Genomic DNA, 45,061 nt, shown 5'->3' with positions numbered 1-45,061 from the left:
CGGTGTACCTTAGGCTAAACCTTACCATTATGTCTAAAACGATCATTCAGGACGTATTATTCCGTAATACTACTCCTAAGGAGCTTTATGATATTTATATGGATGGCGAAAAACATTCAATAGCCACTGGGGCACCAGCTGAAATTACAGCTACTGAAGGCATTAATTATTCCGCTCATAGCGGTTATATTACTGGAAAAAACCTTCAGCTGATACCTAATCGACTAATTGTGCAAACATGGAGCGCTCAAAGTTGGTCCAGCAGTGAGGTCGATTCCTCATTTATTATTTACCTGGAGAAGCAGGGTACGGATGTGCTATTACACGCCGTGCATGCTAATGTACCTGACGATGCTTATGAAGGATTGGATGCCGGTTGGAACAAAATGTATTGGGAACCCTGGAAATTATATCTTGCCGGAACACCTATTGAGAAAGCATCTATGTAAGTATGCTGCGTGAGCTAATTTCTCCCTGCAAGTTCGATCAGAAAATAGATTTTTCTATGAGTGAAGTCAGATTAGTGAGATATTTGATAAACCATTGGGGTAATTGATGAATGCTTAAGCAGTATGTTATTTTATCGTTTTTAAGTTGTGCRAGTAATACATGATTACTTTCTGAGGTATCAATTATTTCAAGTGTATTCAATACTTTAAAGTGCTGATTTAATTTCTCAAGATTACCATAAAAATTATCTTCAATAATGTTCCGTGGCACATAATGTCCCCCTTCCTTAGTTCGGTCTATTACCCTCAATTCTGATAAATCAGGATCATCCAAACCGAGAAAAATCATATTGACTTGATATCCGGCCTCTCGAAAGCGTTTCGGAATATCCCAGGTAGCGTCATTCGTAAAATGTCCTTCGTAAACAAAGTTAGCATTGGCGGTTAGCGCCTTCTCTACAAGATTGTCAAATGTATCTTGAACGAAAGCCAATGCCAGTTTTTTGGCCTCCTTATGAGCACGAATTCCATCAGCCCACAGCTCTTTTTGTTTTTGCATGTATAGCTTATCTCCATCAAAAATAGAGCATTCCTGTTGTATTCCCAACGGCAGAAAGCTTGCTCCTACGGAAGATTTACCAGCACCATTAGAACCTGTGATAATGAAAAGTGAAGGCATACAATTATAGTAGATTGTATTGTTCTCTTATTCTTGTCGCTTCTGTATTCGAAAGATCTCGAATAAGCAAGAAATCCCTGTTATTGGGGGCTAAGGTCATAAGGGAAATTTTACCACCTGGATACTCAAGATAACACTGATGTGCTGGCAATTCTTTAGAATTGATCATAAAGGGCCGGCCACTTAAAAGTTTCGCCTGCCTGAGATTTCTCACTGCTGTGTTACCAAGTACTTCAATTGGGTTGCCCATATATAAGCATCTGATTATTAATTATTTACAACTATACTATCTACGGTCAAAGATACTAAATTCCAGTTACATTTCCTTGATGGTCTACGATATTACTGACGGCGCAAACACCCATCTAAAATTGAACTCAGGCTTAAATATATAGTATGCAAGTTGATCTCCCAAATGCGATAGTATGCGAAAGTTTAAGTAATAGCTTCCGTCGAAAACGAGTTTTTCGGGGAAAATCGAACCAACAATTTGCCGCTTCTTCACATCTCCATCTTTATAAAGCTGGTCAAGGGTTACAAGATAAAGCTGGTCAAGGGTTACAAGGAATTTTGCCACATCATCGAAGAGGGATTCTATATTATTTGTATTCTTTGCGGGATACATTAATTTGGCTGCCAGTATTTTCACCGCGTACACCTCACTGGTAAAAGCGTCATAAGATGTCATTATTGGAAAATTCTCCTACTATAAACTTACTTCTGCAGGCTGTAATTTCCTGATACCTCTTTTATCAGGTTGTAGCCATCTGCGAGTTGTAGTTCCCAGCCGTTGCCATTTACTTTCTTACCGGTAATTTTATCAGGGAGGCCAAGACTGATCTTATTCCAGGAGGCGCTAACCAATGAGCCCCTGGTTACGGTTAGGATGCCCCATTTATCAGACACTCTGATATTGGTATATACTGTGCCATATCCTTCCAGCGGAATAATATTCCTGGGGTCAAAGGAAATACTCATCTGCTCAAAACGTAGTTCCGTGTGAGGCTGTGTTACAAACTCCTGTTTATAGGCAGCTAACTGCTGCCTGATCCTTTGTTCCCTTTCTGTTTCGGCTGCTATAATTGCAACTCCGTTATATTGCGCCTCCCTGGTAGCAATAATTGTTTTGATATCTTCAGGCAAAGAGAGGTTGAAAGCGGTGATGAAATACGTAGCAAGGTTAGTGTTGTTCTTAATTTGACTGTTCCATCCTGGTTGTATCTGGTATAGAAGATAGCCATATATGGGGATAGTCTGATATGCAAAGGATCTCACAAAAGTGGGGTTTTGCAGGAACTCATTAACTGATTTATCAAAGTGTAGTATCATCTGTTCTTTATTTCGACCACTCATTACAGCACCGGTGTATTCTGCAAGACCTTCATTCAGCTCCAACGCATTTTCAAGGGTATCTGCACCAGGATAACATAAATAACGATATCTCCTGAAAGTAAATGCATCTGTTAAATAATTTTTCCTGCTGGAAATATCAGGAGCATGTAATGCTTTTAACATGGCTTCCAGCTCCAATCTAAGGTAAACCCTACCATCCTTTTTATCAAGATGATTATTTGCAGGATTGGCTGCCACAAAAGAAAGGCTTGCCTGGGTTTTGTGAAATAATTCGTGTGTTAATAGATTGAGCCTGTCTTCCTTGTTTTCAGGTAAAGGTAGGATAATCATCGCCCAGGTTTTTCCCTGCCAATTGACCGCAGTATTGGCTATGTTTATCTTTTCTGGTAAGATGCCGGTATAAATACTTCCGTTTTTTTGTAATGATCCGATGCTGTCAGGCTCATTGGCGTAGACCTGGCGGGTCTCCCGGTTAACCAGTAACATCGGACCATATAAGTTTCTATTCCATAGCGATGTATGGTTTGTAGTGGCGATCGCCGCTTCATTAAAATACATCTGTATATGCTTAGCTGACGTGTCCGGATGTTGGCAATTAGCAGCGATAACGGTACAATAAAAGCTCAAAAAAACTAGATAGAATACCCTCATGGATTAAGTTTAATCAGGTTTCTATAAAAATAGTGGAAGTTCGATACTTATCGGATGCTCTTAGCCAAGCATCCAATTATATTTCCCCTCTTTTTATCATGTGACATTTAAAAAGAAGCTTAACGGAGCTGGTTATTTATATGCTCCCATTTAGCTATATTTATACATATATCTAACCCCCCGTTGTATGAAAAAAATATTTGTTCTAATCCTATTGCTACCAACAACATTGTATGCCCAACAAGAAGCAGTAGACTTATCTATGATGCAAAAGATCCGTACGGAAGGACTCGAACATTCACATGTAGCAGACATTGCGTATCAGCTAACAGATGTAGCGGGTCCGAGGCTCACGAATTCTCCAGGTTACAGAAGGGCCGGTAAATGGGCCGTACAAACCCTGCAGCAATGGGGGTTAAAGAATGCCACACTGGAGCCATGGGGACAGTTTGGTAAAGGCTGGAGTACAGCACATGCTTATGTGGCTTTAAAAACACCTTACTATCAGCCATTGATCGCCTATCCCAAAGCCTGGAGCAGTAGTACCAAGGGACTGGTAACAGGTAATGTTATTTTACTGGACAGTCTTTCCATTGCTGCTATTGATCAACTGGGAGCGGCCCTGAAAGGAAAAATCGTTATAGAAAATACAAATGATACTTTGCTGCGGCCTGTTCGCGCACTTTACCGGTATCCGGATAGCCTGCTGAATAATTTACCGGATAAATATATGATAGAGAGCCGCGAAGAAATAGTACACTACCAGGAAATAATCAAGCAACAGGCAGCCGTAAAAAAATACCTCGCAACAAAAGGTGCATTGGCTTTGATATCGATGTCACCTAATGGAAGAGATGGTACGCTGGAAGTAAGTGGAAGAAGTGGCTATGTAAAAGGGTATGAGCTGCCTTTACCCGAAGTGGCAGTATCCAGAGAAGATTATCTCCGGTTCCGGCGTTTACTTCGTTCATCCGTACCTGTGAGGCTGGAAATGGATATCCGCAATCAATGGTATACCGATGATCTCAGGGGCTATAATGTGGTAGCAGATATCCCGGGAACAGACCCGGTATTAAAAAACGAAGTAGTCATTATCGGCGCACACCTGGATTCCTGGCATAGCAGCACAGGTGCTACAGATAATGGCGCGGGCTGCGCGGTAATGATGGAAGCCATCCGTATATTACAATCATTGGGTGTACAACCCAGACGTAGCATACGTATTGCACTATGGGGAGGAGAAGAAGAAGGGGTACTGGGTTCTTTTAATTATGTAAAAAACCATTATGGTAATCCCGCTGATATGAAGTTGTCACCGGAGCAGCAGCAGGTTTCTGCTTATTTTAATCTTGATAACGGCACAGGGAAAATCAGGGGAATCTATCTGCAGAATAATGATTCCGCTGGTCCTGTTTTTCGTAGCTGGCTACAGCCTTTTGCCGACCTCGGTGCCACCGGTATCACCAGAAGCAATACTGGGAGTACAGATCATTTATCCTTCGAGGCAGTAGGTATACCGGGTTTTCAGTTCATCCAGGACCCATTGGAATATGAAACCAGAACACATCATACCAATATGGATAGTTACGATCACCTGGCTATACAAGACCTTCAGCAGTCTGCCGTTATCGTAGCCGCTTTTATCTATAATGCTGCTATGCGTAATGATAAGCTGCCGCGCAAACCATTACCGCAGCCGGGCAGATTTTTATTTGACCTCGATTATCCGCTGTAAATGGCAACTATATTTTTCGAATAACAGTGTCTCCATATTCCGGTGAACCTCATGAAACTCAGCTAACCGTTTGCCGGAATAAGGCTAGTTACCGTATTTTCATTACGTTGATACCGTCTGTGTTATGCTTAGCCCCCGCTATGTACCCGTAGTAGCATTGCAGGAGAGGTGGACTTGATGCGGGGGGTGAGGTTCGGATGTATAACCCCGATGAAATTGCATCAGCAAATGTATGGAGGTCAGAACCGGCCATAGCAGTGCTGCTTCCCTACCAGGGGGAAGCTGTGGAAAGAAATATACTATTGAAAAAAAGCAGGTATAAAGGGGTTGTTTATCAAAATGTCTCCGGGGGTAAAAAGCTAGTGTAGTAGGGATTTGAGCATGACAAATGCGAGTGTATGGGTCTTTAGAGAATATTGAAAAAAGGATATTCCCCAGGGTTTTAACGGGATACTAAGTCGTGCGATAATAAAACATTCGCTGCGCCCTTTGATTCATATAGACTAATAAACTTTCGAGGGTAGTTTAACTAATGAAATTTCTTTCAAAGAATAACTATATTTGCCTCATGCGATCATGGATTACCAAAATATCGTTGGTGTTGGCAGTAATTGTAATTACTGCGCACAACCTTGTTTTCCATGACCATGACCATGATCATCACTTGTTTACAGCACAGCATTCACATGATGACCGGGACGATGATCACAAAAAGCATGGGCTGTTTGCGCTTAATTTGATTGATCACTGCTTTACTTCTCCGTCTAATAACAACCTACAACATACACTTCCATTATTAACTTTACTTTTTGTTCCGGAGCCGGTTTGTTTACCGGAAGTTATTTGTTATCCGGTTTCAAAAACAAGTTATCAGCTGAAGCATGAATTTCCGCCTCCGCTGAAAGCTCGTTCCAGCCTGTCTTTTAGAGGCCCCCCAACCTTATCAGCATAATTTTCACCGGATCATTTTTTGTCTGGCAGTCTTTGCTATGCAATAACTACAAGTTGCATTGGAGCGGCCACATGACATATACCCTTTTCTATACTCGATTTTGGAAGCTAATAGCGCCGGTGGCTATGTTTCCTGCAATTACTGCGATTCTATTTTTTAGTACCTGTATCGGCCAGGATAGGTGGAACAGGTATACCAATTATTCGATATGCTGAATAAGATCATTGAATTTTCAATCAGGAACAAATTGACTGTTGGCCTATTTATATTGGGCCTTATTGGTTATGGTATATATGAGGTCACAAGATTACCTATAGATGCGGTTCCTGATATTACAGATAACCAGGTGCAGGTGATTACGGTTACCCCTTCGTTGGGAGCACCTGATGTAGAGCGGCTGATATCCTTTCCTATTGAACAGGCAAACAGTAATATACCCGGCCTTAATAAGATCCGGAGCTTTTCCAGGTTTGGGTTGTCGGTAGTGACGCTTGTGTTTGATGATGATGTGGATGTATACTGGGCACGGCAACAGGTAACAGAACGCTTGCAGGAAGTACAAAGCCAGATTCCATCTGGTTTCGGTGTCCCGAAATTAGCGCCAGTGACAACGGGACTGGGAGAAATTTACCAATACACTGTTCGTCCTAAAAAGGGATATGAGGACAGATATTCCGCGATGGACCTCCGTACCATCCAGGACTGGATCGTGCGCCGACAGCTACTGGGTGTAAAGGGAGTTGCTGATGTAAGTAGCTTCGGTGGTTATCTTAAACAGTATGAAATCGCGGTTGAACCTACCAAATTGAAATCTTACGGTATTTCTATCAATGATGTATTTAAAGCTCTCGAAACCAACAACCAGAATACAGGGGGAGCATATATAGAAAAGGAACCCACCGTACTTTTTATCAGAAGCGAAGGACTGGTAGGCTCTGAAGAAGATATCAAAAAGATTGTTGTTAAAAATACCACCAACGGCACCCCGCTGCTCGTAAAGGATATTGGTGATGTTCGCCTGGGATATGCCACCCGATACGGCGCTATGACCTATAACGGCGAACGGGAAGTATCCGGTGCGGTGGTGATGATGCTGAAAGGAGCCAATAGTAATGAGGTTATTAAAAACATCAAAACACGTATAGATCAGATACAGAAGACGCTTCCGGAAGGTGTGATTGTAGACCCCTTTCTGGACAGGACGAAGATGGTGAATAACGCCATAGGCACGGTTGAAAAGAACCTCCTGGAAGGGGCGCTGATTGTGGTTTTTGTATTGGTGCTCTTCCTGGGTAATTTCAGGGCTGGCCTATTGGTGGCATCAGTGATACCACTGGCCATGCTGATAGCCGTTATTATGATGAATACCTTCGGCGTAAGTGGAAATCTCATGAGCCTTGGTGCGCTCGATTTCGGGCTGATTGTTGACGGTACGCTTATTATTGTCGAAGCGTGTATGTTCAGGCTTCATCATTACAATAAAACAACCATTACACAGCAGGAAATGGATCATCTTGTGCTGGAAACATCTGGTAGGATGCGTAATGCAGCGGTTTTCGGAGAATTGATTATCCTGATTGTTTACCTGCCCATCTTTGCATTAGCCGGTGTAGAAGGGAAGATGTTCAAGCCAATGGCACAAACAGTCGCCTTTGCGCTATTCGGAGCCTTCCTTCTTTCCTTAACTTATGTACCCATGATGAGTGCATTGGTTTTAAGTAAAAAGATTCCGACAAAACTCTCCTGGTCCGACAGGATGATGGAAAAGCTGGAAATACGGTACCAGCGTGTACTGAGCCGGGTTTTGAATTACCCTAAACTGATCATCGGTTCTGCTGTTGGTATGCTGGCTGTTGCCCTGTTTGTCCTGTCTTTATTAGGAGGAGAATTTATACCACGGCTGGAAGAAGGCGATTTTGCGGTAGAAACAAGAGTGCTTACCGGCAGTAGTTTGAAGACATCGACCACCGTTGTTTCTCAGGGAGCCAAGATACTATTGGCGAAGTTTCCGGAAGTAGAAGAAGTAGTAGGAAAAACAGGTAGTAGTGAAATCCCTACTGATCCTATGCCTATAGATGCCAGCGATATGATGGTGATCCTTAAAGATAAAAAAGAATGGACTTCGGCAAAAACGTTCGATGAGCTAACCGAAAAAATGTCAAAAGAACTGGAAGCTATTCCCGGTGTGACTTTCGGGTTTCAATATCCTGTACAGATGCGCTTCAACGAACTAATGACTGGTGCCCGCCAGGATGTGGTCTGTAAGATTTATGGGGAGGATCTTGACAGCCTTTCGGTATTGGCCAATCGGTTAGGTGCAGTGGCCGGAACAGTAAAAGGAGCCACAGACTTATATGTAGAGGCGGTAACTGGTATGCCGCAGATAGTGATACAGTATAATAGAGATGCAATAGCCCAATATGGTCTTAATATTAAAGATATAAACAGCATCGTAAACACCGCTTTTGCCGGTCAAAGCAGTGGCCTGGTATATGAAGGAGAAAAACGCTTTGATCTGGTGGTGCGTTTAAGCGGCCAGCAACGACAAAATCTTGCCGACGTTCAAAATCTGCTTATTCCAACTCAACAGGGAACCCAGATACCGTTATACCTGGTAGCCAATGTATCCATACAGGAAGGCCCCAATCAGATACAGCGGGAAGATGCACAACGCCGGATTATTGTTGGATTCAACGTGCGTGGCCGTGATGTACAAACTGTTGTAGCCGAATTGCAGCAGAAGATATCCGGCAAAATCAAATTGCCTCCCGGATACCATATAACTTATGGTGGGGCGTTTGAAAATCTGGAGGCGGCAAAGAAGCGTTTAAGCATCGCCGTACCTGTTTCCCTGTTACTCATTTTATTAATGCTATACTTTGCCTTCAACAGTATCAGACAGGGGCTTCTTATTTATTCAGCTATTCCGCTGTCGGCCATTGGAGGGATTTTGGCGTTGGCATTACGAGGTATGCCTTTTAGTATATCGGCTGGTATTGGCTTTATTGCCCTGTTTGGCGTTGCTGTTCTCAACGGGATTGTATTAATCGCTGAATTTAATCGCCTGCACAAAGAAGGAATGAATGATGTGAGAGAAATTGTACTGAAGGGCACAAGGGTGCGTCTTCGCCCGGTATTAATGACGGCATCAGTAGCTTCCCTGGGCTTTCTGCCAATGGCACTGAGCAATGGTGCGGGGGCGGAAGTACAACGGCCACTTGCTACGGTTGTTATTGGCGGCCTGGTAATAGCCACGTTTCTTACTTTGTTTGTGCTACCAATGCTTTATATCATCTTTGAAAAACGTCACTTAATGAAATCCGGTAAACATCTTCCGGGAGCAGCCCTCATATTACTGCCATTCTTACTGTTGGTAGCTCCGAATGCACAGGCCCAGCAGCCTATTTCATTAAATGCGGCGCTGGATACTGCAATGAAGAATAATCTTTCTATCCGTAACCAAAAACTGAATGCAGATTATCTGAATAAATTGAAAGGGTCCGGATGGGACGCAAATCAGACGTTAATAACGGGTGAATATGGTAAAATCAATAGCGCCTATAATGACAATAAATTTGCCATCTCTCAAACTATAAAATTTCCAACTATTTACAGCAGGCAGAAAATGCTGCTAAATGAAGAATGGAAGGAAGGTATGCTGCATGTTGCCGTAAAACAAACGGAACTCAGACGACAGGTTACATTTGTTTATTATCAGCTATTATTCCTGCGTAGCAAGAACGAATTACTACATCATACGGATAGCATTTATGCTGTCTTTTTAGAAAAAGCTGCATTGCGTTTCAAAACCGGGGAAAGTAATCTGTTGGAGAAAACCACGGCAGAAACGCAACGTGGTCAGATTGGATTACAGCTGGAACAATTGCAACAGGACTACGGCATCCTTCAGGCCAGGTTAAAAGTATTGCTAAACAGCACAACCGACCTGGAGCCGGATAATAGCCCCCTTAAAATGCCAGCACCTGCTACTGATGATACCACCGCACTTTTAAGGCACCCATACTTGCAGCTGCTGGAGCAACAGGAGCAAACAAGTATTTCAAAATACAAACTGGAAAAATCCAGATTATTGCCCGATTTGCTGTTAGGTTATAACAATATGACGATGAGGGGTATGGGAGCTGATAATAAGGAATATTCCGGCGGCACCCGTTTTCAGTCTGCACAGTTGGGGGTGGGTATCCCACTTTTCTTTGGTGCACAGAAAGCAAAAATTAATGCGCAGAAGATCAGCCAGGAACTAGCTGTCAATAACTACCAGGAAGGATTACAAGCGTTGCAGTTACAATACGATCAGGCAGCAAAACAATACAAAAAAGCGATGCAGGCGGTTACATATTATGAAGTATCCGGGTTAAAGAACGCTGATACCATTATTGCAACCGCTAACCTGCAGTATTTAAATGGTGACATCAGTTACCTGGAATGGGTGATGCTGAACAATCAGGCTTTTAGTATTCAGAATGAATACCTGGATGCCGTGAATAATCTGAACCAGTCAATCATTGAATCCAATTCTTYATTAAACAGGTAATACAAAATTCATGAAACAGTTTATCGTCATAATAGCTACATCCTGTTTATTAGCGGCATGTAACAGCAAACCTAAAGAAGAAGAAAAGGCGCCAGCAGCCGGTAAAGAAAACCTCATTGAAATGACAGATGCCCAGTTGAAAAATGCAGGTATCGTCGCAGCGCACCCGGAGAAACGTAGCATATCCGCCGTCATTAAAGTAAACGGGCAAATTGATGTGCCGCCACAGAATATGGTTAGCATTAGTTTTCCGTTGGGTGGGTTTCTTAAATCCACCAATCTCTTACCAGGTATGCACATCAGCAAAGGAGCTGTAATAGGAGTCATGGAAGATCAGCAGTTCATTCAGCTACAACAGGATTACCTTACTTCAAAGGCAAAATTGGCCTACCTCGAAAAAGAGTATAATCGTCAACGGGAGCTTAATCAAAGTAAAGCCACCAGTGATAAGCTATTTGAGCAAACCGAAGCAGAGTTTAAAAGTATGCGAATCCTGAACAAATCAGTAGCAGAAAAATTACAGTTAATAGGGATCAATGCTGCTAAACTTGATGAAAACAGTATTTCAAGAAGTGTAAATATATATTCTCCCATAAATGGCTTCGTATCTAAAGTGAATGTGAACGTAGGTAAGTTTGTGAATCCATCAGACGTGTTATTTGAAATCGTAAATCCTACAGATATTCACCTGGCGTTGACGGTATTTGAAAAAGATTTAAACAAACTGGCTATCGGTCAAACGGTAAAAGCCTATAATAATACCAATCCTGAGAAAAAATATAACTGCAAGATTATTCTTATCGGTCAAGACCTTTCTGCGGAAAGAAGTGTACAGGTACATTGTCATTTTGAGCAATATGATAAATCATTGATACCGGGTACGTATATGAATGGAGATATTGAAGCCGCGAATGACAGTACCTGGTCACTGCAGGAAGCTGCGGTGGTGCGTTTTGAAAATAAGGAATTTGTTTTTTGCAGGAAAGAGCATAACATTTTTGAAATGTTACCGGTTAAGACAGGCAGCCATGAGAATGGTTACATTGAAATTATAACAGCAAATGCCGATAATCTGGCGAGCCAACAAATCGTGGTTAAAGGTGCTTATTCCCTTCTGATGAAAATGAAAAATACCGCGGAAGAATAATGGCTGAGAGGCAGATATGTAAAATGAAAACAAAAAAATATCCGGGAATGCCAGAAGAAAAGGCGTTCCCGGATAGCTGATATTATTGTAACAGTTATATTGTTTGGTATTCCGGCTCTTTATAGGATGGCATACGATAAAAAGAATATCGCATCATTAAACTTAATGTTTCAATACCCAAAGGCCCGTGCTACCTGGTTTTCTTTCATCTGTAGCTTTTTTTAACAGGGTATCGCCAACGGATATGTTGCCAAATATCTCAATGCCTGCGTCAACAGTCATGCCTTGCCGGATGTCCACCCATTCTGCTTTGCCTTGATGAACGCGGATTACAAATTTCTTTTCCTGGGTGGTGGCAACGGCTGCAAAAGGGACTATGAATGATGAAGTACCGCGTTCCAGGGCAATCTTTACATAAGCGAAGGAGCCTGCTTTGAGTAAGTGATCACTGTTATCTACCTGATATTCCCATAACTCAGTGCGGGTGCCAGGATCAATCGTTTCCGATTTGCGGGCAAGCACTGCTTTGAAACGTTGTGTGGGATAAGCATCTACCCGGAAATCGATATTCTTTGAAGTGCTGGCAGCAGCCGTATAGATTTCAGGCACCGCTGCACGAAGGCGCAGGGTCCGGTTATTCTGCACAGTGAGTAACATGGCATTGGAACCTACCAGTGATCCGGGGTCGGCTTTACGGGCAGTGATTACACCGTCAAAAGGAGCCGTGATATACAGGTATCCGGACACTTCTTTGTATGCCTGCGATTGTTTACTGGCAGCTACATAGGTAGCACTATCTGCCAGCATTAAATTGCGACTACGCTCCAGGTCCACGGGTGCTACAATACCAGGTGTTTTGGCCTGGGATGCCCGAAGCAACCGGTCATAATTATCTCTGCTGGATGCCCACTTAGCCTTAGCAGACTGTAAAGCTGCTTCTGATTCTGCAAACCGGCTGTTAACTTCCGGTGCTTCTATAATGGCAAGTGTTTGTCCTTTTTTTACACGATCGCCCAGATCTACTTTCATGGCACGTACAAAGCCCTGTACTTTTGCAAACAACTCTGCATTTTCATATGGAATCAGTTCCGCTGGCAACTCGATCGTTTTTTTAACAGTATCCTGTTTTAAAACAAATACGGGCACAGTATCCTGCACGGCACTTGCGCTTTCTTTTTCCGGTTGTTTCTGTACGTTACCGCAAGCTGCTAATATTACAATGGCACTAATGAACGCGATGGATCGCATATAATTGAGTTTATTTTTATTACTGTTTATCATAGTGAGTACTGTTTGAATCATCCGGATCTAAAGAAACATATTTAAATGGCCTTCTGCCGATGATCAGTTGATATACATGAGGTAGAAAAAACAACACACCGATAGCGGAGAATAGTAGTCCACCGATTACCGCGATGCCCAATGGAGCTGTTTGATCGCCTCCTTCCGAAATGCCTGAAGCCATCGGGATCATTCCTGCTATCATTGCGGCACTCGTCATTAAAATAGGACGTAACCGCGCTTCGGCTGCCCGCATATGGCCGAAGGGAATGCCTTCTTTCCTGTTAAATTCAGCGTTTGTAATAAAAAGTACTGCATTTGCAATGGCTACGCCCACCGCCATGATGGTACCCATATATGACTGAATATTTAAGGAGTTGCCAGTAACTAAAAGGAACAACAACGAACCGGCAACTACCGCTGGTATAATGGATAAAGTAGCCAGTGCAACCCGGAAGGATTGAAAGTAAACAGCCATTACAAGGAAGATCACGATCACGGCTATCAATAATCCAAATTGCAGACTGGTAAGCGTTTGCTCCAGCAACTGCGGCTGACCGCGCAGCAGGATTTTGGCTCCGTTTGGCAATTTTCCCATGCCGGAAACCATCTTGTTTACTTTACTGAAAACGGTTCCTACATCCTGTTTGTGGACGTTCGCGGTAATCGTAATGTAACGTTGCTGATTAAGCCGGTCGTATTCTCCTGCAACAATAGTGCGCTTCCAGGTAGCTACTTCACTCAAATAATGTGTATTGCCAATGCCTCCGGATATTGGAATAGCTTCCAGTTGCGCTGTACTGTTCATGCGATACTCCGGATATTGCACCTGCACCTGGTAAGCAGTACCAGTTGTTTTGTCAAGCCAGTAATTAGGCGAGGTAAAGCGACTGGATGAAGTGGCTATAGCAATTGAGCGCGCTGCCTGATCTMCTGAAATACCCAGTTGTCCTGCTTTTACTCTATCTACATCTAACCGGATGGCCGGATAATCCAATGGAGTGGATATTTGAAGATCACGTAAAGAAGGAATGGCAGACAATTTATTTAATAATACCTGTGCTGTTTTTCTGCCTTCTGCCAGATTACGGTTCACCACAGCTATTTCTATCGGATTGGTACTACCAAGATTTAGCACCTGTTCCACGATGTCACCCGGTTCAAATGATATGCTTGCTTTAGGAATTTCTTTGGCAATAGCGGCTCGTAGTTTTTCCCTGAAAACGGCAATGGGAATAATATCTTTCGTTAGTTTTATTTTAGTAACCGATTCCTGTGGTCCACTTGTCCATAAGTGAATGTAGTTTACGGGGAAGCTGGAAGGCTGTGTTCCAATAAAGGCCGATGTAATCTCCGTATTTCCTTTGCCGGCAATGCTGTCGGACAAAGATAAAAGTCGCCGGGTGGCATCCTCTGTTCGCTCGAAGCGTGTACCAACAGGGAGGCGTAAGCGGACCTGCGTTTGTCCGCTATCAGTTTGTGGGAATAGTTCTGTTCCGGTAAATGAGAACAGGAGCAAAACCAGACCGACTGAAATAACCAGGAATAATGTTGTGACCCATCCGAAACCCGATTGGAACCGTTGCCCAGCGGCAGCATACCGTTGTTTTATTTTATAGTAAAATCCTTTATCCTGTTGTTCGTCTTTGTTATTCAGGTGATCTTTCAGCAACCAGTTGGCTACTACCGGTACAAAAGTCTGAGATAACAGGAATGATGCAATCATAGCGAATCCTACTGCCAACGACAGCGGCATGAACATCGCTTTGGGAACACCATTCATAAACATAGCCGGTACAAAAACGGCCAGAATACTCAGTAAGATCAGTAGTTTTGGTCCGGCTATTTCGCGACAGGCATCTGCGATGGCACGAGCTTTATTTTTACCCATTTCCTGATGCCGATGTATATTTTCAATCGTGACCGTGGCTTCATCTACCAGTATTCCTACAGAAAGGGCTAATCCTCCCAGCGTCATGATATTGATTGTTTGACCGGTGAGATATAATAACGTGGCGGAAGAGAGTAGGGCCAATGGGATAGTCATTATAACAATCAATGCACTACGGCGATCACCGAGAAACAGCAATACCATCAGTCCTGTAAGTATGGCTCCTAAGCCACCTTCAAACAACAGGCTTTTCAGCGAGTTAATAACGTATCCTGACTGGTCGAATTCATAAGTAACTTTAATATCTGCTGGTATGGCGTCCTGCATATCCGGCAACGATGCTTTCACTCTCTGTACAACATCCCAGGTGGAGGCATCTGCACGTTTGGTCACCGGAATATACACAGAGCGTTTACCGTTAATCAGCGCATAGCTGGTGGTAACGTCTGCGCCCAGCGTTACGTTGGCAATATCTTTTACGTATACTGCCGGACCTGCACCTAATTGCAGCGGCGTATTCTGCAAGTCCTGCAAGGTTTCAATGACACTATTTTGTGGAGTGATATAGGTGGTATCACCAATGCGAACATTACCGGCGGGGGAGATGGTATTAAATTTAGCGATGGTCTGCACCACCTGATCAGGTGAAAGATTATGTCCCCGCAACTTTTCAGGATCTACCGTAATCAGCACCGTTTTTTGGTTACCACCGAATGGAGGAGGAGCAGATACACCTGGCAATGTAGAAAACATGGGTCGTACTTTAAACAAAGCTAAATCCGATATCTCACCTAATGATCTGCTTTCTGAACTGAAAACCAATTGTCCTACGGGAACACTTCCTGCATCAAAACGGGTAACAAATGGTGGTACTGTACCTGGGGGCATAAAAGCTCTTGCACGGTTCACATACCCAACTACTTCAGCCATTGCCTGGCTCATATCTGTGCCTTCGTTAAATTCTATTTTAATAATAGCAGCACCCTGAACACTTTTAGATTCTACATATTTAACACCTGTGATGTATAGAAAGTGGTACTCGTAATAGGAAGTAACAAATCCTTCTACCTGTTCGGGAGACAGCCCGCCATAAGGCTGTGCAACATATACTACCGGCAAACCAAGGCGGGGGAATATATCGACCTTCGCATTGCGGATAGACAGGAAAGAAAAAAAGAGGATGGCAATAACTGCTACCAGTATGGTGACGGGATGCCTTAATGCCGAAATGATTAGTTTCATAAAGCGCGTATCGTTATTTCAGTTTATCTGTAAATACATTCAGGTTACCATTTGCCGCTGCCAGCTCCAACAGGGAATGCCATACCTGCAAAAAGGTATTGGCTTCACCTGCTTCGGCTTTTAGCAGATCATATTGCCCCTGAATCAGCCTTGTAAAATCTATCAGACCACTTTCATAACTAAGCTTCAACCCATCAAAGGCGAAACGTGCAGCATGGGCCTGTACCAGCGATTGTTGTGCAATAGATAAGTTCTGCTCATAATTAAATTGTGCAGTTTCTTTTTGCTTTTGCAGGTTTAGTTTGACCTGATCCAATTGTGCCTCGTCTGATTTAAGCAGCAGCTTGTACTGCTTTTTCTGGAGATTTACCTGTGAAAATTGCAGGATGGGAAAACTTATCTGTACGCCGGCGCCATAATTTCTACGGGATAAAGACCAGCCATCTGCTTTGTTGACAGATCCATCTGGCTGCACACCGGAACCACGCGCAAAGGCATTGGCCCAGAGATCAAGTTTAGGTCGCCATGCCCGTTGTACTTCTTTGAGGGCAGCTTCGCTGACTTCTTTTTTAGTCTGATAATACTGAAGGGAAGGGTGGGAAGCAAAGCCGGAAGAGGTGTCTGCATCAACAGGCAATTGATTAATCAGCAAAGTATCTGATAATACAATACCATCCGGTTTTTCAGGTAAATTAGTTATCCGTGTGAGTTCAGAAATTTCTGCATAGTACTGACGCTGTATTGTCATCAGATCTGTTTGCGCCTGGGCCAGCACTGACTGGAATTGGGTAGTGTCAATACCGGGTCGTAAGCCTTGCTGTGCATATACCAGGGACTGTTGTAGTCCAACTTTAGTGCGTTCGATATTGGCTTCATAACTCTGCAGGAGCTTATGGAGATACACTGCATTCAGGTAGGATGTTATAGCAAGGAACTGTTGCCGGAAAAGGGCATCATTGTAATAAGTGCCCGCCAGTTTATATTGTGCTGCTGCCTTTTCAACAGCCGCCTGTCGCTGCCCAAAGGTAAGCGGGTTCCATTTCAACAAGGCTGCTACAGCAGTACCAGGAACCGGATCATATACATTTCCGGTAGAAGGCGGGCCGGTCATAGGAGAGATTAACCCCGGATAGCTAACCCCGATAATATTATTGTAGGTGGCATATCCCGCCTGGTAACCAGCGGTTAGTTCCGGCATCAGTGAGTTTTTCGCAAGACTTACATTATACTGTGCCGCCTGGGATTGTTGCTCATATGCTTTCACCTGCGGTTGTGATTGCACCAGGGATAGTAATTCCTTAATATGGATGGTTCTTTGTTGCGCTATAGCCGGTAAAGACAGCATGATTAAGCAACCATACATAAATACCTGCTTATGGTAAACGTTCATTTATAAGTTATTTAGAGTAGTCTTATCCGATCTTTCTTTCAGCATTCAGGCGTTCTGTTTTGGGAAGTTTCTGCAATATAGCCCTTAAATTTATCCAACATTCCCAAGGCTCCGTTAGCATCAATTAATTTTTCAATATTTTTTTCCTGGTGGCTGTAAGCCAGTGCGCCGTTCGCATGTAAGATTCCTGTACCTCCAAAGAGCAGTCCGGACTTAAGAAATTGCATCCTGTGCATGTTATTGCATATGCTTTAGTAAAAGCCCGATACCTGCCGCCACTAATATGATTACCGGTTCAGGCAATTTTTTAAATCGTAATAGCACTATCACCGTGATGATAGCCAGGGCAATCGTGTAAACATCTACCAGTGATCTTTTACCTAATACAATCACGGCACCGGATATGGCGCCGATGGCAGCAGCAGTAACACCATCAACAAAAGCCTTTATGCCGGGATGTTTTCCATATTTTCTGAAATAAGGTGCAGGCACCACTGTAAAAACATAAGAGGGAAAGAAGGTGCCAAAAGCAGCCACGCAGGCACCGGCAAAGCCGGCCACCAGGAACCCGATAAATGCTACGGTTATTACAACCGGGCCGGGGGTAATCATAGCCACTGCTACTGCATCCATGAATTGTTGCTCATTCAACCAGGCGTGTTCTTTTACCACACCACCATAGAGAAATGGAACGATAGCTAAACCGCTGCCGAAAACCAATGCTCCTGCTTTAGTAAAGTATAAGAGGATCTGCCAAAGTGTATTACCAGATGCGCCGAATGAAAAATTGAACAATAGCGGGAATGAAAAAGATTTAATAAGTTCTCCGGCTTTTTTCTTTGGGAGGGCTTTTTTCTTCTTTGGAGATTTTACCCACCAGTAAATAATTCCGGCGCCAAGGAAAAGCAACACGTTTTCATTTTCTTTCCATACCGTATAGGCGGCTGTAATGAGATAAATGGCGCCCAGCCACTTATCTGTGCCAATTGACTTACGGGTTAGTTTATAGGCGCTCATAGCGATAATGCCAATGACAGCTGCACCAACCCCATAAAATACGGCCTGCATCCAGGGAATACCCTGCCACTGCGTATAGATAAATCCCAGGGTTACCACTATAATAAACGATGGCAGCACAAATGCTAACCCGGCGAGTGTTGCCCCCAGGATACGATAGTGTACATATCCAATGTATATGCCCAACTGTGCGGCCAGTGGGCCGGGGGCGAGCTGGGCTAATGCCAGCCCTTCTTTATAATCTTCTTCACTAATCCATTTTCTTTTTTCAACCAGGTCACGGTGCATGTAGCCTGCAAGAGCAACCGGGCCGCCGAAGCCCCAGCTGCCTAATCCAAGAAAATAAAGCACTAATTGGCGCAGGCTATAAGTCGCGGTGTTATTATTGTCCATTACTATTTACTAATGTTTTATGCCAGGTATGTTTTTCGTCCTGCCGATACTTTGTCCGGCTGTATAGGGCATCGTATAGCTTTTCCCCTACGGCTGGCACGGGCAATCCACTTCATGATAGCTCCATTTGGCTACAAAGTCGGATTATCCATTATCAATAAATAGAATGAAAACGAAGGTTTTGTATAGTTTTTACTTTTTCAGCAAACTTTTTTTGTAGGCAGATGGACTTTTGCCGGTATGGGTCTTAAAAATCCGGGTAAAATGGCTCTGATCAGAGAAACCAGTCAGATAGGCAATCTCCGTCATGGAGTGAGACGTATTGGTGAGTAGCTGAATAGCTTTGTCTATCCGTAGTTTCCGGATGTAATCTCCAAAGGTGAGATCATCAAAATATTTGGAAAACTCCCTTGAAAGATAGGCGGGATGGACTTGTAACGTTTCAGATAATCCTTTCAGGCTAAGGTTGAGATTAGTATCTATCTGGTCCTGGATGATTTCCTTTAGTTCCTTTGCCCAATGAGGCACCTTCTTGCTATCCTTTTCATCCTGAAGGAATTTCTTGAAAATATCCAGTAGTTGGTTCTCGAACGGTTGTTGGGTGTGCTTTACGTGCTGGAGGTATTTGGCCCAGCTATAGAGAGCATCATACAACAGCATTCCTTTTTCCAGCAATTGATAGTCATCCGGCTCATCATGCGCCATACCGGCGGAGATAGCCCATAAACCAGCAGCCTGGGGAGCAAGATCATGTCTGTCCGTATCTGCCCCCCGAACTATAGGGGCCAGGGCATGAATAGCGGGATCATCAATGTTGTGTTTCTTTATAATGTAATCAAAGGTGCATAAATCATCGTAATGGGTGTACTCAACACCAGCGAGATCAAATGGCGTGGCATTCAGTTCAGCCGCTTTGGACAGCACTTCATTGAAGGGGACGTATATAAACTCTGCCTCCTGGTCTACAAATCTTTTGATCAGCCAGGGACAAGCTAGTCTGTCAATTTTGGGACGCTCACGGGTAATCCATTTCATATACAAATTGAATTCTACTTCCTTTAATTGTGTCGACACTGTCTACACAATTAAAGGCTAAATACTTTATCGTTGCGTATTTCCCCGCATAGGAGCGTACATCGGGGCATAAAAGGGAGAATAGCCACTGTAGCTGCCTCTGCTTACGCCAATGCTACCGGAAATGGAGAATGTTTTGTCATTGCTGATATACATTACACCTATTTTAGCATCCGAATAGGCGGCAAAGTTGTTCGTTTGCATAAAGCTATTGCCCTTGTTAACCGCAGGTTGATAAGGCAGGCTGTTGTAACGGAAAACAGAAGGTGTTACYGATACGCCTCCGAAGGCGTACAGGTTGTTGGTCAGTCGGCGGTTAATCTGCAATGCCAAAGGTACTGACAGGAAAGAACTGCTCCCTCCTTTAAATGCTACAAAGCCGGTGGAAACGCCTGTATATTTTGTAACAAACCATTTTTGATGGATGTTATTGGTATCGCTTACCTGGTGAGGGTGTTTGTAGGTAGATTCCATGCCATTGATAGCCCCGAAAGATGAGTCTATCTGTGCATTTACAGTCATGCCCGACATTAAAATAGCAGCAAAAAAGATGGTCCGTAACATACAAATAAAGGTAAGTATCCTTTTTTATTTAAATGCTAACAAAATCACAATTATTGAATCTGGAAATTTAGATAGTGATCGTTACGCGCCCGGTGAAAACCTCATGATGAACGCTCCCTCTATAGCAAAGTCATTGCAGTAGGCCCCCTTATTTTTGCTTTGAACGTTATCTGACACAAGAAAACCTTATACAACTATTAAACCCTTTCTTCATTTTAAAACAACCCTATTTATGAAACGAATCAACTTCGTGTTATTATTTGCATTTGCCACATTATTAATGTCTTCCTGCAGGAAGGAAGCAGCGCTAACTACTGCCGAAAAAGAGAAATCACCAGCACTTACAGCAGCCGCACCTGGTAACTCTATTGCTCCCTCACTGGCCAGCCTGCCGGTGGGCCGCCTTAGTGGTCCTTACAGGATCGTGAACGAACAAAGCGGTAAAGTACTGGAGGTCGAATTATCAGAGATCAATAACAATGGCGGAAAGGTGCAGCAATGGGAGTACCTGAATAAAGACAATCAAAAATGGATATTCACTGCCCTGGGCAATGACGCTTACATTATTACAAACGTGTGGAGCGGAAAGGTGCTGGAGGCACAGGCGTCCACTGCTTACCAGAATGGTGGCCGGGTACAGCAATGGTCATGGTTGCAGTATGGCAATCAACAGTGGAAAATTTCCGGTAAAGCCTTCATCAATGTAGGTAGTGGCAAAGTTTTGGACCTTTCCTCCACTACTGTGTATGTTAATGGCGGGATTATTCAGGTATGGGACTGGGTAGATGGTGCCAATCAACACTGGACTTTACAGAATCCATGATCTGATATACATTCTTTACTTTTCGTTGCAGATAAGTTTTTTCTGTTGCTATTGTGGCAGGGGAGAAGCGTGGAATATATTGATCAGAAAAGGGATACTTCATTTGTAATCATCTCAAAAATAAAAAAACAATATTCTAAAAATTTCTATTTTAGAATATTGTTTTTTTATTGTAGCCTGACCATATCAAGCCAAGTAATCATGTCTTTTATTTATTAAGTAACCATATCTCTTTTTTGAAACCTTTAAACCAAACATTGTTATGAAAGCCATGTCCGTAGGTGCGATTGCACTCTGCCTGCTATTCTTTGCCTGCTCAAAGAACGACAAGCCTCTTGAAAATCCTTCCACATCTGATCCGAAAGGAAAAGTAGCCGTTACATTCAGCGCAACAGGTTTTACACAGGAAACCGTGGATTTACCCAGTAGCAGCGCGAAGATGGCGGCTACCGATTCTATGGGAAGTTATGTCCGGTATTTCTGGTACCTGGCTTATGATAACCGCGGCAAAGAAGTAAGCAGACAATTTCAGAAGTCTTCCATTGGAAGTGCCTTTGGAACCGTTAAGGATTCTCTTCAGCCAGGAGGACCTTATACGATTGTGATGTTTGCTTCCCCCTTTAATATGCCGTTCAACGGCTCTGATACTTTGGGAAATGCCGGCTATCCGGATCGGAAGCCAAAGCCATTTCCGCTTGATTCCGCCTACCTGAGTTTTAGGGTGGTAAGGTGGTATTGGCAAAAAGAAGCATTTTATAAGAAGTTCACGATTAATGTTAATACGGATACCATTGTGGCTGCAAGGGCACTCGACAGGATTGTTGGTAAGGTAGAAGTAAATATTTTAGATGCGAATGCCAACCAGGGTATTGAAGTGAGCCTGGATAAAGAATGTGGCTATTATTTTTTTAACACAGGTCTAACGGATGCTGTTTACACAGACCCGGCTATCCCAGACATCGACAGGCCCCAGATCATTAAACCTTTTGTCAGGGTGAGTGCCACAAAGTTCGAACGCTTTATCCTGAATAGAACAGCACCCATGGTGGCCACTATTACTGCCTGGGATGGAAGCGGTCATATAATGGCGGAGCGGAAAGTAAGATTCACTAATGAATGGAATAAGAAGGTGATCATTACCGGTAAGCTTTTCGGACCCGAGATAGATCCTCATTTTGGATTCAAGGTATCGCTGAATACTGATTGGAACGCGGATAGTACACAAATCGGGTTTTAGTAACCACGAAGAGGATGATTTTTGAGCATCATTGGTTGCCTGGATAATGAAACGGGATATTACTTAGCGATAAGTTATATCCCGTTTTTTACTATAAACAACTTCAAAGACGGTCCTTGTAATCAATAACTTAAAATTATTTCACAAAAACCCGATCATTTTGCGCGGCTCAATCGTCAAAAAGAGAAAGCCAGACAAAATGGATAATTTAAAAGACAAAGTAGCCGTGGTATTTGCGGCATCGGGAGAAATAGCAGGAGCAGTTGCCCGTTCATTCGCCCAACATGGAGCAAAGGTGTATGTTACCGCCACCAACCTGGATGCTGTAAAAGCTTTGGCCAAAGAGATCAGGGCTAATGGCGGACAAGCGGAAGCCGGCCAGGTGGACGCATTGAACGAGACGGAGATCGACAACTATTTACAAAAGGTGGTTGCGGACAACGGAAAACTGGATATGGTGTTCAATGGTATCGGGAGCTACTATAAGGATGCAGGTAGTGGCAGCCCCACGACAATGGTCACTTTCGAACAATTCCTGAATCCTTTACAAAGAATTTGCGGGTCGCAGTTCCTAACTTCAAGAGTAGCTGCAAAGCATATGATCCAATCCGGTTCCGAGGGCACCATCTTACTGTTTACAGCCTCCATGTCAAGAACGAAGACCCCCAATATGGCAGGATTTGCCTCCGCCTGCGCGGCCATTGAAGGGTTGACGAGAGTAATGGCTGCCGAGTTTGGCCAGCATGGAATCAAGTCCGTCTGCATTTGCTCCGGCGCCTTGCTGGAGACAAAGAAGATCTCGGGAATGATCAGTGATTTTGCTGAACTATCAGGCATTTCCCGGGAAGAAATGGCTTTGCGATACACAAAATTTAATATCCTGAAATCAGGGCCAACATTAAAACAACTAGGCGAAACCGCTGCTTTCCTCGTTTCTGAAAATGGCGTGGCTTTCAATAGTCATATTGTTGATTTTGATTGCGGGAAACTTAATTTATTATAATATATTTAGTGGGTTGTGGTCTTTCTGTAAAAGCCTGCAACCTGCTTTATGATGAAGCACTAAATTGATTAAATGGAAAAAGGAGAAATACTTAAAAAAGCGTTGGCCGGTGATATCAACTCGTTCCAGACGCTGTTTGCCGAATTTCAAAACCAGCTGAAATCATATCTCTATCGTTTATTAACGGATCGGAATGACGCGGATGACCTGACGCATGATACCTTCATCAGGGCATTCGACAAGATATCCACCTTCAACCAGGATTCCTCTCTCAAATCCTGGGTATTTAAAATAGCGACCAACCTGGCCTATGATCATTTAAGAAAATTAAAGAGATGGCCGGCGGATGCGCAGGATCAGGGTGCAAATTTAGCCATCGGTACCAAGGAGATCCAGCAGTCGTTCAGGATTGTTCACCAGACTTCCAATGCCGGGGCTTATGAAATGAAAGAACACATCGACTTTTGTTTCACCTGCATCTCTAAAACCTTACCCATAGAAAACCAGGTAGCGCTGATTTTAAAAGACATTTACGATTTCCAGGTCAAAGAAATTTGTCTCATTCTGGATAAGACAGCAGGGGTTGTAAAACATCTCCTGAACTTTTCCAGGGATACGATGACTGACATTTTTGATAACAGGTGTGCCCTGGTAAACAAAAATGGTGTCTGCGACCAATGCAGCCAGCTAAATGGAATATTTAATCCCAAACAAGATCAGCAGGAGCAGCGGATGAAACTTGAATTGGTAAAAGAGTCCACAAAATTTAACAGATCAGAACTTTTTACCCTGAGGACAATATTAGTAAAGGCCATTGACCCTCTGCACAGTCCGGGCGCCGATTTGCAGGATATTATTATGAGATGTACCAGGACAGCTATCGGTGAAGTAAGTGATTTCTTTGACTCGTCTTCCGTTAAAGCAGACTAAAATTCAATACCCGCGGTATGTTTCATTATGATTTATAGTAAATCAATTTTAAATTAAACTACGATAAAATGAAAAAAGTAATCTTTCTTGCTGGATTCTTTTCTATTTATTTTTGTGCACAGGTAAATGCGCAGGAGCTTAAATCAGAATTTTTATTTGATTTGGAAATCACCGTCAACCCACCACAGGCGATAGGACCGGTGTTGAAAGGAACGCGACTTATTTTTCCGTTTAAGGAGGGTGCTATAAAAGGTGATAAAATTAATGGCAAAATGTTAGACTGTAGCGGAGAGTGGGGGCTTGTTGTAGATTCTACCACTTTTAAAATGGATGTCCGTGCTACCATTAAAACAGATGACGGCGCTCTTATTTACATCGCCTATACCGGCTATAACTACGCGAGTGCAGCAAATTCTGCTTTAATGCGTATAGGGAAGGGCAATGAACTTCCGCTCTCTGAATATTATTTCAGGTCAACTCCCGTGTTTGAAACCAGCTCTCCGAAATACGCCTGGCTCAATCATACTATTGCCGTTGGCGTAGGCCGTTTTCCGGCGCCTGGTAAATTGATTTATCGTATATATGCCATTAAGTAAAAGGAATGACAATTTGATATAAGTACGGGCACTTACGGCCCGGATATTTTACAAGCAACAAAACCCGCTACTATAGCGGGTTTTGTTGCTTGTGCCCTGTGTGTATATTAGATTGGCGGCTTCGTTCGATCGGGCGGCGAACGATTACATCTTATTCACTTTTAACAAATGCCAGAATGGGATTTAATACCTGATCCACATATTCCTGCTCCCTGGCATTACTTTTCTTGCTATTGGTAAAAGTATCGCTGATGGAATAATTTTTCATAAACTGTTTCTTCTGTTGACCAATGGCGTATTCCATGGTGCCCTGTTCCCGGGAAATATTGATGATCGTCATTTCTTCAAACGTCATTAGCCGTTGTTTGTAAAATGGTGTGTTGATTTTGTAAATGACCTCCGCATTTTTATCAAAAAGAAACTTCACATTGACATTAAACAGGTAATCATAGATCGCATAAAAAACGAGTATAGCACCGATACCGTATGATATGTACCTGATATTGTAGTTCAGCCAGCTGTTCGTAAAAGGAACTATTCCAAAAATTAAAACGGATATTATGGCGAACGCTTTTATCTTGGGCATAAAACCATAATAGGGCTTAATACTCAGCTCATGGGGTGTTATTTTCAACTGATATTTATTCATACTTATCATCCATTTATGGCCTTCTTATACTATAGATGTTTCGCGTTATACCACCCGATCCTTCATTTTCTTTTTTGAAATGGTGGTATTCAAACTCTTTTAAAATAAATGTTTCCGGATGTGCAGCATCAAAACTGCCGGCATCCATTGAAAGCTCGCCGAAATCATTTGGAGAAGCTACCTGCCCGGTATGAGGGATCATGACAATGGTATTATTGACCTTATCTGTTTTCACAATTTTGAACAGGGTGTATTTTCCCTCCGCGTTGGTGCCGGTGTGTGCTTCAAAAATGCCCACCTGGCAAATGTCTCCTGCTTGCGGATGCCTGATGTATTGCTCTGTATAGTCGCTTTCTATCTCATAAGATGGTTTCCCGCTGGTTTTTAAAAAGCCCAATTTATTGGCAGCAAATATTCCCGCAACGAAAACAATGCAGCCAAGGAAAATGCCAATTACGCGCTTTCCTTGTTTGCTGAGTTTAACAGACGTGGTTAGTTTAACAGTAGCTGCAGCTGCATTAAAGGAGGCTGTTATTTCCGGGCTCCAATGCTTTTGGGTAATAGTTTGGTGGCAGGAGGTACAGGTAACTGTTGCCGACAATTTGTTCAACCGTTGGGTAACCACGCCATCCTGTTCCTCCTGTAATAAAGTCATTTCAATGAAGCCTTTCTGATGACAATGGGGGCAAGTCACATGAGCCAGCGGAACGCTTTTTATCGGGATATAATTTGTCGAAAATCCAAAAAGATGCATGCCTTGATTTTTGTGCAGGTCAAAAAGATCCCGTTAATTTGCTTCAATTCCCATGATCTCCGTCACTTCATTGATTGCATTTTGCGCAGGTTGTTTGCTAAATAACCCTACCACTATAGGGACACGCTTCTCATTTCCATTCTGATCGAATATAAAAAAGGCGGTACTATCCAGTGTTATAAAGAGATATTTACTGCTGAGTACATAAAAATTGTCAAAATTATCAAAGTGATAAATTGCCTCGCCGCTCAGCGCATTGTTTTTATGGATAACGGTTTTTGCGTTGGGATCAATTGTTAGTTTTTTGGTTGTTTTTAATAAGTTGATCAACGCAAAAATGAGGAATAATAACGCCGCCCAGATGCCGATTTTCTTTTCTGCCGGAATAATAAAATACAAGGCTGCGCCTATAACCAGGCATACTACCGAACGGACAACTGCCGTGGACATACTGGTTTTTAAATGAAATTTGTTCCCTTCCTGCGTGAAATATTTATAATTACCCATGTGCTGACTTTTAAAGTGGTTATTCAATTCATTGGAACTGGCGTGAAAAAATTGCTACAGGCGCTCCTGCATTTTTATCCGCTTCCATCGGGCATATGCTTTGTAAAAGAATACAGCGCCCACCAGTAACAAAAAAGCAAGTATTCCCCATTTTCCAAGGAGTTTATAAAGGAACTGCTGGAAGTCGTTCATTTCGATGATGCCGCCTGCAGCTTCCCATTTTTGAATCCGGATAAATTGATAAATGCCGGCGCCTGCAAAGAACAGCCCGATGAGCAGATGGACGATCACCCTGGAATAGGGGTCTTTTTTATTGCCTTCATATATATGATCTCCGGCGAAATGTGGGTCATCTTTTTCTGTTTCAATTTTCATCTGCTTCAGTTTATTTCCTGTAAATCATTTGTACATTCCCTAAAAGTTTCTTATCGGGTGCAGTAAACCGGAGGCTTTTATAGTCCGTCCTGGAAAACGACATTTCATTTCCGGGTTTAAAATCCGCATCAGCTACAGGGACTTCACTGGCATTGGCAGGAACGTCGATGCTTTTATCGGAGGCGATGGCTTTTACCACATCATTAGCTGCATCTATGGCCGTTATTTTAAATAATCCCTGTTGGTGGCTATCGAAAAGATATACCAATACCAAGTCTCCGGGTAGGGGACTGGCCGCATATTGTTCGGATTGCTGTACCTGCACTTCCCGGTTTGTGCCAGTTTTAGTTGTTTGCTTAGGCCCGATGCGGTGGTAAATAAATAAACCTGCAAACAGCAGGAAAATGGCGCCGAAGAACAGGATGTTCAGCCAGATCAGGATTCTCCCTACTTTTCCTGCATTAAAAGAGGACTTTACCTGTATCTGTTTCTTTTCAGCTTTGTAAAAGGCATCCAGCTCTTTGTCCCAACGCACCACTGGTACGTCCCGGTGGCAATTTTCACAAGAAACGGCAGCCGTTATTTTTTTGGTGTTGCGTACCCAACCTGCTTCCAGCTGCAGCTGATAGAAGGTCATTTTCATTTTGCCCCTGTCCTGACATAAAGGACAAGGGGCATCGGGTACTGGGATCGTTTTAAGGAAGAGATGATTTTTGTTTATTCTCGTAACTACTATCATGACATTAAAATTCCAGGGCCATTTCAGTACAAGCTTAGTTAATGAAAGCAAATTTGTCTTCGAACATTTTGCCAAATACCGGAACCGGCTTTTCAGCGCCGTTGCCCGCATTAATCATTCCCAGTATCCAGAATACTGTTAAAACATATCCCACGAGGCCCAGGAAAGACAGCGCCGGAACCACATAGGCAATAATATTCAGAATGATGCTGACAGCAATGCTGATAATCGCCAGACCTAAAGACTGCTTCAGGTGGTATTTAAGTAAATTGTCTGCCCGGTCTTTTCCGGAAAAATAGGCAATCAGCCATCCAATCAGTGTAATGTAGGAGATAATAGATAAGGTACGGTTGTTCATAAAATGTAAGGGTTTGTCGGGGCAATATTGCCTGGCACAAATATGCGCCTGCCACCCATGATTTTCCAAAACCTGCTATGCTACAAAGCGTCTACCCCTTTGGGCTAAGCGTCTACAATACGACTACATCTTAATAATATCATTGAATGTCAAATATTTATAGAGATGATAAATATTCATTTTATTATATTCTTACAGCCGCTTTTATCAATTTATAGTAATTTGCCGGCATGAAATTCCTGCTTCATTCGATATTAATATGCATTTACATTAGTTTGTCATTGGATGGTTTCGCACAAACAGAAGCTGCTGAAAATTCGCGAACTCGCAGTAAAAACGCATTAAACGGAAATGCCCAGCCAGATATATTATATCAGCAGGCCGAAACTTTTAGGGTCAATAAAAACTATAGTGCTGCGGGGTCGACAGCCAGACAAAGTATCCAGACAGCCTTACAAATTAAAAACTATACAGCGGCAGCCAAAGCGTACACACTGCTGGTAACTATTAAATACAACAGCCAGGAATTAGCCACCCTGACACAAACAAGCGACTCTGCCATGTTAATGGCGCATCGGGCGAATGATCCTGTAGCAATGGCCTATGCTTATTATGCCCGGGTGCTGGTATATAAAACCCTTGATGACCCGGAAAATATGGTAAAAAATTGCCAGTCTGGCCTCAAAGAACTGGAAAAACGGATGGACTATACCGTTGCCGGTAAATTATATTACCAGCTTTACGTGGTAAATTCAGACTGGAACAATGAAGCCAAAGTAAACTTTTACGCACGGAAAGCAACGGAAAATATCCTGCAAACGAAGGACTATAATATGTTGAGCAACTGCTATGCTGCCCTGTCGGTGGCCCATGAATATAACTATAACGCTCAAAAAGAAAAGCGGGAACTGGACAGTACCTTGTTTTATTTAAGTCAATCGGAGGCCCTTTACCGGCAATACCCCGGACAGGTGGCCGATTATACTTATGCCATTACCTGTATTAATATCGCCAATTGTTACATGAAATATTTTCCGGAAACGGACGACGGAGCCAAAGCTCAGGCTATCCATTTCGCCAATACCGCCAGAACCGTGCTGAAAGATGCAAGCAACTGCCAGGAAGTGATTGCCAGCAGCTTAGGCATATTAAGCGAATATGCCCGGAGGGAGAATAACAATGTACAGGAAGAGCGTTATCTGTTGGAGGCTTACGAGGTAATGAAAACAGAACAGCCGCCCTATTACTATACAATGATCAATGTGGTAAGAGGCTTATCTGGTTTTTACAAGCGCAAAGGCGATTATCAGAAAGCACTGGACTACCAGGAAAAAGTAACGGAATACAGTAATAAAAACTTTAGCCAGAAACAGGCGCAGAATGCACAAAAGCTGGAAATACAATACGAAACAGAGAAGAAGGATAATGAAATGCGGATCCTGAAAGAGCGGGAAAAAAGCCGGATGCTGCAAAACTATTTATACGCCTGTATCGCATTGGCTTCCCTGCTTGGCCTGATGTTTATGTTCCGTTCCTATCATTTCCGGTTACGCTACTCCATGCAACGGGAAAAGCAGCTGCAACTGGAAAAACAGGATTCCGAGTTACAGATAAAGCTGCAAAAAGAAGAACAGGCAAGGCTGAGGGCAGAGCAGCAGCTGATGGAAACCCAGCAGCAACAGCTTCAAAAGGAAGTAATGGCCAATGTATTGCACCTGGAACATAAGAATCGCATGTTGCTCGACATAAAAGATAAATTATCCGAAGGCGGTTCAGTAAACATGCAAAAGATTTTAAAAGAAGAACTGGTAATTGACAACGATTTTGAAAATGCAAAATTGCAGATCCAGCGTGTACATCCTGATTTTTTTAGCCTGATCAACGAAAAAGCACAAAGAAATCTCAGCCCACTGGACCTGAAACTATGTGCCTACCTCTATCTAAAAATGGATACGCGACAGATAGCCCAGCTGATGCATATCGAAGCCAAAAGCGTCCGGATGAGCCGTTACAGGATCAAGCAAAAGCTTGGCCTGGGAAAAGACGAAGACCTGAATATTTTCCTGCAAGGTTTGGGCAATTGAGCCTGGAAAGGCCCACATTAACTGTTCCCCAGTGATGTATTTGCTAACCAGGAACCGAAATCATTCGCCAGCCGCTTTGATTCTCCCGAATCGTGCATATAAATCCAAACCGAAAAGTTTCTTTTCAATTTTTTGTTCTATGAGTGCTATGATCATTTGTTTGATGTTCAGTTTTAACCTATAAACGTATAGTAATAGGAGGAGAAAAATCAAATTACAGTCATTCTTTTCTTTATTTTAATTAGCTTTATTGCCAACCAGTCCGGCATATATGAAACAGGAAATACTTACTCAGATTCAGCGTTTAGGCGGAAATATAGATCATGTGAAAGGCTTCTCACTGCAGGAAGACCTGGCTGCAATAACATTCCCGCATCCGTTGTACCCGGATTATTATGGTGACGAATTATATGGTGCAGACAAGTTTTATGCTGACCATCATCAGCTTTATATAGACGATAAGCAAAGCTTTTATAAAAAACTGGGAGATCACTTTTTTTCTGATCATGAAATTCCATATGGACAAGCATTCTTTAGGAATAGACTGTTCACTCCATTTAAAGAGGGGACATTTGACTTTGATGAATGGAATGATATGTTTATGGACGAAGAGGAAGTGGATTTAACCGAAATTTATAAGGTTACGGAGAGCACCACGCCCGACTTTATGCTCATTACCTATAGTTACGGTTTTCCTGATGAGTATTATGTTTGTCTGAATGATAGCAACCCCGAAAATCCAACTGTGTTTGGAACGGACCATGAAGTTTTTTTTAGTGAAATTACCAACAGCGGGACTTTAGAAGATTTTTTTAAACGCTTTTTGACAAAAGATGAATTTCTCAAAATAGTTGAAAACTATATTGAGCATCAAAAAACAGATAAGTAACAGGTTGTCAGCATTACTGCTTATAGATATATTCCAAAGCTTCATCTTTATTATTAATAAAATTTTCCGAACGGTAGGTGATGGCTTTGTCGGGCATTAATGCCCCTTTCTTGCCTTTCCAGTTCTCCCAGTACCTGGTGGAATAGTCGATCATCATTTTAGTATTAGGAAGCCTGAATCCGCGGACTTCTCCATAATGATTTATATTACCACTCGTCATTTGTCCAACCAAAATGGCGTGGGTATTTCTTTTAAGCTCAACGGCATTCATTAATGCAGAGGAGAAGGTTGACTTCCCGATAAGCACAAAGAAGTGCCCCTTTTTATTTAAATAACTATGCTCAATACTATCTATGAAAGGTCTCAAAACCCCCGAATTACCGCCATCATTAAAGCGTAAGTCAATAATTATTTTATGGGGTTGCGTGCTGGCGATTTTTGAAAACAACTCATTGCTGAACTGAGAGAATGGGTGATTATTATCTTCTGCACAACGTGCAAAATCAAAATAGAGTATCTTCCTTAAGGTGTCGTATTCATACCAATACGCTTTACCATCTTCCCTGTAAGGCAACATCGTCCGGTATTGGTTGGCCAGCGCTAATTTTAAACTATCCTTACTAAGGGAACCAAGTGTTACATTGAGCATTTCATGATTAGAATTTTGCAAAGTGAATACTGCACTTGTATCTGAATTCAGAATACCTAATCCTTTCAGGAAAGAAGGGTTGTTTAAAAATTGCTGTCTGTAAATCTCAAAATAGGATGTATTGTCGGCTTTAATTACTTCCCTGAATTTCCTGTTGATTTCATCTATAGGATGCCCGTTTATGGCCATCAGTTTAGATAAAAGACAGGTTGATTTTAGAGAATCAATACCGGTAACAAAAATGCCATCATCAAACATTTCAAATTTTATTGGCAGAAACAGATGGAATCGGGGCTCAATCCTGGTATGTTCATCGCCGATTGATACGTTTAACTTGAAAAGTGCTATCATGAAAGTTTCATAATCCAGGCTATCTGCTTTTGAAGCTATCATGGAAACTTTATGCTCAAATTCGGCCTTGCTTATTTTATCATACAGGTTTTTATGCTTTACGGGCAATGTATCTCTGTAATACATCAGGTCTTCAAGCAATTCTTTTTTTGTCAGGTGCTGTGAAAAACAACATTCAGGAATTAAAAAAGAGCATACAAGTAAAAAAGGAAAGTACTTTTTCATCTGGCACTGTTTTGTTTTATTGTTAGCATCCGGGTTGGTATATACTTATCTTGAAGTGTTAACTTAACCTGAATTTCTGCCTATGCAGGTGTCCCCATCTTATCAATGCTTCTACTACAGGTAAAATAGTTTTTCCATGCTCAGTGATCCCGTATACAACAGTTACAGGTTGCGTATCGCAAACGGTTCTGGACACCAATTTATTTATTTCCAAATCCTTCAATTCACTTGAAAGCACCTTGGCAGAAATGCCACCGATGTCACGCCGCATTTGCATGAAAAACTGTTTCTCGTCTTTGCTGGCGGCAAGATATACCAGGATGATCAACTTCCATTTGCCGCCACATAGATCGAGGCTATCTTTTAAGGCAAGCAATGGGCCACGACATTGTTGGGCTGGTAGTTCTTTTATCTCCATCTTTTTTTTTATAGATAATAGTTACTTTCAGGTTATTAGTTACCTGCGGTTAACCTGTCGCTAAAATACATCAATTCGGCCGATTTTTGTATCACACCAAACAATCCATTAACCCATATTTAAATTTATGCAAAATACTCAAAAATTAATTTTAGTTACAGGTGCAACCGGTCAGCAAGGTGGTGCAGTAGCTCGTCATTTACTGGCAAAGGGGTACAGGGTCAGGGCCTTCACCCGCAATGCAGATACTTTTGCCGCACAGGTATTACGTCTGGCCGGCGCTGAAGTGGTGGAAGGGGATTATGATAACCGGGATTCTTTAGACATAGCGATGGAAGGTATTGATGGCGTCTTCAGCGTTCAGCCTTCTGAATATTCACCCGGTTTTACCCCCGTTGGTTTTGGCTACCCCGATGAAGTCCGGCAGGGCAGGAATATTGCTGATGCCGCACAAAAGGCGGGTGTCGGTCATTTTGTTTATTCATCGGCGGCAGGTGCTGAGCATCTGAAAGGTACCCGTAATTATAGTAAATGGGAAATGGAGGAGTATATCAGGGCCATTCAATTACCGGCCACTATTTTACGCCCGGTTTGGTTCATGGAGAACTTTACCGATCCTCTTTTTGGTTTACAAACGGGTACCTTTTCAACTGCTATAAAACCGGATGTGGCAATACAACTTATAGCAGCAGATGATATTGGTGCATTTGCGGCCATTGCTTTCCAGGAACCGGATAATTTTATTGGAAAGAGCCTGGAGATTGCCGGTGACGCACTAACCCCATCACAGATTGTTAGTGCCATCAACGGCGTAAAAAGCGGCCCTATCATTTCTTATACTCAGATTCCGGTTGAGATCATTCGCCAACATAGCAGCAGTGCAGCGCGCGTATATGAAGTGATCAATGAAACAGGTTATAATGCGGACATTCCCACACTAAGAACCCTGCACCCTGGATTAATGAATTTTGACAACTGGCTGCAGAAAGAAGGGAAAATAAAGTTTAATGCGCTCACACACACGAATGCCTCTTAATCCGATGATGATCCGGCTAATGTTTCCTGATATGCCGGAAGGAAAACGGTATTAACAAATTGCTCAAATGAAGTAGGGGTGGTATCCGATGCTGATCCTGATCCCAACATTTTTATATGTCGATTATTGATCCCGGTTACCACCTCATTCATTAACCCTTTAAACGGAAATACTTTCCCCCATCAATGGTCTACTAGTTTGGTATAGAAAAAGATTTCTTTATTCAAGAAAAAACTCTACATTTGGAATTGTCGGGCATGAAAAAGTAACGCGCGTAATTTTAAGGTGAACATGAAACATAAGGTATCCAAACCTTTATACCATTTTCTATGAGCATTTTCGACTAAATCTGTTTATTTCCCGGATCTTATACTGTAGATGAAAACCTTCGTCAACGAAGGGACGTGCCATTGTTATACATATCTCTCCTAAAACAAAACCAAAATCAATGAATCAGAAAAACAAAGCTTCATCATCGTGTTTAATGCGTAGAATAGCCCATGCATTAAGGATCTGATAACGACTGTACTATTCTGTTTTTTTTAATATTCCCTTCAGCTACTACGTTGCGGAATAGCATTGCTATGCCTGGAAACGGCATGCCGCGTTTACCTTATTTCCTAAAAGTAATCCTGATTATGAAAACAAAGCTACTCCTGTTTTTCGGGTGTTGTCTGTTATCGCTGTTTGTACAGGCACAACAAGTCAACCCCACGGAAAGAGACTACCGTATTTTGCATGTCAATAAAAAATTTACTCCCGGAAAAGGATTCCAGGTAGATAATGTCGCCATCCGCTCCAGCGGGAAGAATGCAAAGGTATTATTTGCAAAAAATGACTATTTCCTGGTGCAGTTTGATCAGTTGCCCACAGAAAATCAAAAGGCAGCACTAAAAGGGCTAGGGATCACATTGCTGGACTATTTACCTAACCTGGCCTATTATGCGCATTTCAGAAAGGAAGTTAATTCTGATCAATTATCAGGATTAGGAGTGCGAACGATATTGCCGGTCGATGAAAGTCTTAAACTGTCGGACAACCTGTATAATGGAAAAGTTCCTGCTCATGCAAGGAGAGGGGATAATATAGAAGTGCAGGTGGTGCTTTATGCCGGGGCTGATGGCAGCTCGGCAGAGAAAAATATTCTTCGGTATGCTACCATTGTTGACAGAAGTTCCCCGACAAAGTTGAAATTGCTGGTACCACAAAATAAATTGAGTGCGCTGGCGAATGTAAAAGAGATCAAATTTATTGAGCCGGTAAGCGCTGAGCCCATACCGGAAAAGGAAGTAAATGAGCCTCGGAAGGAAGATATATTCAGCAATGACTATGGCCGCTCCAATTATGTGAATTCAGGTTTCGGTGGCATATTGTATAATGGAGATGGCGTAAATGTGATGATCCGGGAAGATGGGATGTATAACGGTCCTGATTTGCGGGGACGTGTGATGGACGGAACTACTCAGCCTGGAGATCCGGGCAGCCATCCATCCGGAGTGTCCAGCTATCTGGGCAGTGCAGGGAACATCAATCCACGTGACCGCTCCAATGCCTGGGGAGCTACCATCCTGGCTGTTTCCGGTCAGAATACCTATACATTGTACGATGATCCTGTAAAAAAGATCCGTGTTACAAATATGTCTTACGGCTGGTGGAACACCGATAATCATACCGTTACTGCGGGCTATAACAGCACTTCACAGGAGCACGATAATTTTGAACGTACCCGTCCAGAGGCGATGCTGGTATATTCCTCTGGTAACGTTGGCGACTATACGACTCTGGGCGGAAAATACAATGGTATGGCGGGATGGGGCAACATCTCAGGGGAGGCCAAGAATGCAAAGAATATATTGACAATAAGCGGTACAGATTATGAAGATAATTTCCTGGACTGGACCTGTAAAGGCCCCGCTTACGATGGTCGCATCGTTCCCCAGTTGGCTACAGAAGGCCAGGGCGGCACCTCTTTTGCTGCCCCTAAAATTTCCGGCATTTTTGCCATCCTTTCCCAGGCATATAAATCTGAAGTGCAGGCGCCTGTACCCGCAGCATTGATTAAAGCGGTGATGATGAATACTGCCGATGATGTTTATAATCCCGGTATTGATTTTAAAAGTGGTTTTGGCCGCCCGAATGTACGGCGCGCTTATCTGGCTATTAAAGACAGGAGATATGCTACTGATACCATCACGCAGGGCAGTCATAAAAGTTTTCCGGTTTCCGTACCGGCCGGCACTTCACAGGTGCGGGTAATGGTGTATTGGACCGACTATGAAGCCACACCAGGCGCAGCGCAGGCATTGGTAAACGATCTGGATTTAACGGTAAGTGATCCGTCAGGTAATATTACATTGCCATGGGGGTTGGATACTACTGCCAACGCCGTTAATCTTAATGCACTACCCACCCGGAAGATCGATCATATCAATAACGAAGAACAGGTAACTATTGATAATCCATCAGCGGGTACCTATAACATATTTATAGATGGATTTAACGTTCCACAGGGGCCGCAGCAATTTTTTGTCGTGTATGAATTCATAAAGGATGAAGTGGTAGTGAGCTATMCGTTGGGAGGTGAATCAATGGCGCCGGGACAGCAGGAATATATCCGTTGGGATGCATTTGGTACGCCGGGGACTTTTGACCTGGAATACTCTGCTAACAACGGCGCGAGCTGGGATACCATCGCCACCAATATTGCGGCTGCCAAACGGCAGTTTAACTGGAAAATACCCGATCTCGCCGCCAACATACTGGTGAGGGTAAAACGGGGAACACAAAACAGTGTTTCTGCGGTAGTACATGTGATGCCCGTTCCATCCGGACTGAAAACAGATTGGGTATGTGATAATGCACTGCAGTTGTCGTGGAATAAAGTTCCAACCGCTGGTGTACACTATGAAATTTTTAAGCTGGGACAAAAGTATATGGACTCCATAGGCATCACCACAGACACCATCTTTAGCGTAAGCGCACCCGATGCTTCAAAAGAAGAATGGTACGCCGTGCGTGCTGTTGGGGTCAACGGAGAAACAGGGCTGCGCTGTAATGCTATCCGGAAAGATATTGGCCTGTTTAAATGCAACAGCGTTATTACGGGTGTTGCATTTAATGTGAGGAAAGACAGTGTATTATTAACCGGGAGCGTAAATGCATTAGGTAAAACGCTTAGCAACGTGGCGTTTGAATATGGCCCTACCACGGCTTACGGGTCGGTCATCACTATTCCCGGCACTTTCACAGGTACCAGTTTTGCCCCGCTTCAGCAACAGGTTCCCATTACCATCCAATCCGGCGAAACCTGGCATTATCGTTTGAAAGGCAAACTGGATGGCATAGATGCATTTGGGGAAGACCATAGTTTCCAACCCGCACCGGGCAATTCCATGAAATTCAATGGTGCAGAAACCATGACGCTGGGGCCTAACAACGCCGTGAATGGGAATAAGCCAAGAACCATTGAATGCTGGGTGAAAACCAGTGTATATAACAGCGATGGTGGTGCGATTACCCTTGCAGGTGGCACCGGTACCACGCTGGGGGACTTTACGCTGGCCACCAATGGCGGCGATAACCTGTGGAAGTTATCATTATGGAATGTAACGCGCGCGTATACACTGCCCAATAATAAAGGAGAATGGCATCATATGGCCATCACCTATAACCCGGCAAATACCACAGCAGAGCTGTATTACGATGGCACCCTATGGGATTCCTGGAGCACTGGCGGAGCACTTACCACCTTGCCTGGTAACATACGTCTGGGCGTTCGGGTAAACGGATCTTCTTTTTATTATAATGGCGAAATGGATGAAGTACGGATATGGAACACCGTACGGACCGCGGCACAGATCAGGGAGAATATGCATCACCCCTTAAAAGGAACGGAGACAGGGTTGGTGTATTATGTAAACTTCGACAACACAGAAACAGAAAGTTATGACGTCACCGGCAAAACAGCGCTTGCGCAAACCGGGTCATTGCAGAAAGTAAAAGCACGTTATCCATTTGGAACCGGCGCTACCTTTGTGAGCACAGAAGCTGCCGGAACTAATGTTTTAGGCAATGGCGCCGATGTAACGGCTTTCTATAATGCGCAGGATGGCAAACCAGCATCGTTTTCAAAGATTGATCTTACTTCTGTCGTTTTCAATGATTTTTCTTCCTCGGCTTTCCGTGTAGGGAAGGAGTTCTGGATAGGTCACCGTTATGCTACCACAGCCGGCGCTGTAAACATGAACCTGGCGTTTACAACTACAGCTACTATTACTACAGATGATGTTGCTCATCCCGGCAAAATACTGGTGTTTACAAGATTACCTTATACTGATGGTAAATGGCAATATAGCGGAACCGCCAATGCAGCGGATAGTGTAGCCCATACCGTTACCCTTAACAACCAGACCAGCTACCAGCAATACCTGCTGATGAAAGATGAACAACCTTTTATGTATGCTTCAGCAGATTCRCTCACACTGGCAGATGCAAGGGCGGGAGTAACTACCAGATCGCAGCAATTCACGTTGTCTGGCGCTAACCTGCCATCAACAGTCAGTATCACTGCCCCGACAGGTTTTGAAATATCTGTCAACGATACCACTTACGTTAATTCATCCGCTGCGCTTTCTATTGCGACTACGGGAGGAACATTACAGCAGGCAAAAGTATTTGTTCGCTTTGCACCTGTTACGCCTGGCATATACCAGGGTAGCATACTTATCAGCGCCGGTGCTGCAACACTGGACAGCATACTGTTAAAACAAGAAGCTGTTCCCGTAGAAACCACCGCAGGCAATGCGATGAGCTTTGATGGAAACGGTGATTACCTGGAAATACAAAACCTGAACTGGCAGCCTACCGAATTTACTATTGAATGGTGGCTGAAACCAAGATCATACAAAAATTATAACCAAAGCATCGGTAACGGCTGGGGCTCTTTCCTGGCGCATGCCGACAGCGGTGGTGGCCTGAATATAGGTGTGGCTAACAATACCAATTCAAGACTCCTGGTAGCATCCGCATACACCGATCTGAATACATGGCACCATTATGCCTATACGTTTAAAAATGGTGCAGCCAAAATATACCGCGATGGAAGACTGATAGATAGCAAAGCAACGTCCGCTTATCCTCCTAACTGGACCACTTTCCGTATCGGCGCAGCTTCTGCAGATGCTATTGATGGAGAACTGGATGAATTCAGGATGTGGACCATCGCCAAAACACAGCAACAGATCCGGGAAGGTATGCACCTCACCACTGAGGGCACTGAGCCTGGGCTGAAGCTTTGTTTACAGTTCCAGGCGGCGCAAAACGGAGTGGTGGATATTTCCCCTAATGGTTATCCCGTGCGGCTAGTAAACGCGGTAAGAATACCTTCTAACGCACCGATTGCCAAAGGGATCAGTGAAACAAAACAAATATTGACGCCGGGCATCACCAGTTTCTCCCAAACAGGTATCAGTATGGACTTTTCTTCTGCCGGCACGCATCCAAACGGAGAAGTAGTAGTCAGTAAACTGAATGGTATTCCTGCCAATGATCTATTGCCATCCGTGCAGGACAGTACCTGGTGGGTAATCAATAATTATGGAAGCAACCCTGTTTTTACCGGACTGACAAAACTCAGCATCAGCAGTAATGCAGGCAACACAGATCCGGGGATCTACCGCTTATATCGCCGTGGTTTCAATGCCTTTGGAAACAGCTGGGTATTCAACAATAAAACCACGGAAACTTCCGGCAACAACATCATATTCAACTTTAATGGGGCTGATTCACTCACCACTTTCGGACAACTGGCATTCAATAAAACCAGTGGTATAGATGTGGCGGATACGCTGCCCGGACAAGCCTATAAATTTGATGGCAGCGATGCAGGTATCACCGTTAATAGCCTTAACTGGAAGCCTGAAGTATTTACCATAGAATGGTGGCTCAAGGCTAGTACGGCCAGCAGCTGGAACCAGCAGATAGGTAATGGATGGGGAAGCTTCCTGGCGCATGCGAACGATGATAAGAGCATGAGCATAGGAGTAGCCAACAATGCCGCTTCCCGTGTAGAAATACCGGGCGCGTTCAGTGATCTGAGTACCTGGCACCATTATGCCTTTACTTTCGACAATGGTGTGGTAAAAGTTTACCGGGATGGAGAACTGGCAGGTACTAAAACAGCCTCCTCTTTCCCTGCTCTCTGGTCAGGATTTATTGTAAACAACAGGGGTGGAGATGGCATCAACGGCTCACTGGATGAATTCAGGATCTGGAGCACTGCCCGCACGCAATCGCAGATCCGTGAAAACATGCATCACACCATAGCCGCCGGTACTCCGGGATTAAAAGTATATCTGCAGGGCCAAGGACAGCAGCAGGGCGCATTTTTCACTGAGGTATCCGGGAATGCATATATCGTATCTGCCGACAGCAGCGTACAACGCGAAGTATCTACTGCGCCTGTTGCCAAAGGTGTCAGTCAATCACTTGCGATAGACAGTGCAGGACGGTATTATTTCAATCAGTCTGGACTGACTTTACAATATAAACAGGAAGGTAGTTATCCAAAAGGAGAAGTGGTGGTAAGCAGGCTGAATGCCGTACCATATGCGGCTCCGGCAGGTGATAGTTATCACGGACAATATTGGATCGTCAGAAATTACGGCGACTCAACGGCAACGGCTGTCAGCACAATAACGCTGTCTAATGCGGCGGATACCATGCGTAACCTGCAGCTTAACAGTCGTCCATTCAACGCGTCCGGGAATTGGAGAAGCATTGCAAACGGTGTCACTGCACCAGGAGAAGAAGATGTTACTTCGGGAACTGCTGCCACAGATATTCGTAATAACCAGTTGGTATTTATACAAACCGCCAATGCGGCACCAACATTTGCAGCACCTGCGAATATCATCGTTATCAGAAATGATAGTTGCTATTATAACACAGCGCTTGCTGTTACTGGTGTTCCTTCGGCTGTGCAGGATGATACGGATTCCCTCCCGGCTGTAAGTTATACCGACAGCACTGCTGCAGGTTCCTGCAGCTCGGAGCTATTGATTAGCCGCACCTGGGTGGTCAGAGACAATGCAGGAAGATCTGCACGTCACGCGCAATTGATCACCGTAAAAGATACCACTGCACCGCTGATCAGCTGCAAAACTGATACACTGAGGCAAGCTAATAGCGGGGGCTGCACTTACACCGCCACCGGCACGGAGTTGGATATCACGGCTACTGATAATTGCAGTGCCATCAATTTCAGTTACTCACTGAGCGGCGCCACTACTGCCAGCGGTGTAACCACATTGGCTGGTGTTGCATTCCATAGCGGTGTAACAAATATTAACTGGACAGCTAAAGATGCATGCGGCAACTCAAGTACCTGCAACTTTACATTGACAGTTAACAATGCGCAGCTGTCTGCAATCATTCCTGACGTATATGTAGTAAACCCAGGGGGAGACGCGAACACTATCTACATCGGTTATGGTCCTGCATCGCTTAAACTTGCTACGCAGGTGACTGGCGGCAAAGCACCATACACTTATAGATGGTCAACAGGTAGTACGGCTGCCACTGCACAGGTAAGCCCATCTGTGGCGGGTACATTTACCTATACCGTAACTATTACGGACGCAAATGGCTGCACTACCTATGTAACCAAGCAAATTACGGTGACAGATATCCGTAGTGACCATGGTAGTGTAATGGTATGCCATCAAACCGGTAATGGAGGTTCATTCCAGTTACGTATTAATCCCGCTGCTGTGCCGGCACACCTTGCACACGGCGATAAGCTGGGCACCTGTGTTGCTACCGGCGCTTTCAAAGCTGCCGGCGAAAACACATTCCAGGTGATGGTAAGCCCTAATCCAAGCAGGCAATACTTTACACTGCAGTTACCTACCTACGGGGACGGTACGGCGTATGTAAAGGTGTATGACCTCAATGGTAAACTGGTGGAAGAAACCAGGGGGGCAGATAAAATAATCACCTTCGGAGAGCGGTTGATACCCGGTACTTATATAGTAGAGATAGTACAAGGCAGGAACAGGGAAACAGTACGAGTGATTAAACTATAGGAAAGCATTGAAGAGATAAAATGGCTGGGGGAATTCCCCGGCCATTTTATTTTACAGCATTTTATTATCGCGGTCGCCAGCCCTATCCTGGCTTATGAGCATATTATTTTCAATGACTAGTTAGCCCATGAAAGTGTATGATTAAAAGGAAAAATTGCCATAACTTGATGTCTGATACAACGAAAACGGAGTACAGAGAAAATTATACATTTATATGCTGGAACCACAGATAGTAAAAAGAGTATCAGATAGTTTCGCCCGGCAAAAACTGATGGGCTTATATGGTGCAGCAATTACCGGTATCGATAGTGGATATTTTGAGATAACGGTTCCTCCGGTGGACTTTCTGCTAAGAACCTCCGGCATATTCCATGGAGGTGTGATTGCCGCATTGGCAGATAGTGCGGGAGGATACGCGGCAACAACACTATATGCAGAAGATGTTTCTTTTCTGACGATAGAATTTAAAATTAATTTTCTTAACCAGGCAAGAGGAGAAAAGCTGATTGCCAAAGCAAAAGTGATCAAGGGCGGTGCTACTATTACTGTTGCCCAGTCAGATATCTTTATTGAAAACAATGGTAAAGAGAAACAGGTAGCTACTGCATTGATCACCCTTATTAAAGCAAATAAATAAATAAGCAATGGAAATTACATCTGTCAACTCATTCCTGGCGTATTACGATAAAATAAGAGAGCGCACCAACAGGATTGTAAAAATAGTACCTCCAGACAAACTGGATTGGTCCTATCTGCCGGAGAAATTCAGTATCGGTGATCAGATCCGGCATATTGCCACTATTGAACGGTATATGTTTGCCGAAACCATCGCAGGAAGGAAGAGTTCCTATCATGGTTGTGGAAAGGAACTGGCAGACGGTTATGATAATGTGGTGAGCTATTTTAATGAACTACACCAGCAGTCGCTGGAAATATTCAGTCATCTTAGCGATGAAGATCTGCAGCGGAAATGTATAACTCCCGGTAATGCTGAAATGCGGGTGTGGAAATGGATGCGGGCCATGGTAGAGCATGAAATTCATCACCGGGGAGAGTTATATATTTATCTGAATCTGCTGGGCATAAAAACCCCGCCCATGTACGGATTAACTGCTGAAGAAGTAGAAAAGCTCAGCAGCCAGCAGGGGGAATGAATTACAGTAAAAATGGGTATGGAAGAAGTCGGAATATTATTATTCGACTTTATCTAATTGTGCAAACAACGAAAAGTACTCCGTCAACACCGCTAAGAATTGCTGGGATTGTGTAAGATTTAAAACAATCGACTTCTCGAAATTATCTACGTTCTTAAAATCTTCGGTATAAATCCTTTCGCGTTCTTCCCACTTGCCTGCCACCTTTAGGTATAAATTTTTTATATAGAAATTTACTGCTTCACCATTATGATTTTCAAGTGAATTATTGGAGGAAATTTTAAATAAAAATGCACGTAGATGAGGAATCGATTTTAATTGTGTATCCCAGATATGATTCTTCAAATGTGACTGAACAAATGCTAACATTTCGGACTGATCAAAGGTTAATCCATGACTATATATGTCTTCCGGAAGATGCAGGTACTTGTGGTCAAATAGCCATTTTGCCAGTAATAGATAGCTTTGCTGCACGGTATTAAACTCATTCTTTGGATTGAAGCTGGAATGTGAAAATATCTCCCCTGCCTCAATGATGGCCAGTTCAATAGCTGTTATTTCCATTTTATCCCGTACAAACCATACTTTTATTTTTGTTATCTCATTCAGGGGCTTCTGGAAAAATATTTGATGGGAAATGCTGCTACTCTGATGATCAAAGTAGGCAAGGCATTCTTCGAGAGAACTTCCCGGATGGACAAAGCCTTCCCAAAAGTCCGATGGTTTAGGGGCAGCTTTTTTCCCATTGCCTGATTTAGAGAATACGGAGATATTACTAAGATAATTTTCGAATTTGTATTGATCGTTCTTAGGGCTTACAGGCGGATAGAATTTATCATTTATGATCTTAAATTTAAAATTATATCGGATGGAATTTTGTTTGTCTTCGAAATCTTTATCTCTCTGATTGGTGGTAATTGTTTTAGGAGGGGTGCCTAAATTATGTTGTTCAAACCATTGGACAATCTTTGGATCGGTACTTTTTATTCCTATTAAGTTTACTAAATCCTGTATGATCATTGTTGTGATTTTTATTAATGCTATGTTATTATCTGTAACCGGCCGTTATTAAGACAGGCTTATTTGCATAAGCTTCAAAGTTAAATAAATAATTAACTGTTTCCTGATCACATGAAAAACTACTTTCCAGTATTTTGTCGTTTTTATCCAAACAGGAATAACCGCCATTCCATACCTTTGCAAAAAGCATAAGATCTATGGCAGACACTCATTCTGATAGCAAGTTAAAACATGGGCAGGTACAGTATATTGAATTCCTGTCAAAAGACCTTAGCCGCGCCAAAAAATTTTATACAAAGAGTTTTGGGTGGAAATTTGTCGACTACGGTCCGGACTATACGGCATTTGAAGGTGATTATGTAGATGGTGGATTCACTTTAGGCAGACCGGTAAAAGGTACTGTTTTAGTCGTCGTTTATTCAAACGATATTGAAGCGACTCAAAAAAAGATTGTTGCGGCAGGAGGGACCATCGTGAAGGAGATCTTTGATTTTCCCGGCGGTAAGCGATTTCATTTCGCGGACCCTGATGGTTACGAGCTGGCCGTTTGGTCTTTGTAAATAGAATTCCGGTGTACTGCATAAAACGGAGAAACCAGTTATTGTAACCGGTTTCTCCGTTTTATGCAGTAACTGATTTTGCTGTTATAACAACGGTTAAGATCCGCTGTGGCCTATTTCAGGCGCTCATTGATCAGATCTACCAGTCGCTTAAATTCTTCCGGTGAATAACCAACAGATGAATAAATAACTTTTCCATTCTCATCTATCAGGAAATTTCTGGGAATATTCTGGGCAGCGAACAGGC

At 43.2% G+C, this 45,061-nt stretch carries 34 protein-coding genes; 17 read left to right on the top strand and 17 right to left on the bottom strand.

Features of this window, described 5'->3' with window-relative positions; genetic code table 11:
* On the top strand, window positions 1-449 hold a 449-nt coding region (locus tag AC1DP6_RS33305), incomplete at its 5' end, for an SRPBCC domain-containing protein (protein ID WP_477058739.1).
* A 37-nt stretch (window positions 450-486) separates the two neighbouring features.
* On the opposite strand, the gene AC1DP6_RS33300 is transcribed toward AC1DP6_RS33305, so the two are convergent.
* Together AC1DP6_RS33300 and AC1DP6_RS33295 are read right to left on the bottom strand one after the other, a co-directional pair.
* A complete protein-coding gene (locus AC1DP6_RS33300; protein ID WP_477058738.1) occupies window positions 487-1,128 on the bottom strand; it encodes an ATPase in 642 nt (213 codons plus the stop codon).
* A 714-nt stretch (window positions 1,129-1,842) separates the two neighbouring features.
* Window positions 1,843-3,039 (bottom strand): hypothetical protein, encoded by a 1,197-nt coding sequence (locus tag AC1DP6_RS33295; protein ID WP_477058737.1) that lies wholly within the window; start codon window positions 3,037-3,039, stop codon window positions 1,843-1,845.
* A gap of 280 nt (window positions 3,040-3,319) precedes the next feature.
* Here AC1DP6_RS33295 and AC1DP6_RS33290 point away from each other — a divergent pair, with 280 nt between their 5' ends.
* The 4 genes from AC1DP6_RS33290 (at window position 3,320) to AC1DP6_RS33275 (ending at window position 11,521) form a co-directional block, all read left to right on the top strand.
* The gene (locus tag AC1DP6_RS33290; RefSeq protein WP_477058736.1) at window positions 3,320-4,867 is read left to right on the top strand and encodes a M20/M25/M40 family metallo-hydrolase; all 1,548 of its coding nucleotides are present in this window, start codon (window positions 3,320-3,322) and stop codon (window positions 4,865-4,867) included.
* 601 nt (window positions 4,868-5,468) lie between these two features.
* A complete protein-coding gene (locus tag AC1DP6_RS33285) occupies window positions 5,469-5,819 on the top strand; it encodes a hypothetical protein (RefSeq protein WP_477058735.1) in 351 nt (116 codons plus the stop codon).
* 208 nt (window positions 5,820-6,027) lie between these two features.
* Window positions 6,028-10,374, top strand: a complete 4,347-nt coding sequence (locus tag AC1DP6_RS33280; protein WP_477058734.1) for a CusA/CzcA family heavy metal efflux RND transporter — start codon at window positions 6,028-6,030, stop codon at window positions 10,372-10,374.
* A gap of 10 nt (window positions 10,375-10,384) precedes the next feature.
* Complete coding sequence (locus tag AC1DP6_RS33275; RefSeq protein ID WP_477058733.1) at window positions 10,385-11,521, top strand: efflux RND transporter periplasmic adaptor subunit; 1,137 nt, start codon at window positions 10,385-10,387, stop codon at window positions 11,519-11,521.
* A 162-nt stretch (window positions 11,522-11,683) separates the two neighbouring features.
* Here the strand turns inward: AC1DP6_RS33275 and AC1DP6_RS33270 are convergent, their stop codons facing one another.
* From AC1DP6_RS33270 to AC1DP6_RS33245, 6 genes are all read right to left on the bottom strand, one after another.
* Window positions 11,684-12,769: an efflux RND transporter periplasmic adaptor subunit gene (locus tag AC1DP6_RS33270; protein ID WP_477058732.1), complete on the bottom strand. Its 1,086-nt coding sequence runs from the start codon at window positions 12,767-12,769 to the stop codon at window positions 11,684-11,686.
* Window positions 12,770-12,788: 19 nt separating this feature from the next.
* Entirely contained in the window at window positions 12,789-15,935 is a 3,147-nt protein-coding gene (locus AC1DP6_RS33265; protein ID WP_477058731.1) for an efflux RND transporter permease subunit, read from the bottom strand.
* A 13-nt stretch (window positions 15,936-15,948) separates the two neighbouring features.
* Window positions 15,949-17,325, bottom strand: a complete 1,377-nt coding sequence (locus tag AC1DP6_RS33260; RefSeq protein WP_477058730.1) for a TolC family protein — start codon at window positions 17,323-17,325, stop codon at window positions 15,949-15,951.
* Between the two features lie 237 nt (window positions 17,326-17,562).
* Window positions 17,563-18,735 carry a chromate transporter gene (locus AC1DP6_RS33255; RefSeq protein WP_477058729.1) on the bottom strand — a complete coding sequence of 391 codons (1,173 nt, stop codon included), beginning with the start codon at window positions 18,733-18,735 and terminating at the stop codon, window positions 17,563-17,565.
* 192 nt (window positions 18,736-18,927) lie between these two features.
* Window positions 18,928-19,809, bottom strand: a complete 882-nt coding sequence (locus AC1DP6_RS33250) for a chromate resistance protein ChrB domain-containing protein (RefSeq protein WP_477058728.1) — start codon at window positions 19,807-19,809, stop codon at window positions 18,928-18,930.
* Window positions 19,810-19,836: 27 nt separating this feature from the next.
* A complete protein-coding gene (locus AC1DP6_RS33245; RefSeq protein WP_477058727.1) occupies window positions 19,837-20,373 on the bottom strand; it encodes a hypothetical protein in 537 nt (178 codons plus the stop codon).
* Between the two features lie 232 nt (window positions 20,374-20,605).
* Between AC1DP6_RS33245 and AC1DP6_RS33240 the strand changes: the two genes are divergently transcribed.
* The 5 genes from AC1DP6_RS33240 to AC1DP6_RS33220 all read left to right on the top strand — a co-directional run bounded on the left by AC1DP6_RS33240 (window position 20,606) and on the right by AC1DP6_RS33220 (window position 24,962).
* Window positions 20,606-21,196: an RICIN domain-containing protein gene (locus tag AC1DP6_RS33240; protein ID WP_477058726.1), complete on the top strand. Its 591-nt coding sequence runs from the start codon at window positions 20,606-20,608 to the stop codon at window positions 21,194-21,196.
* A gap of 262 nt (window positions 21,197-21,458) precedes the next feature.
* Window positions 21,459-22,433: a hypothetical protein gene (locus tag AC1DP6_RS33235; RefSeq protein ID WP_477058725.1), complete on the top strand. Its 975-nt coding sequence runs from the start codon at window positions 21,459-21,461 to the stop codon at window positions 22,431-22,433.
* Window positions 22,434-22,632: 199 nt separating this feature from the next.
* Window positions 22,633-23,436 (top strand): SDR family NAD(P)-dependent oxidoreductase, encoded by an 804-nt coding sequence (locus tag AC1DP6_RS33230; RefSeq protein ID WP_477058724.1) that lies wholly within the window; start codon window positions 22,633-22,635, stop codon window positions 23,434-23,436.
* Between the two features lie 72 nt (window positions 23,437-23,508).
* Window positions 23,509-24,366, top strand: coding sequence for an RNA polymerase sigma factor (locus AC1DP6_RS33225; RefSeq protein WP_477058723.1), 858 nt, complete (start codon window positions 23,509-23,511; stop codon window positions 24,364-24,366).
* A gap of 68 nt (window positions 24,367-24,434) precedes the next feature.
* Window positions 24,435-24,962 carry a DUF3237 domain-containing protein gene (locus tag AC1DP6_RS33220; RefSeq protein ID WP_477058722.1) on the top strand — a complete coding sequence of 176 codons (528 nt, stop codon included), beginning with the start codon at window positions 24,435-24,437 and terminating at the stop codon, window positions 24,960-24,962.
* Between the two features lie 151 nt (window positions 24,963-25,113).
* On the opposite strand, the gene AC1DP6_RS33215 is transcribed toward AC1DP6_RS33220, so the two are convergent.
* From AC1DP6_RS33215 to AC1DP6_RS33190, 6 genes are all read right to left on the bottom strand, one after another.
* Window positions 25,114-25,611: a hypothetical protein gene (locus AC1DP6_RS33215; RefSeq protein ID WP_477058721.1), complete on the bottom strand. Its 498-nt coding sequence runs from the start codon at window positions 25,609-25,611 to the stop codon at window positions 25,114-25,116.
* Window positions 25,612-25,624: 13 nt separating this feature from the next.
* The gene (locus tag AC1DP6_RS33210) at window positions 25,625-26,266 is read right to left on the bottom strand and encodes a hypothetical protein (RefSeq protein WP_477058720.1); all 642 of its coding nucleotides are present in this window, start codon (window positions 26,264-26,266) and stop codon (window positions 25,625-25,627) included.
* A 132-nt stretch (window positions 26,267-26,398) separates the two neighbouring features.
* Window positions 26,399-26,872: a hypothetical protein gene (locus AC1DP6_RS33205; RefSeq protein WP_477058719.1), complete on the bottom strand. Its 474-nt coding sequence runs from the start codon at window positions 26,870-26,872 to the stop codon at window positions 26,399-26,401.
* 54 nt (window positions 26,873-26,926) lie between these two features.
* Window positions 26,927-27,247: a hypothetical protein gene (locus AC1DP6_RS33200; RefSeq protein ID WP_477058718.1), complete on the bottom strand. Its 321-nt coding sequence runs from the start codon at window positions 27,245-27,247 to the stop codon at window positions 26,927-26,929.
* A 10-nt stretch (window positions 27,248-27,257) separates the two neighbouring features.
* Entirely contained in the window at window positions 27,258-27,986 is a 729-nt protein-coding gene (locus AC1DP6_RS33195) for a hypothetical protein (RefSeq protein ID WP_477058717.1), read from the bottom strand.
* A 34-nt stretch (window positions 27,987-28,020) separates the two neighbouring features.
* The gene (locus AC1DP6_RS33190; RefSeq protein WP_477026300.1) at window positions 28,021-28,344 is read right to left on the bottom strand and encodes a magnetosome magnetite crystal formation protein family; all 324 of its coding nucleotides are present in this window, start codon (window positions 28,342-28,344) and stop codon (window positions 28,021-28,023) included.
* Between the two features lie 230 nt (window positions 28,345-28,574).
* On the opposite strand from AC1DP6_RS33190, the gene AC1DP6_RS33185 reads away from it, so the two are divergent.
* Window positions 28,575-30,428 carry a helix-turn-helix transcriptional regulator gene (locus AC1DP6_RS33185; RefSeq protein WP_477026301.1) on the top strand — a complete coding sequence of 618 codons (1,854 nt, stop codon included), beginning with the start codon at window positions 28,575-28,577 and terminating at the stop codon, window positions 30,426-30,428.
* Window positions 30,429-30,699: 271 nt separating this feature from the next.
* Window positions 30,700-31,317: a hypothetical protein gene (locus AC1DP6_RS33180; protein WP_477026302.1), complete on the top strand. Its 618-nt coding sequence runs from the start codon at window positions 30,700-30,702 to the stop codon at window positions 31,315-31,317.
* Window positions 31,318-31,330: 13 nt separating this feature from the next.
* On the opposite strand, the gene AC1DP6_RS33175 is transcribed toward AC1DP6_RS33180, so the two are convergent.
* Window positions 31,331-32,542, bottom strand: coding sequence for a S41 family peptidase (locus tag AC1DP6_RS33175; protein WP_477058716.1), 1,212 nt, complete (start codon window positions 32,540-32,542; stop codon window positions 31,331-31,333).
* A gap of 58 nt (window positions 32,543-32,600) precedes the next feature.
* Window positions 32,601-32,960 (bottom strand): winged helix-turn-helix transcriptional regulator, encoded by a 360-nt coding sequence (locus AC1DP6_RS33170; RefSeq protein WP_477058715.1) that lies wholly within the window; start codon window positions 32,958-32,960, stop codon window positions 32,601-32,603.
* Between the two features lie 127 nt (window positions 32,961-33,087).
* Here AC1DP6_RS33170 and AC1DP6_RS33165 point away from each other — a divergent pair, with 127 nt between their 5' ends.
* The 4 genes from AC1DP6_RS33165 (at window position 33,088) to AC1DP6_RS33150 (ending at window position 43,234) form a co-directional block, all read left to right on the top strand.
* Window positions 33,088-33,996: an NmrA/HSCARG family protein gene (locus tag AC1DP6_RS33165; protein WP_477058714.1), complete on the top strand. Its 909-nt coding sequence runs from the start codon at window positions 33,088-33,090 to the stop codon at window positions 33,994-33,996.
* A gap of 638 nt (window positions 33,997-34,634) precedes the next feature.
* Entirely contained in the window at window positions 34,635-42,080 is a 7,446-nt protein-coding gene (locus AC1DP6_RS33160) for a LamG-like jellyroll fold domain-containing protein (RefSeq protein WP_477058713.1), read from the top strand.
* Window positions 42,081-42,294: 214 nt separating this feature from the next.
* Window positions 42,295-42,717, top strand: coding sequence for a PaaI family thioesterase (locus tag AC1DP6_RS33155; protein ID WP_477058712.1), 423 nt, complete (start codon window positions 42,295-42,297; stop codon window positions 42,715-42,717).
* Window positions 42,718-42,724: 7 nt separating this feature from the next.
* Window positions 42,725-43,234, top strand: a complete 510-nt coding sequence (locus AC1DP6_RS33150) for a DinB family protein (RefSeq protein ID WP_477058711.1) — start codon at window positions 42,725-42,727, stop codon at window positions 43,232-43,234.
* Window positions 43,235-43,273: 39 nt separating this feature from the next.
* Here AC1DP6_RS33150 and AC1DP6_RS33145 read toward each other — a convergent pair whose 3' ends face one another.
* Entirely contained in the window at window positions 43,274-44,254 is a 981-nt protein-coding gene (locus AC1DP6_RS33145) for a hypothetical protein (RefSeq protein ID WP_477058710.1), read from the bottom strand.
* Between the two features lie 197 nt (window positions 44,255-44,451).
* Here AC1DP6_RS33145 and AC1DP6_RS33140 point away from each other — a divergent pair, with 197 nt between their 5' ends.
* Entirely contained in the window at window positions 44,452-44,814 is a 363-nt protein-coding gene (locus AC1DP6_RS33140) for a VOC family protein (RefSeq protein WP_477058709.1), read from the top strand.
* The last annotated feature ends 247 nt before the right edge of the window (window positions 44,815-45,061 follow it).

Source organism: Chitinophaga sp. 01L420 (assembly GCF_056399985.1).
The sequence above is the reverse complement of the archived record's forward strand: the minus strand, read 5'-3'. Positions and strand labels throughout refer to the sequence as shown.

Coding starts and splice junctions, on each gene's coding strand:
- AC1DP6_RS33295 (WP_477058737.1), bottom strand. CDS start 3,039: ATGTATTTTAATGAAGCGGCGATCGCCACTACAAACCATACATCGCTA.
- AC1DP6_RS33290 (WP_477058736.1), top strand. CDS start 3,320: ATGAAAAAAATATTTGTTCTAATCCTATTGCTACCAACAACATTGTAT.
- AC1DP6_RS33275 (WP_477058733.1), top strand. CDS start 10,385: ATGAAACAGTTTATCGTCATAATAGCTACATCCTGTTTATTAGCGGCA.
- AC1DP6_RS33270 (WP_477058732.1), bottom strand. CDS start 12,769: ATGCGATCCATCGCGTTCATTAGTGCCATTGTAATATTAGCAGCTTGC.
- AC1DP6_RS33260 (WP_477058730.1), bottom strand. CDS start 17,325: ATGAACGTTTACCATAAGCAGGTATTTATGTATGGTTGCTTAATCATG.
- AC1DP6_RS33255 (WP_477058729.1), bottom strand. CDS start 18,735: ATGGACAATAATAACACCGCGACTTATAGCCTGCGCCAATTAGTGCTT.
- AC1DP6_RS33240 (WP_477058726.1), top strand. CDS start 20,606: ATGAAACGAATCAACTTCGTGTTATTATTTGCATTTGCCACATTATTA.
- AC1DP6_RS33235 (WP_477058725.1), top strand. CDS start 21,459: ATGAAAGCCATGTCCGTAGGTGCGATTGCACTCTGCCTGCTATTCTTT.
- AC1DP6_RS33230 (WP_477058724.1), top strand. CDS start 22,633: ATGGATAATTTAAAAGACAAAGTAGCCGTGGTATTTGCGGCATCGGGA.
- AC1DP6_RS33225 (WP_477058723.1), top strand. CDS start 23,509: ATGGAAAAAGGAGAAATACTTAAAAAAGCGTTGGCCGGTGATATCAAC.
- AC1DP6_RS33220 (WP_477058722.1), top strand. CDS start 24,435: ATGAAAAAAGTAATCTTTCTTGCTGGATTCTTTTCTATTTATTTTTGT.
- AC1DP6_RS33215 (WP_477058721.1), bottom strand. CDS start 25,611: ATGAATAAATATCAGTTGAAAATAACACCCCATGAGCTGAGTATTAAG.
- AC1DP6_RS33210 (WP_477058720.1), bottom strand. CDS start 26,266: ATGACTTTATTACAGGAGGAACAGGATGGCGTGGTTACCCAACGGTTG.
- AC1DP6_RS33205 (WP_477058719.1), bottom strand. CDS start 26,872: ATGGGTAATTATAAATATTTCACGCAGGAAGGGAACAAATTTCATTTA.
- AC1DP6_RS33200 (WP_477058718.1), bottom strand. CDS start 27,247: ATGAAAATTGAAACAGAAAAAGATGACCCACATTTCGCCGGAGATCAT.
- AC1DP6_RS33195 (WP_477058717.1), bottom strand. CDS start 27,986: ATGATAGTAGTTACGAGAATAAACAAAAATCATCTCTTCCTTAAAACG.
- AC1DP6_RS33190 (WP_477026300.1), bottom strand. CDS start 28,344: ATGAACAACCGTACCTTATCTATTATCTCCTACATTACACTGATTGGA.
- AC1DP6_RS33185 (WP_477026301.1), top strand. CDS start 28,575: ATGAAATTCCTGCTTCATTCGATATTAATATGCATTTACATTAGTTTG.
- AC1DP6_RS33180 (WP_477026302.1), top strand. CDS start 30,700: ATGAAACAGGAAATACTTACTCAGATTCAGCGTTTAGGCGGAAATATA.
- AC1DP6_RS33175 (WP_477058716.1), bottom strand. CDS start 32,542: ATGAAAAAGTACTTTCCTTTTTTACTTGTATGCTCTTTTTTAATTCCT.
- AC1DP6_RS33170 (WP_477058715.1), bottom strand. CDS start 32,960: ATGGAGATAAAAGAACTACCAGCCCAACAATGTCGTGGCCCATTGCTT.
- AC1DP6_RS33165 (WP_477058714.1), top strand. CDS start 33,088: ATGCAAAATACTCAAAAATTAATTTTAGTTACAGGTGCAACCGGTCAG.
- AC1DP6_RS33155 (WP_477058712.1), top strand. CDS start 42,295: ATGCTGGAACCACAGATAGTAAAAAGAGTATCAGATAGTTTCGCCCGG.
- AC1DP6_RS33150 (WP_477058711.1), top strand. CDS start 42,725: ATGGAAATTACATCTGTCAACTCATTCCTGGCGTATTACGATAAAATA.
- AC1DP6_RS33145 (WP_477058710.1), bottom strand. CDS start 44,254: ATGATCATACAGGATTTAGTAAACTTAATAGGAATAAAAAGTACCGAT.
- AC1DP6_RS33140 (WP_477058709.1), top strand. CDS start 44,452: ATGGCAGACACTCATTCTGATAGCAAGTTAAAACATGGGCAGGTACAG.